63 protein-coding genes, 1 tRNA gene and 1 pseudogene (2 of these 65 only partly in view) are annotated in these 54414 nt (G+C 58.2%); 32 read left to right on the top strand and 33 right to left on the bottom strand.

All coding sequences use genetic code 11. The features are described 5' to 3' along the window. On the top strand, nt 1–1439 hold the 3' portion of the coding sequence (locus BW686_RS15790) for a DEAD/DEAH box helicase (RefSeq protein WP_084918450.1). Its footprint begins 1318 nt before the window's first position; the window shows 1439 of its 2757 coding nt (coding positions 1319–2757); its start codon lies off the left edge, out of view; its stop codon occupies nt 1437–1439. A gap of 15 nt (nt 1440–1454) precedes the next feature. Here the strand turns inward: BW686_RS15790 and BW686_RS15785 are convergent, their stop codons facing one another. Further along, nucleotides 1455–2021, bottom strand: coding sequence for a cysteine hydrolase family protein (locus tag BW686_RS15785; RefSeq protein ID WP_084918448.1), 567 nt, complete (start codon nt 2019–2021; stop codon nt 1455–1457). 113 nt (nt 2022–2134) lie between these two features. Here BW686_RS15785 and BW686_RS15780 point away from each other — a divergent pair, with 113 nt between their 5' ends. The 3 genes from BW686_RS15780 (at nt 2135) to BW686_RS26860 (ending at nt 3520) form a co-directional block, all read left to right on the top strand. Then, entirely contained in the window at nt 2135–2884 is a 750-nt protein-coding gene (locus tag BW686_RS15780) for a 3-oxoacyl-ACP reductase family protein (protein WP_084918445.1), read from the top strand. A gap of 178 nt (nt 2885–3062) precedes the next feature. Next, nucleotides 3063–3152: transfer RNA gene (locus BW686_RS15775), tRNA-Ser, on the top strand. Nucleotides 3153–3376: 224 nt separating this feature from the next. Further along, nucleotides 3377–3520, top strand: coding sequence for a hypothetical protein (locus BW686_RS26860; protein ID WP_179149275.1), 144 nt, complete (start codon nt 3377–3379; stop codon nt 3518–3520). Nucleotides 3521–3534: 14 nt separating this feature from the next. Here BW686_RS26860 and BW686_RS15770 read toward each other — a convergent pair. Beyond that, a pseudogene (locus BW686_RS15770) lies at nt 3535–3720 on the bottom strand (ATP-binding protein); the annotation flags it as partial. A gap of 187 nt (nt 3721–3907) precedes the next feature. Here BW686_RS15770 and BW686_RS15765 point away from each other — a divergent pair. The 3 genes from BW686_RS15765 to BW686_RS15750 all read left to right on the top strand — a co-directional run bounded on the left by BW686_RS15765 (nt 3908) and on the right by BW686_RS15750 (nt 7249). After that, entirely contained in the window at nt 3908–4795 is an 888-nt protein-coding gene (locus tag BW686_RS15765) for a hypothetical protein (protein WP_084918440.1), read from the top strand. Then, complete coding sequence (locus tag BW686_RS15760) at nt 4792–5442, top strand: hypothetical protein (protein WP_084918437.1); 651 nt, start codon at nt 4792–4794, stop codon at nt 5440–5442. Before BW686_RS15765 ends, BW686_RS15760 begins: the two co-directional genes overlap by 4 nt. Before the next feature lie 955 nt (nt 5443–6397). Next, entirely contained in the window at nt 6398–7249 is an 852-nt protein-coding gene (locus BW686_RS15750) for an AbiJ-NTD4 domain-containing protein (RefSeq protein ID WP_084918433.1), read from the top strand. Nucleotides 7250–7631: 382 nt separating this feature from the next. Here BW686_RS15750 and BW686_RS15745 read toward each other — a convergent pair whose 3' ends face one another. Further along, nucleotides 7632–7889 carry a DUF1652 domain-containing protein gene (locus tag BW686_RS15745; protein WP_084918431.1) on the bottom strand — a complete coding sequence of 86 codons (258 nt, stop codon included), beginning with the start codon at nt 7887–7889 and terminating at the stop codon, nt 7632–7634. Between the two features lie 186 nt (nt 7890–8075). Between BW686_RS15745 and BW686_RS15740 the strand changes: the two genes are divergently transcribed. The 3 genes from BW686_RS15740 (at nt 8076) to BW686_RS15730 (ending at nt 9815) form a co-directional block, all read left to right on the top strand. Continuing rightward, on the top strand, nt 8076–8579 hold the full coding sequence (locus tag BW686_RS15740; protein ID WP_084918428.1) for a cupin domain-containing protein: 504 nt from the start codon (nt 8076–8078) through the stop codon (nt 8577–8579). Nucleotides 8580–8850: 271 nt separating this feature from the next. Continuing rightward, nucleotides 8851–9381 (top strand): hypothetical protein, encoded by a 531-nt coding sequence (locus BW686_RS15735; RefSeq protein WP_084918426.1) that lies wholly within the window; start codon nt 8851–8853, stop codon nt 9379–9381. A gap of 65 nt (nt 9382–9446) precedes the next feature. Then, nucleotides 9447–9815, top strand: a complete 369-nt coding sequence (locus BW686_RS15730) for a c-type cytochrome (protein ID WP_084918423.1) — start codon at nt 9447–9449, stop codon at nt 9813–9815. 61 nt (nt 9816–9876) lie between these two features. On the opposite strand, the gene BW686_RS27155 is transcribed toward BW686_RS15730, so the two are convergent. Beyond that, nucleotides 9877–10041 (bottom strand): DUF6021 family protein, encoded by a 165-nt coding sequence (locus tag BW686_RS27155; RefSeq protein WP_084918568.1) that lies wholly within the window; start codon nt 10039–10041, stop codon nt 9877–9879. Between the two features lie 155 nt (nt 10042–10196). Between BW686_RS27155 and BW686_RS15720 the strand changes: the two genes are divergently transcribed. Further along, nucleotides 10197–10619 (top strand): DUF4124 domain-containing protein, encoded by a 423-nt coding sequence (locus BW686_RS15720; RefSeq protein WP_084918421.1) that lies wholly within the window; start codon nt 10197–10199, stop codon nt 10617–10619. Nucleotides 10620–10642: 23 nt separating this feature from the next. On the opposite strand, the gene BW686_RS15715 is transcribed toward BW686_RS15720, so the two are convergent. Next, nucleotides 10643–10972, bottom strand: coding sequence for an EthD family reductase (locus BW686_RS15715; protein ID WP_084918418.1), 330 nt, complete (start codon nt 10970–10972; stop codon nt 10643–10645). A gap of 158 nt (nt 10973–11130) precedes the next feature. Here BW686_RS15715 and BW686_RS15710 point away from each other — a divergent pair, with 158 nt between their 5' ends. The 3 genes from BW686_RS15710 to BW686_RS15700 all read left to right on the top strand — a co-directional run bounded on the left by BW686_RS15710 (nt 11131) and on the right by BW686_RS15700 (nt 13509). Further along, the gene (locus tag BW686_RS15710) at nt 11131–11424 is read left to right on the top strand and encodes a DUF6388 family protein (protein ID WP_084918415.1); all 294 of its coding nucleotides are present in this window, start codon (nt 11131–11133) and stop codon (nt 11422–11424) included. A gap of 298 nt (nt 11425–11722) precedes the next feature. Next, nucleotides 11723–12412, top strand: a complete 690-nt coding sequence (locus BW686_RS15705; protein WP_084918413.1) for a crotonase/enoyl-CoA hydratase family protein — start codon at nt 11723–11725, stop codon at nt 12410–12412. A gap of 125 nt (nt 12413–12537) precedes the next feature. Continuing rightward, the gene (locus BW686_RS15700) at nt 12538–13509 is read left to right on the top strand and encodes a magnesium and cobalt transport protein CorA (RefSeq protein WP_084918411.1); all 972 of its coding nucleotides are present in this window, start codon (nt 12538–12540) and stop codon (nt 13507–13509) included. Nucleotides 13510–13543: 34 nt separating this feature from the next. Here BW686_RS15700 and BW686_RS15695 read toward each other — a convergent pair whose 3' ends face one another. Further along, nucleotides 13544–14269: an amidotransferase gene (locus BW686_RS15695; RefSeq protein WP_084918409.1), complete on the bottom strand. Its 726-nt coding sequence runs from the start codon at nt 14267–14269 to the stop codon at nt 13544–13546. A gap of 606 nt (nt 14270–14875) precedes the next feature. On the opposite strand from BW686_RS15695, the gene BW686_RS15690 reads away from it, so the two are divergent. Beyond that, a complete protein-coding gene (locus tag BW686_RS15690; protein WP_084918406.1) occupies nt 14876–15247 on the top strand; it encodes a rhodanese-like domain-containing protein in 372 nt (123 codons plus the stop codon). Between the two features lie 63 nt (nt 15248–15310). Here the strand turns inward: BW686_RS15690 and BW686_RS15685 are convergent, their stop codons facing one another. From BW686_RS15685 to BW686_RS15645, 8 genes are all read right to left on the bottom strand, one after another. Next, nucleotides 15311–16141, bottom strand: coding sequence for a transglutaminase family protein (locus BW686_RS15685; protein ID WP_084918402.1), 831 nt, complete (start codon nt 16139–16141; stop codon nt 15311–15313). Next, nucleotides 16138–17097 carry an alpha-E domain-containing protein gene (locus BW686_RS15680; protein ID WP_084918399.1) on the bottom strand — a complete coding sequence of 320 codons (960 nt, stop codon included), beginning with the start codon at nt 17095–17097 and terminating at the stop codon, nt 16138–16140. Before BW686_RS15680 ends, BW686_RS15685 begins: the two co-directional genes overlap by 4 nt. Nucleotides 17098–17109: 12 nt before the next feature. Further along, the gene (locus tag BW686_RS15675; protein ID WP_002552858.1) at nt 17110–18519 is read right to left on the bottom strand and encodes a circularly permuted type 2 ATP-grasp protein; all 1410 of its coding nucleotides are present in this window, start codon (nt 18517–18519) and stop codon (nt 17110–17112) included. Nucleotides 18520–18983: 464 nt separating this feature from the next. Beyond that, entirely contained in the window at nt 18984–19325 is a 342-nt protein-coding gene (locus BW686_RS15665) for a ribonuclease E inhibitor RraB (RefSeq protein ID WP_084918397.1), read from the bottom strand. A gap of 245 nt (nt 19326–19570) precedes the next feature. Then, on the bottom strand, nt 19571–19807 hold the full coding sequence (locus BW686_RS15660) for a hypothetical protein (protein ID WP_084918395.1): 237 nt from the start codon (nt 19805–19807) through the stop codon (nt 19571–19573). Between the two features lie 189 nt (nt 19808–19996). Then, nucleotides 19997–22084 carry an LTA synthase family protein gene (locus BW686_RS15655; protein WP_084918392.1) on the bottom strand — a complete coding sequence of 696 codons (2088 nt, stop codon included), beginning with the start codon at nt 22082–22084 and terminating at the stop codon, nt 19997–19999. 260 nt (nt 22085–22344) lie between these two features. Beyond that, nucleotides 22345–23205 carry a polyamine aminopropyltransferase gene (gene speE, locus BW686_RS15650; RefSeq protein ID WP_005887498.1) on the bottom strand — a complete coding sequence of 287 codons (861 nt, stop codon included), beginning with the start codon at nt 23203–23205 and terminating at the stop codon, nt 22345–22347. Nucleotides 23206–23405: 200 nt separating this feature from the next. Then, complete coding sequence (locus BW686_RS15645) at nt 23406–23597, bottom strand: PLDc N-terminal domain-containing protein (RefSeq protein WP_002552853.1); 192 nt, start codon at nt 23595–23597, stop codon at nt 23406–23408. 167 nt (nt 23598–23764) lie between these two features. Between BW686_RS15645 and BW686_RS15640 the strand changes: the two genes are divergently transcribed. After that, nucleotides 23765–24691 (top strand): ZIP family metal transporter, encoded by a 927-nt coding sequence (locus tag BW686_RS15640; RefSeq protein ID WP_084918390.1) that lies wholly within the window; start codon nt 23765–23767, stop codon nt 24689–24691. Here BW686_RS15640 and BW686_RS15635 read toward each other — a convergent pair. Beyond that, nucleotides 24688–25206: a hypothetical protein gene (locus BW686_RS15635; RefSeq protein WP_084918387.1), complete on the bottom strand. Its 519-nt coding sequence runs from the start codon at nt 25204–25206 to the stop codon at nt 24688–24690. The genes BW686_RS15640 and BW686_RS15635 overlap by 4 nt on opposite strands. A gap of 97 nt (nt 25207–25303) precedes the next feature. Then, the gene (locus BW686_RS15630; protein WP_084918384.1) at nt 25304–25849 is read right to left on the bottom strand and encodes an ankyrin repeat domain-containing protein; all 546 of its coding nucleotides are present in this window, start codon (nt 25847–25849) and stop codon (nt 25304–25306) included. A gap of 357 nt (nt 25850–26206) precedes the next feature. On the opposite strand from BW686_RS15630, the gene BW686_RS15625 reads away from it, so the two are divergent. Continuing rightward, a complete protein-coding gene (locus tag BW686_RS15625) occupies nt 26207–26485 on the top strand; it encodes a DUF3509 domain-containing protein (RefSeq protein WP_084918381.1) in 279 nt (92 codons plus the stop codon). Between the two features lie 128 nt (nt 26486–26613). On the opposite strand, the gene BW686_RS15620 is transcribed toward BW686_RS15625, so the two are convergent. The 6 genes from BW686_RS15620 to aroC all read right to left on the bottom strand — a co-directional run bounded on the left by BW686_RS15620 (nt 26614) and on the right by aroC (nt 31828). Then, nucleotides 26614–27336, bottom strand: coding sequence for a helix-turn-helix transcriptional regulator (locus tag BW686_RS15620; RefSeq protein ID WP_084918379.1), 723 nt, complete (start codon nt 27334–27336; stop codon nt 26614–26616). Nucleotides 27337–27589: 253 nt separating this feature from the next. Continuing rightward, the gene (gene mtnC, locus BW686_RS15615) at nt 27590–28273 is read right to left on the bottom strand and encodes an acireductone synthase (RefSeq protein WP_084918376.1); all 684 of its coding nucleotides are present in this window, start codon (nt 28271–28273) and stop codon (nt 27590–27592) included. Nucleotides 28274–28289: 16 nt separating this feature from the next. Beyond that, a complete protein-coding gene (locus BW686_RS15610; RefSeq protein WP_084918373.1) occupies nt 28290–28835 on the bottom strand; it encodes a 1,2-dihydroxy-3-keto-5-methylthiopentene dioxygenase in 546 nt (181 codons plus the stop codon). A 96-nt stretch (nt 28836–28931) separates the two neighbouring features. Continuing rightward, nucleotides 28932–29546, bottom strand: a complete 615-nt coding sequence (locus BW686_RS15605) for a methylthioribulose 1-phosphate dehydratase (RefSeq protein ID WP_084918370.1) — start codon at nt 29544–29546, stop codon at nt 28932–28934. After that, entirely contained in the window at nt 29543–30706 is a 1164-nt protein-coding gene (locus BW686_RS15600; protein WP_084918367.1) for an MFS transporter, read from the bottom strand. Before BW686_RS15600 ends, BW686_RS15605 begins: the two co-directional genes overlap by 4 nt. 30 nt (nt 30707–30736) lie before the next feature. Continuing rightward, nucleotides 30737–31828, bottom strand: a complete 1092-nt coding sequence (aroC, locus tag BW686_RS15595) for a chorismate synthase (RefSeq protein ID WP_084918364.1) — start codon at nt 31826–31828, stop codon at nt 30737–30739. A 141-nt stretch (nt 31829–31969) separates the two neighbouring features. Between aroC and BW686_RS15590 the strand changes: the two genes are divergently transcribed. Both BW686_RS15590 and BW686_RS15585 read left to right on the top strand, forming a co-directional pair. After that, on the top strand, nt 31970–32989 hold the full coding sequence (locus tag BW686_RS15590; RefSeq protein WP_084918361.1) for an alpha/beta hydrolase: 1020 nt from the start codon (nt 31970–31972) through the stop codon (nt 32987–32989). Nucleotides 32990–33089: 100 nt separating this feature from the next. After that, nucleotides 33090–33893 carry a hypothetical protein gene (locus BW686_RS15585; RefSeq protein ID WP_084918358.1) on the top strand — a complete coding sequence of 268 codons (804 nt, stop codon included), beginning with the start codon at nt 33090–33092 and terminating at the stop codon, nt 33891–33893. 54 nt (nt 33894–33947) lie between these two features. Here BW686_RS15585 and prmB read toward each other — a convergent pair whose 3' ends face one another. Then, nucleotides 33948–34856, bottom strand: a complete 909-nt coding sequence (gene prmB, locus BW686_RS15580) for a 50S ribosomal protein L3 N(5)-glutamine methyltransferase (protein WP_084918567.1) — start codon at nt 34854–34856, stop codon at nt 33948–33950. Between the two features lie 249 nt (nt 34857–35105). Here prmB and BW686_RS15575 point away from each other — a divergent pair, with 249 nt between their 5' ends. The 5 genes from BW686_RS15575 (at nt 35106) to BW686_RS15550 (ending at nt 38235) form a co-directional block, all read left to right on the top strand. Then, entirely contained in the window at nt 35106–35696 is a 591-nt protein-coding gene (locus tag BW686_RS15575) for a cysteine hydrolase family protein (protein WP_084918356.1), read from the top strand. A 147-nt stretch (nt 35697–35843) separates the two neighbouring features. Beyond that, nucleotides 35844–36161, top strand: coding sequence for a hypothetical protein (locus tag BW686_RS15570; protein ID WP_084918353.1), 318 nt, complete (start codon nt 35844–35846; stop codon nt 36159–36161). Between the two features lie 45 nt (nt 36162–36206). After that, nucleotides 36207–36764, top strand: coding sequence for a Smr/MutS family protein (locus BW686_RS15565; protein ID WP_084918351.1), 558 nt, complete (start codon nt 36207–36209; stop codon nt 36762–36764). A gap of 472 nt (nt 36765–37236) precedes the next feature. Beyond that, nucleotides 37237–37782: a GTP cyclohydrolase I FolE gene (gene folE / locus BW686_RS15555; protein WP_005887481.1), complete on the top strand. Its 546-nt coding sequence runs from the start codon at nt 37237–37239 to the stop codon at nt 37780–37782. A gap of 81 nt (nt 37783–37863) precedes the next feature. Then, nucleotides 37864–38235 (top strand): glutathione S-transferase N-terminal domain-containing protein, encoded by a 372-nt coding sequence (locus BW686_RS15550; protein WP_179149281.1) that lies wholly within the window; start codon nt 37864–37866, stop codon nt 38233–38235. A 21-nt stretch (nt 38236–38256) separates the two neighbouring features. Here BW686_RS15550 and BW686_RS15545 read toward each other — a convergent pair whose 3' ends face one another. The 3 genes from BW686_RS15545 to BW686_RS15535 are packed head-to-tail and all read right to left on the bottom strand — an operon-like array spanning nt 38257 to nt 40474. Next, on the bottom strand, nt 38257–38637 hold the full coding sequence (locus BW686_RS15545) for a lysozyme inhibitor LprI family protein (RefSeq protein ID WP_084918346.1): 381 nt from the start codon (nt 38635–38637) through the stop codon (nt 38257–38259). A gap of 30 nt (nt 38638–38667) precedes the next feature. Beyond that, nucleotides 38668–39270 carry a glutathione S-transferase family protein gene (locus tag BW686_RS15540; RefSeq protein WP_084918344.1) on the bottom strand — a complete coding sequence of 201 codons (603 nt, stop codon included), beginning with the start codon at nt 39268–39270 and terminating at the stop codon, nt 38668–38670. A gap of 37 nt (nt 39271–39307) precedes the next feature. Further along, entirely contained in the window at nt 39308–40474 is a 1167-nt protein-coding gene (locus BW686_RS15535) for an aminotransferase-like domain-containing protein (RefSeq protein ID WP_084918342.1), read from the bottom strand. Nucleotides 40475–40556: 82 nt separating this feature from the next. On the opposite strand from BW686_RS15535, the gene BW686_RS15530 reads away from it, so the two are divergent. Continuing rightward, a complete protein-coding gene (locus BW686_RS15530) occupies nt 40557–41027 on the top strand; it encodes a MarR family winged helix-turn-helix transcriptional regulator (RefSeq protein ID WP_084918339.1) in 471 nt (156 codons plus the stop codon). 115 nt (nt 41028–41142) lie between these two features. Further along, on the top strand, nt 41143–42345 hold the full coding sequence (locus tag BW686_RS15525; protein ID WP_084918335.1) for a benzoate/H(+) symporter BenE family transporter: 1203 nt from the start codon (nt 41143–41145) through the stop codon (nt 42343–42345). Nucleotides 42346–42360: 15 nt separating this feature from the next. Here BW686_RS15525 and BW686_RS15520 read toward each other — a convergent pair whose 3' ends face one another. Next, a complete protein-coding gene (locus BW686_RS15520; protein WP_084918333.1) occupies nt 42361–43299 on the bottom strand; it encodes a S66 peptidase family protein in 939 nt (312 codons plus the stop codon). A gap of 231 nt (nt 43300–43530) precedes the next feature. Between BW686_RS15520 and BW686_RS15515 the strand changes: the two genes are divergently transcribed. After that, the gene (locus BW686_RS15515; RefSeq protein WP_084918331.1) at nt 43531–44538 is read left to right on the top strand and encodes an NADP-dependent oxidoreductase; all 1008 of its coding nucleotides are present in this window, start codon (nt 43531–43533) and stop codon (nt 44536–44538) included. An 85-nt stretch (nt 44539–44623) separates the two neighbouring features. On the opposite strand, the gene pyrF is transcribed toward BW686_RS15515, so the two are convergent. Next, nucleotides 44624–45322, bottom strand: coding sequence for an orotidine-5'-phosphate decarboxylase (gene pyrF / locus BW686_RS15510; protein ID WP_179149279.1), 699 nt, complete (start codon nt 45320–45322; stop codon nt 44624–44626). A 283-nt stretch (nt 45323–45605) separates the two neighbouring features. Here pyrF and eat point away from each other — a divergent pair, with 283 nt between their 5' ends. Continuing rightward, entirely contained in the window at nt 45606–46970 is a 1365-nt protein-coding gene (eat, locus tag BW686_RS15505) for an ethanolamine permease (protein WP_084918324.1), read from the top strand. A gap of 117 nt (nt 46971–47087) precedes the next feature. Then, nucleotides 47088–47255 carry a DUF2897 family protein gene (locus BW686_RS15500; protein ID WP_002552826.1) on the top strand — a complete coding sequence of 56 codons (168 nt, stop codon included), beginning with the start codon at nt 47088–47090 and terminating at the stop codon, nt 47253–47255. A gap of 44 nt (nt 47256–47299) precedes the next feature. Here BW686_RS15500 and BW686_RS15495 read toward each other — a convergent pair whose 3' ends face one another. After that, nucleotides 47300–48127, bottom strand: coding sequence for a substrate-binding periplasmic protein (locus BW686_RS15495; protein WP_084918321.1), 828 nt, complete (start codon nt 48125–48127; stop codon nt 47300–47302). Nucleotides 48128–48382: 255 nt separating this feature from the next. On the opposite strand from BW686_RS15495, the gene BW686_RS15490 reads away from it, so the two are divergent. Next, nucleotides 48383–48925, top strand: a complete 543-nt coding sequence (locus BW686_RS15490; protein WP_084918317.1) for an exonuclease domain-containing protein — start codon at nt 48383–48385, stop codon at nt 48923–48925. 137 nt (nt 48926–49062) lie between these two features. After that, complete coding sequence (ppnP, locus tag BW686_RS15485) at nt 49063–49344, top strand: pyrimidine/purine nucleoside phosphorylase (RefSeq protein ID WP_084918314.1); 282 nt, start codon at nt 49063–49065, stop codon at nt 49342–49344. Between the two features lie 46 nt (nt 49345–49390). Here ppnP and BW686_RS15480 read toward each other — a convergent pair whose 3' ends face one another. Next, nucleotides 49391–51160, bottom strand: a complete 1770-nt coding sequence (locus BW686_RS15480) for an ABC transporter transmembrane domain-containing protein (protein WP_084918311.1) — start codon at nt 51158–51160, stop codon at nt 49391–49393. Nucleotides 51161–51437: 277 nt separating this feature from the next. On the opposite strand from BW686_RS15480, the gene BW686_RS26855 reads away from it, so the two are divergent. Further along, nucleotides 51438–51608: a PA1571 family protein gene (locus tag BW686_RS26855; protein ID WP_179149278.1), complete on the top strand. Its 171-nt coding sequence runs from the start codon at nt 51438–51440 to the stop codon at nt 51606–51608. Between the two features lie 73 nt (nt 51609–51681). Here BW686_RS26855 and pdxB read toward each other — a convergent pair whose 3' ends face one another. The 3 genes from pdxB to rlmM all read right to left on the bottom strand — a co-directional run. Further along, nucleotides 51682–52824, bottom strand: a complete 1143-nt coding sequence (gene pdxB, locus BW686_RS15475; RefSeq protein ID WP_084918308.1) for a 4-phosphoerythronate dehydrogenase PdxB — start codon at nt 52822–52824, stop codon at nt 51682–51684. A 107-nt stretch (nt 52825–52931) separates the two neighbouring features. Next, nucleotides 52932–53186 (bottom strand): sulfurtransferase TusA, encoded by a 255-nt coding sequence (gene tusA, locus BW686_RS15470; protein WP_084918306.1) that lies wholly within the window; start codon nt 53184–53186, stop codon nt 52932–52934. A 156-nt stretch (nt 53187–53342) separates the two neighbouring features. Next, nucleotides 53343–54414 carry the 3' portion of a 23S rRNA (cytidine(2498)-2'-O)-methyltransferase RlmM gene (gene rlmM / locus BW686_RS15465; protein ID WP_084918304.1) on the bottom strand. Its footprint extends 2 nt past the window's final position, so 1072 of the gene's 1074 nt are visible here — the last part of the coding sequence; its start codon straddles the right edge of the window (only 1 of its three bases is visible, at nt 54414); its stop codon occupies nt 53343–53345.

Genomic DNA, 54414 nt, shown 5'->3' with positions numbered 1-54414 from the left:
TGAACGCGACGCTGCGCCCGTATCAGCTGGAAGGCCTGAGCTGGATGCAGTCACTGCGCGAGCTGGAAGTCGGCGGCGTGCTGGCCGATGACATGGGCCTGGGCAAGACCCTGCAAACCCTGGCTCACCTGCTGATGGAAAAACAGGCCGGACGCCTCGACCGCCCCGCGCTGGCGGTCATGCCGACCAGCCTGATTCCCAACTGGCTGGACGAAGCCGAGCACTTTACCCCGGACCTGAAAGTGCTTGCGCTGTATGGCGCCAACCGTCACCAGGACGCAGGCAATCTTCAGGACTACGACCTGATTCTGACCACCTATGCGCTGCTGCCCCGGGACATGGACATGCTCGAAAAGCAGCCGCTGCATGTGTTGATTCTCGATGAAGCGCAATACATCAAGAACCCCAACAGCAAAGCCGCTCAGGCTGCACGCAACCTCAACGCCCGTCAGCGCCTGTGCCTGAGCGGCACGCCGCTGGAAAACCACTTGGGTGAACTGTGGTCGCTGTTCCACTTTCTGATGCCTGGCTGGCTGGGCAACAGCAAGGAATTCAACAGCAACTACCGCACAGCCATCGAAAAGCACGGTAATCAGGACCGCCTGCATCACCTGAATGCGCGTATCAAGCCGTTCCTGCTGCGCCGCACCAAAGAACAGGTCGCGACCGAACTGCCACCGAAGACCGAGATCATTCACTGGGTCGACCTCAACGACGCACAGCGCGATGTTTACGAAACCGTGCGCCTGGCGATGGACAAGAAGGTCAGGGACGAAATCACCCGCAAGGGCGTGGCGCGCAGCCAGATCATCATTCTGGAGGCGCTGCTCAAGCTGCGTCAGGTGTGCTGCGACCTGCGGCTGGTCAATCACGACATGCCGGTCAACAGCAAACAAGGTACGTCAGGCAAGCTCAACAGCCTGATGGAGATGTTCGAAGAACTGCTGGCTGAAGGTCGCAAGATTCTGCTGTTTTCGCAATTCACCTCGATGCTCAGCCTGATCGAAGAAGAACTGAAACAGCGCGGCATTGCCTACGCCCTGCTGACCGGCTCGACCCGAGATCGCCGCACGCCGATTCATGACTTCCAGAGCGGCAAGCTGCCGATCTTCCTGATCAGCCTGAAAGCCGGCGGCACCGGCCTCAACCTGACCGCTGCCGACACTGTGATTCACTACGACCCGTGGTGGAACCCTGCCGCGGAGAATCAGGCAACCGACCGCGCTTATCGCATCGGCCAGGACAAACCGGTGTTCGTCTACAAGATGATCGCGCGCGGCACGGTGGAAGAGAAGATCCAGCGCCTGCAACGTGAAAAGTCGGCGCTGGCCGCCGGTGTACTGGACGGGCGCACCACCGGCGACTGGAAGCTGCGTGACGAAGACCTGCAGGCACTCTTTGCGCCGCTGCCTGCCGCGCCGAAAAAGACCCGTAAGTGACCTGACCCCAGGCGCTTATTCGACAGTGGCGCGCTGGAGAATCTGCGCCGTGGACAGGACCGTGGCGTATTCGCCATGCAGGTTGGCCAGCGACATCGCATGCACCTCTTCGGCGCTGCGCGGCGTGCCGAAGAAATCCTGCTGATCAAACGTGAAGCAGGCGTCATGCGCCACCATGACATCGAACCCCAGGTTGCCGCCGCTGCGCGCGGTGGACTCGACCGAATTATTGGTAATCACCCCGGCAATCACCACCTGGCTGATCCCGTCGGCACGCAACCACATCTCCAGAAACGATCCGCAAAACGCGTCAGGGACCTGCTTGCTCATCTCCCGCTCATCGGCGTGCGGCACGAACGCCGGCTGGTACTCGACGCCCGACTGATCGGGCCAGAACACCGATTCAGGCGAGGTCGAAAAATGCCGCACGTGTACCACCGGACGCCCCGACTGCCGCCAGGCGTCGAGTAACGCGCCGAGATTCGTCTCGGCTTGCGGGTTGTTGCGTCGTCCGAGCCTGGGGTGATTGATGCCCTGTTGCAGGTCGATCAGGATCAACGCGCTGTTGCCTTGAATATTCATAACCACTCAATCTGAACGTTTGGTTCAGCAAGGGTATCGCAATCAGGGTCTATTCTGGACGCAATCGTCGACGGGCTCTGGCCTGTCCGAGACCTGCCCAAAAGGAGAACATCATGATCGAACACCCTAAACTCGCTGGCAAAGTGGCGTTGGTGCAAGGCGGCTCACGCGGCATTGGTGCAGCCATCGTCAACCGTCTGGCCAAGGAAGGCGCGGCAGTGGCGTTCACCTACGTCAGCTCTGAAGTCAACGCCCTCGAGATCCAGGATAGCATCGTCGCCAATGGCGGACGGGCGCTGGCCATTCGTGCAGACAGCGCCGACGAGAAAGCCATCCGCCAGGCCGTACAGACCACCGCAGAAACCCTTGGACGGCTGGATATCCTGATCAATAACGCTGGCGTACTGGCCATCGCACCGCTCGATCAGTTCAGCATGCAGGACTTCGACAGAACCCTGGCCATCAACGTGCGCAGCGTGTTCATCGCCAGCCAGGAAGCCGCCCGGCATATGGAAGAAGGCGGTCGCATCATCAACATCGGCAGCACCAACGCTGACCGCATGCCCTTTGCAGGCGGCGCGACCTACGCCATGAGCAAATCGGCCCTGATCGGCCTCACCAAAGGCATGGCCCGCGACCTCGGCCCGCAAGGCATCACCGTCAACAACGTACAGCCCGGCCCGGTCGACACTGACATGAACCCGGCACACGGCGAATTCGCTGACAGCCTGAAGGCACTCATGGCCCTTCCCCGGTATGGTACAAGCGAAGAAATTGCCAGCTTCGTCGCCTACCTTGCCGGTCCTGAAGCAGGCTTCATCACCGGCGCCAGCCTGACCATCGACGGCGGCTTCAGCGCCTGATCCACACGCGGCAGGCGGCCCGCTGAATCGGGGCCGCATCGCCCGCCCGGGCCTTTTGGTGGCCGATAAGCGTTTATTTGCTTAACCACATGAAAAATCTGAAAAAAAGTTTTGCGTTAGGAAAAGCTTTCGACTACATTAGCGCGCCTCGGCAGACACAACGTTGTCGTCGAGATACGGTGAGGTGTCCGAGTGGCTTAAGGAGCACGCCTGGAAAGTGTGTATACAAGAAATTGTATCGAGGGTTCGAATCCCTCCTTCACCGCCATATTAAGAAAACCCTGTGGACTCTGTTACTTAGAGTTCACGGGGTTTTTTGTTTGTACTACTCACAGTGCTGCAAATTCTCGCCGGTCAGCGCTTCCCCTCCTCCGATGGCTGGGATGTGCATACATTCTCGACGCCCGCACACCCTTCTCCAACCCCACCAGTTTCTCAGTCTGACCACTTCGTCAGCCCGTTGCCCTTTCTGCACAGGACAAACTTCTGTGGATGTTCACTAAGGATCGACACGACTACTTCACCGGCGAAGGCAAGCTGTGGTTCGACAATCAGACCGTCATCGCCAGCGCGTGTGGCTGTAGCCTCACAGCGGCGAAAACCTTCATTCCGAAGCTTCGTCAGCATGGTTACTGACCGTCGAATACTCACAGTACCGACTCTACCAGTCGACGCAGGTTCGCCCGCTCCGGATTCAGTGAAAGCCGCCCGGATCCGATGCGTGCGATATCGAGAATTTCGCCAATCAGGTCCCGCAGGCCGTTGGCCGTAGGCGACTTCGATGACTGAACGCCATGATCGGCACGTTTGAGCGCCAGTTCCAGCACTCCGATCACTCCGCAAATGGTTGCGTTGCGTTTATCTGGAATAAGATCGTGCTTGATTGGCTGATTTCCATCAGGTCATCCGCCCTAGCATTTTCTGATATTCGACCTCAAATTACCCTCTTCACTATTGCCATGCATTGACCTAATATGCTTTTCTCGCATGTCACATAAAATGCAAACCTAACGGAATAGAAAAATGTCAGCGACCGGTGCTAGGCAGATTGTTTTAACTTTTGACGGAACACTTGCACCACGTCATAGTGTTTCTCTACGAACGCTGTCGTATACGATCCCACACTTTCAGCGGGCAATCGATAAAACTGTCTACTTTAAACACATCGGTGAGATTCGAAAATTCTCATCACTTCCGGTTGAGCTACACGGGTACGCAGATCTTTATATAGATCAGCTTGAAGCTGGATCACTAAAGATCCCTTTCATCAGCGATCTTTTGCAGGGAGTGCCGCAGCTATACTCGGATTTTATGTCAAGGCCTTTTCGGGAATCCGCTTCGCAGGTAGTAGTGCAAAGTAATCTTCTCGCGGCGGACCTAGAAAGCAATAAGATTGGTGCAGAACTAGACAATCTTGATCATGTCACACAAGAGCAGCTGATTGCAACGGAGGGCGACAGGAAGCTTGCCTATGCTCAAGCAGCTGTATTGAAAGATATGAGTCAAGCGCTCTCTGTGGTGCGCTCAACACCAGGAGCAATACTTAATGTCGGTGTCAGTGCGGAGAAAGGCCACAACGATTTTATGTTTGATCAGAGCAGGGCTGTTAGGTTTGCTCAAATAGCTACTACTCGCAGGCTTGCTAACCCGGCAATATATGTTGGCCGCATTACGGGGTTAGAGCGACTTCGTAAGACAGGGCAATTCCAATACTCCGCTAAATTTTTAAGTCGAGTGACGGGCCAAGAGAGCAAACTATTAGTAGACGGCTACGATGACGCATTAAAACTTCACCCGTACAATTTACTTAGCCAAGACATTGCAATATGGGCTGCTCCCATCTCGATCCATGATTCGTTTGACCCTGTACGAGGGGATATTGTATTTGTTGACTTTGCATCACCGCTATGATTATTGAGAAAGTATTTGACGCCTTTTACGAAGAAGCATCTCGCTTTATCACTAAGTGGCGCATTTCAGTTTTCTTTGCTTCTTGGGCTTTTGTTTCAAAGACGATTGAAGTTATATTAAAATTTGATTTTTGGACAGGAAGTTTAGCTGATGGAGGAGCCGCACTTTTAAGCTCGCTCACAAGCATAGCTTTTTATAAGCTAGTATTACTAGCTATCACTGCATTCTATATTGGGCCATTACTAGCTAACAAAGCAGCTTATCTGTTGCTTAAGTGGCGAATGCGTCATGCAGATAAGCTTTTTGAGGCGGTAGATAGCGCCATAGCTAGCATTCGCATAGAAATTCTTGCTACGCAATTGGCCAAAGCCCGAGATGAGGCAGTGCTAGCGGAAAAGCAGATAGAGCGTCGAAAGGCAATTAACGAGTTTTATATTACGTTGATTTTAATCTATGGTTCCATATTTTTTAGCGCCATGTACAGCGTTGAAATAATAGGCATCAGCTTAGTTGCATGGATAGTACTTGTGTATATTTTGGTTCAGAAGATGCTTATTATTTATGTCTCTAAAATCCATTACTTTAAGCTCTTGGCAGCCAAAGCCAGCTCTGAGATGATTTCTTCTCCAGGTAAAAATCCGAATTGATTGGTCTAAAGTTATAGATTCGCCATCGACAAGAACAGATTCAGGGGGCCAACAAAAGTGAGTTGCGATCAAAGCTTTATATTGATATAAGGTTTTCCCTGAAATACCCCCTTCCCAAAACCAGAACCTTAAAACATAATACATGTATAACTTATGAAAGCTGAAAAATAATATAAATTTGACTCAGTAATTTTATGCTAGAGCCATTAAGCGAAACGCACGCAGACCTATTGCAAGCTGGATATTTTACAAAATAAGTCAACTATTTTTTGAGATAAAGTTGGACATAGACTCATGCTATTAACATGAGGCCGGATCACATGCATATCGTGATATGAAAGATGTTGGGCATAGAAGCTGTGGATATCGTGGCGAGGCCCAATACGCACAACAGTGATAAATTACGTATCAGCAAAATGCGAGTTCGAGAGTCTTCATCACACGACTGACCTGCATTGCAGACCATACACCGCCACGGGCCGTTGAGATATTCTTGTTATTCAAGCAATCAGCAACCTGTTGCAGGGATGTAGCGCCCTTATGAATACACAAGTCTATAGGGTCACGCACTTTCTCAGACCATGACGCTACACGCTCTTGGATGGCGACTGTAGCCTTCGCCCGGTTTACCTCTGTACGACCTCTTGCAAGGGCTTCAATCCTGTTGTGGTCTAGAGAAATAGAAAAATACGAATGCATATAGGGAAATAGTGTCGTGGGCAAGTATTAGTGGGTATGAACGTTATCTACTGGGATTGCATCGTGCCACAGTCACCTACCCGATTAGAAAAGCCTTATGCACCCTGCGGTCCAAAAGGATGCAGATTGTGGCGGTGAACTCCTTCAGGATTACCTCGCCTAGCATTCTGGGTCTTGAGCGTAGGGGATGCATAAAAACCTATCCACACGGCGCACCGTTTAGTAGGATTAAAAAAAATTTACCTCCGGAGTCATGATGAGCTTTTCGCAGAGAGCAGGGATCACACCGAGCGTCAAGGCAATTCAGCTGGAGGCCATCGACATCGAACTCAGAAATTCGATCTGGAATATCCTTCTGATCTTCTATTGGAATACGTATAGATCGGCAGAGCACGAAAGGCATAGCAGCTTTAAACATGTTGAGGGCTCCAATCTTGATAGCCTTGCAATGCGTATATGGTCAAGCTTTTTCAAAGCGCCTCTAGATGATATGCAACCGCAATGGCTTAGCTATCTTGAGACGGTTCGTAAAATTTATTTCAGTTTTGAATGGTACAAAGTATATGATTTTATAGAGTTTGTGGCTCACAACGGCCCTCAAGATCGAGCTGAGGGATTTATGAAGGCATGCAACAAAATTCTTTGTGACGAAAATGCGGGCTATAGGTTTATTAATGGGTTAATAGCACCGATTACATCTCCCGCAGAAATAGACGAATTGGAGACTGCACTTTCAAAAGGTGCTGGGTATCACGGCGTTAAATTGCATTTGGAGACAGCACTTCAGTTGCTGACTGATAAGAAAAATCCTGACCCTAGAAACTCTATGAAGGAAAGTATTAGCGCTATAGAATCTCTTGCTAAACACCTTACAGGATTACCTAAGGCGACTCTAGGCGATGCCCTTACGGAACTGGAGAAAAAGCGCAGCCTAGATCCTGTGCTAAAGAAATCACTTTCAGCACTTTATGGCTATACAAATAACTCAGATGGCATCCGTCATGCAGTGATGAATAATACTGAAAAGCTCACTAAAACGGACGCTCGGTTTATGCTGATCGTTTGTTCGGCCTTTGTAAATTTTGCAATTGATAAATATGCGGACTGAACAATTTATCAGTTAAATGGCTGCCTATGGCTGTTACTTTCGCCGTGAGCAAAGCACACTGTAATCGAACTTACTGCACTACGCTCATAATGGCTCAATAGCATGGGCTGTGGAGCTCCTCACCTCTAGAGCTATCCCACCTCACGGTGGACGAATCGACACATGCCCCCCGGTCGAACACTCATAAATAAAAAGGATCAAAGGGCTGTAGGGTCATAAAGTTCGAATCCCTCCTTCACCGCCATATTGAGATAACGCAAAGCCCCTGAATTCTGAAAAGAATTCAGGGGCTTTGTGGTTTCTGGCGTTTGAAAAGCGGCATCGGCACTGTTGCTATTCCCCAGCGGCCCTGGGTGCGCAGGACCGGACTGCCCGCCCTGCCCTATGCCAGTCGCCGCATGGACAAATCCATCTGCCCCATCAGGTCTCGCTGCTCTCTCAAGGAAAGCACCAGCCGCGCGATGGATCTGCTGCTCTCTACCTCGGACAAGGACAACCCTGTTACATACAGCTGGATATCACCTGACTCGGGGTGGAGAAGCTTTACTGAAAAGGTTTCATTCGGCGCCACGACGCACTCGCATCTGGAGGGCAGAAAAGCGGTTTCAAGCACTCGCTGAATATCGGGCTTTGAATACATCATGCATCCCCTGCAATCCAAGTTATGTGGTCAAGTGTAGACAGGTTCCACACGAATTTGTTGCTGATCTGTTCAAGATACACGGCACTCACGGTCAAGATCACGCACGAACGGGCGCACAGCAAGCGTCGCTGCCTTCGCTGGTCTACAGTACCGTCTCCTGAACTCCCTCGAGCCCTGACCGACATGAATGAACGCGCACGTGAACTGGCGTCTCGTCTGATCCGCAACTTCAATGAGGCCCCCCTCGCACAGGAAACTCGCGAGCCGCTGTATGAAAGCGCAGCGGCGCGCCTCGGCACGGGGACGGTGGCGCACAAGCTTGGTGCCTCTATTGATGTCGTCGCGCCCGGCAAACGTTCGTGCCCTTATCATTTTCATCATGCGCAGGAAGAGATGTTCGTGATCATTGAGGGCGAAGGCAGTTTGCGTGTCGCTGGCGAGATGTTGCCGATCAGGACGGGCGATGTCTTGTTCATCCCGGCCGGGCCTGAATACCCTCATCAGATCATCAACACGTCACAGGAGCCGCTGAAGTACCTGTCGATCAGCACGCGGGAGACGCCCGAGGTGTGCGAATACCCGGACTCGGGCAAGTATCAGGCGATGGTTTCGGCTAACGGAACCCGGGTGTTCACGGCCAACCAACGGACCTCTGAAAACGTTGATTACTGGGACGGCGAGCCCTGATTGCAAATGTTTGAAAATTGTATCCAGCCGTTCACGCTTTTTTCACGTTCACGGGTTTATTGTTAACTCAATTCCCAGCAAGACCTTAAGCCCGCTACCCCCCATCGCGGGCTTTTCTTTGTCTGCGATTTGAGTACGCGCGCTTTGGCAGATGTCCAGGCATGCTTCGATACACCGCAGACGACGGCTTTCGCAGGCGTCGGGCAGATAGGGAACATCCTGCAGAAAACGGTTTCCAAGCCCTGTCCATCCAGATGAAACCCTTCCGAACATGAAAAACACCCTGAAAATGCTGGTCCTCACTGTTGCATGCATGGCGGGGGCTTCGGCCTACGCGTCATGCCAGATGGAGCCGATTGCTTACGACATGCCCGCGCAACGCCTGGATGAGGCGCTGCAACAACTGGCCCACCGCTCCGGGTGTCCGGTCAACGTCAATCTCGGCGCTGACAGCAGCAAGAAAGTGAAAAAATTCAAAGGCACGTTTACGCCTGATCAGGCGCTCTGGCAGGTGCTGAAGAAAACCGGCCTGGAAGGCTACCTCGAAAATGACGGATTGACGGTTGATCGTCGCGGACAGGATTTTGTCCACACGCGAGCAACGGAGATTCGCAACGCCATTGAAGCGGCCGGGACAAGAGTCGAAGCCAGAAAGAAGAAACGCTTTCTCCATCAACTGGACAGCATCGACGCCGGCTCGAAAAAACTGGTGCTTGAACAGAGCTTCATCAGCGCCGCCGAGATGGCGAGCTACAAGCGTGACTTCGATGAACTGGCCAGTCAGGTACCCGTCAGCAAGTGAACACCTGGAATGTGCGCTAACATTTGCCGCTTTGACCAGACGACCGAACGCGCAACGGGATATCGATGAGAAAAACTGCGTTATTCGTCATGGCAATGGCGCTGCATGCCACCGCTCAGGGTGCGGGTGATGCTGAAGCCGGCAAAGCGGTCTTCACACGCCTGTGTTCCGGCTGCCACAAGATCGGCCCGTCAGCACGCAGCGCATTTGGTCCGCCACTGAACGGCATCATTGGCCGGCAGGCAGGGCAACAGGAAGGCTACGTGTATACCGACGCAATGAAAAACTCGGGGCTGATCTGGACCCGCGAAGTATTGCGTACCTACATCAAGGACCCAAGCGACGTTGTGCCCGGCACCCGAATGAAACTGTGGTGGATGGGCAGCGATGATCGAATGGAAGATTTGCTGGAGTATCTGGATGCGAACAAATAGCGCGGGGATGTAGCAAACGGTGTTAATTGCCCCTGACCATTAGCCAAAGGCAATTTGTCAGCTACTTCTTATCTTCTTTATAAGGCGGGTAATCGCTTTCCGAATCTTTTCCCGCCGGGGTCTTCGCAGGCTTGGTCGGGTCGACTTGCGGATCTTCGAGGTCCGGCGACTCGGGGTCGAAACCCGGATTATCTTTGCGATTGCTGCTCGGCTTGGTGCCAGTCATATGCGCCTCCACTGTTAAATTCAGAACCTGATATTCAGAGAACGAATCGGCAACGCCGTGCGATGCGACTGACGAACGGCGCTCAGTGGCGTTGTGCGCTGATATGGCGGCGCTCAACGCCAAATGGTAGCCTTGCGCCATTCACGGAGAGACTCATGAAAAGGCTTTCAACCCTGATAATGGCGCTGGCCACCCTGTTCGGTGCCAGCGCCGCGCACAGTGAAATATTCAAATGCACATCGCCCGACGGGAAAGTGAGCTTTGCCTCGCTCCCCTGTGAAAGCAATGCCCAAAGCGACCCGCAACGGGGTGGCCCGCCGCCGATTCTGCGTGAGGGAGAGCCTCTGGACTATGTTCACAAGACCAACCTCAAAGCCACCGAATATCTGAGAGTCAGCAGCCGTGCCCATGTGACGGTGATCGAGACGGAACGCTACAAGGCGTATCAGCGAAACCGTCCACCGCCGCCCAGCGTCCCGTCGCAATGCCGCAGCCCCCTCTTCAACAGCCAGTGCTTTGACCCATCGGGCGGCACGTCGTCGAAGAAAGATGCGGCTCGTCAGGCAGCCGCTCGATAAGATCCGGCGAGAAGTGCCGCCACCTACCCCGCGGTTTTGACATCGGCGCGCACTTCACTGATCAGCATCTCGGGAATCAGATCGGTGTAGTTAATGATGTCGCCATTGATCTGCTTAGAGTGTGGCCCCATCCCGGCTTCGAAGTCCTCGATGGAGTCGCTGTAGATGTGGCACATGGCGATGTACCGCGGATCCGAACCGGGTGTCGCACCGCCTATGCCTCTGTCGACGCTGTAGCCCTTGCAATAGCTGCCCATCAGCTTCTGCACCAGCGGCAAGTGCTTGTCGCGGTAGTAGTCGTGATCAAAACGGGCACCCTCTTCGTACGCATACAGCACGCTGACTTTGATCATGTCGATGTCCTCTTGACTGGATAGTGATAAATGCTCGGACACTCTAGCGATTATCGTGTTCAGGTGCTGACATCAATGAACGCCTCCCGCACAATCACGCCGTCTTGCCAGGCGGCCCAAGGAGGCGGCCCGGCCATCAATCAGTGCGAGGAACGGGTATGAACACACTTGAGTGGAACGAGGCTGCGCTGGCGAAATACCTCGCGACCCATCCGACCCTGAAGGATGAAATCAGCGTGTTGAGCGCTAAGGAACAAAAACAGCAGGTGCAATGGGCGTTTGAGGACGAAGCCGAGAGTCAGGGCATCGAGCCTTGGGAGCTGGCGCTGGAATTGATTGCCGAATCGCCAGAGCAATTGAAAAGCATGCGCCTGGAGGCTCACACTCAGGTCGCAGAAGCGCTGGGCATGGAGTGGGAAGAGTATTGCGGGCTGAATGATATCCAGCCGTGAGCCCTAGGCTCTGTACGTAAAGTGGCTGCGCTCGGTGATGCTGCGTTAAAAACAGGCTCGGATGCGAGTCCAATCGGAATGCTCATTTACAAACAGTAGAGTCGGGCGCGACCCCGGCCGTTCCTCGCCTGTTTTTGCCTTGCCTGACCTTCGCTCGCCGACTTTTCGTACAGAACCTGGGGTGTTTGCGCCAGAACAGCTCATTTCTGGAAAAGCTGTGTCGTGACCCGGCAGTCAGCGCTTTACCTCTTGTTTAGGGGTGAGTAACGTCTGCTCACTTCAATAAAGGAATCACGCCATGAGTGATCTGGTCTCGTACCATCTGGACGACGGTGTCGCCACGCTGACCCTGAACAACGGCAAGGTCAATGCCATTTCCCCGGACGTGATCGTTGCGTTCAATGCCGCACTGGATCAGGCGGAAAAGGACCGGGCAATCGTCATCCTGACCGGCCAGCCCGGTATTCTCTCGGGTGGCTATGACCTTAAGGTCATGACGTCGAGCGCCGAAGCCGCTATCAACCTGGTTGCCCAAGGCTCGACGCTGGCACGGCGAATGCTGTCACACCCCTTCCCGATCATCGTCGCCTGCCCCGGCCATGCCGTTGCCAAAGGCGCTTTTTTGCTGCTGTCCGCCGATTACCGAATCGGGGTCGCGGGGCCGTTCAGCATCGGGCTTAACGAAGTACAGATCGGCATGACCATGCACCACGCCGGTATCGAACTGGCGCGTGACCGCCTGCGCAAGTCCGCCTTCAATCGCTCGGTGATCAACGCCGAGATGTTTGATCCCGAGGGTGCGATGGCTGCAGGCTTTCTGGACAAGGTGGTCAGCGTCGAAGAGCTGAAAGGCGCCGCGCTGGCGGTCGCAGCCCAGTTCAAGAAGATCAACATGAACGCCCACAAGAAGACCAAGCTCAAGGTCAGAAAAGCCCTGCTCGACACGCTTGAAGCCGCCATTGAACAGGACCGCCAGCACATGCTTTGATACGCAACTCCGGCCCGCATACGCGGGCTTTTCTTTACCGGCGAACTCATCCGCATTTGATCAATCTGATCAGCAACCGCGCATGAACCTTTGCGCCACTGACATATTGAAGAAGTGATAGCACCATGGGTCGAGTTGTTGCAGCAGCTGTGTACAGCAAAGGCAAGAAAGTACGCGACATTACCCTCGAAGAAGGCGCCGCCTGGGCCGCCAAACCCGAACACTTCGTCTGGATCGGGCTGGAACAACCCAGCGCTGATGAGCTGACCAGTCTCAAGGCGCAGTTCAATCTCCATGAACTGGCCCTGGAAGATGCCATGGAGGTTCATAGCCGTCCGAAGCTCGAAACCTTCGGCGACGCACTGTTCATCGTGACCTACGCCCCCGTGCGCGACAACGGCAAGCTACTGTTCATCGAAACCCATATCTTTGCCGGCAAGGGCTACATCATCACGTCGCGCAATGGCCACTCCAAGTCTTACGGGCTGGTGCGTCAGCGTTGCGAAGCGCGGCCGCTGTTGCTGGAGCACGGCGAAGACTTCGTGCTGTACGCCCTGCTGGATTTCGTGACCGAGAACTACCAGCCGGTCACCGAGGCCATCCACACCGAACTCGAACTGCTGGAACAGAGCGTGATCGGCGGTTCATTGCGCGAATCCGACATCCAGCACATTCACGCCCTGCGCCGCGACCTGCTGCGAATGCGTCGCTACGTGGCTCCGATGGTGGAAGTGGGCGAGGAATTGCAGCGTCTCAGCTTCCCGTTCATCGACAAAAACATGCGGCCCTACTTCCGCGATGTCGAAATTCACGTCAAACGGCAGATGGAAGACCTGGGCAATCTGTGCGATATCGCCAGCCAGACCATTGAAATCGGCCTGCTGCTGGAGTCGTCGCGACAGAGCATCGTGCAGCGTAAATTTGCCGGCTGGGCTGCGATCCTGGCCTTCCCGACGGCGATTGCCGGCATCTACGGCATGAACTTCGAGAACATGCCGGAACTCACCTGGCACTACGGTTACTTCATTGTGCTGGGCGTGATCTTTGGTGGCTGTGCAGCGCTGTTCGCCAGCTTCAAAAGGTCGGGATGGCTGTAGCGCCAGTGCCGGTCGCCCGGAAATGGCGCTCGGATCAGGCCCGGCCTTCCGGTTTGTGCGCCACGAAACGCATCATCCACTCCGCAACGGTAGCGCCGTGGTGATCATGGTCCAGGCTGGCGACACCCTGCTGATAAACCTGCTCGCCCAGCGCCTCCTGACGAAGGTCCAGCAAGCTGCGTGAGAATTCGTGAATGAACTCCGGGTGCCCCTGGAAACACAGCACCTGATCATTGATGTGATAGGCCGCAAAAGGACAGAACTCGCTGGAGGCAATGACCGTCGCTTGCTCGGGCAGCGCGGTGACCTGATCCTGATGACTGATCAGCAGCGTGAGCGTGTCCATGACCGGTGTCATCCACGGTCTGGCGGTTCCCAACTGGTAGTGATGGATACCGACGCCCCAGCCTTGTGCGGCACGCTCGGTCTTGCCGCCCAGCAGCAAGGCCAGCAACTGGTGGCCGAAACAAATCCCCAGCAGCTTTTCGCCACGCTGATAAAGCGCCAGTAAATACGCCTTCAAGACTTGAATCCACGGATCGGTGCCAAACGAATCGGCTTTGCTGCCGGTCACCAGGTAGGCATCGAATCGTTCGTTCTCGGGTGGATAGATTCCCTGTACCACGTTGTATACCGATAACTCGGCAGCAATCGGTTGGCGGGCAAACAGCCGTTCGAACATCCGTCCGTACCCGTGATACTGCTCGACCAGTTCAGGACGAAGGTTATCGGTTTCAAGAATACAGATGCGTAACGACATAAATGAGACCCTGAAACAGTGATGAGGCAAGAGCGCACGGCAGAGCCTGCCTTGAAGGCTTGATCAAATCAAGCAGTGAGCGCGCCTGTACCGGGCGTTTGGCCGCTGTACGAAATGTCTGACTCAGACGAACGGTAGAGGTCTTACGGTTCTGCTTGAAGTGTCTAGCAAGGGCCTGAGCGTGCCGAACCCGATTAGTTAATAACACTAAGATCAAATTTTTTGCGCGCACATGCCTAACAGATCTAAACCAGCCGATGTCTGAGCTCTATGGTTAGTGTTGTAACAGGACCGGCGCAGAATCCATTCAGCGCCAGGGTCAGCGGTCATTTGACCGGGCCTGCCTGTTCAACGTACACCTTGCCAGCCGACGAATACCCGCTGTGGAATTCGACGTGCTTCTGTCGCTCAGGAATAACAACAAAAGGCGGTCAGCCATGTTCAAGTTCAAACACTCCAAAGTACGTCAGGCAGGGCTCATACTTTTCACCACCGCCCTGCTGTTGATCGTGCCCAATCTGAATAGGCTGTTCGGCTGAGTCGGCACGCTTTCGGACCACAGGCAACTGTGCCACTATTTCCACTCGTATCGAGGGAGGTAGGTGTATGCGCCAATGGATTGCGGTTTTTGCGCTTGTCGGCAGTGTGGCCGCTCAGGCGGGAGTCGTGGATCAGGCTGCGGCCGTAACGGCATTGAAGGAAGGCAAACTGGCGATGGATGTTCGCAGTCAGACCGACTACGAGGCAGGCACGGTCCTGAACGCCGTACGGGTTGACGAGAGACGGCTGGTCAATCAGATGAAGCAGGTGCTGAATGACCGCAATGCGGTGTTCGTCATCTTCAGCAGTACGGACAGTAAAGCCGACAAGGCTCAGGAAAAGCTCAGGGCCGCAGGCTACTTCAGCGTCATCAATGGCGGCAATTACGAAGAACTGCACAATGCGCTTTATGACATCACTGATGACCCCGCGGAATAACGGGCGGCCGGGTTATCACGCCCCGGCCACCTGCCCGGTCAACTCGTAGTCACGGCTTGAACATTATTGATGCTGCGCCTGAACCTGCACTCGGGTTTTCACCTTTGGCGTGCCGGTCATGGGCGAAACCACCACCTTGGCATGCATCTGCTCAGACCCTCCGCCACGGCGCATTCCGCGTACCGGGCAGGCATCCAGATAATCCAGCCCGACCGCCAGCTTTAGATGACGCTCGGGAATGGCCAACTGGTTAGTCACGTCGAAGCTGTACCAGGCGTCATCGATCCACGCCTCGGCCCAGGCATGGCTGGACAGGTGTTCGCTGTCTTCGCTGCACAGGTAACCGGACACGTAACGTGCAGGCACCCCAAGGCTGCGGGCGCAGGCCAGAAACGCATGAGTGTGGTCCTGACAGACGCCGGAGCGTCCGGCAAACGCCTGGGCGGCACTGGTGTCGACTTCCGTTGAACCCTGGGTGTATGTCATGTGCTGATTGAGCGCGTGCATCAGGTCAATCAACGCCGTGCGATCAGCACGCTTGCGACATTCCGTTGCTGCAAAACTGCGAATGGCTTCATCCGGCTCGGTCAGGCGAGTGACGCGCAAAAACGGCAACGCCGACTGACTTTCACGCTCGGCCTCACGGGTCTCGTCGATCTCGACCTGACCGCGCGCTCCGATGATGATCGCCTTGTGAGGTTCCTCAAGGCTCAGAACGTGCAGAATATTGCCGAACGGATCGATCTGCGCGCGCACCGGGCGAGGCAGCGTCAATTGCCAGCTGAGCACTTGCTGACGTTCGCTGTCGTGGGGCGTCAGGCGCAGATACTGGATGCTGGAACGCACCTGATCATCGTAGTGGTAGGTGGTTTCGTGGCTTATAGAGAGTCTCATGCAGCCTCCAGATACGAAATATGAATCGCATCACCCAGTTGGGCCAGCATTGGAATGAATTCGTTCAACCACTCATGCAGGCCTTCATCCAGGATCTCGTCGATGCTGGTGTAGCGCAATCTTGCGTCCATCTCGGCCGCCATGCGCTGCGCAGGTCGACCATTGACGCCGGGCAAGCTGGCCAGAATGACGTCCATTTCTTCCAGACAGGCGCGCAACGAACGTGGAATGTCGGCACGCAACAGCAGCAGCTCCGCCACCTGACGTGCGCCCGGTGCATCGCGATAGACTTCGGTGTAGGCCTCGAACGACGACAGTGCGCGCAACAAGGCGCTCCACTGGTAGTAACCCGCTGCCGAGTTGTCCGCCGCCGCATTGGCCTGGGGACCACGCAACTCAAGCATTTCATAGCGCGCATCGAGCATGCGCATGGTGTTGTCGGCGCGCTCGATGAATGTTCCCAGACGAATGAAACGGAAAGCGTCATTGCGCATGATGGTGCCGTAGGTTGCACCGCGAAACAGGTGCGAACGCTCTTTGACCCACTCGCAGAAGCGGCTCATGCCGTAACGGGTCAGCCCCTGTTGGGCGATGCCACGGATTTCCAGCCAGGTGGAGTTGATGTTCTCCCACATGTCTGCAGTAATACGGCCGCGCACCGCGTGTGCGCTGGCCCGTGCGGCCCCCAGGCAGCTGTAGATGCTGGCCGGGTTGGTCGCGTCGAGCGCGAAAAAATGCAGCATGCGTTCGGCATGCAATTCACCATGACGCTCGATGTAGGTTTCCAGCGTTCCGGTGATCAGCAAGGGCATGGCGATTTCATCCAGCCCGTCGCCGCGCCCGTCCTGCGGCATCAACGACAGCGAATAGCTCACGTCCAGCATTCGGGCGAGGTTCTCCGCTCGCTCCAGGTAACGCGACATCCAGAAAAGATCCGAGGCAGTTCTACTTAACATTGGCAGGCATCCTTAATCCTCGACCACCCAGGTGTCTTTGGTACCGCCACCCTGAGACGAATTCACCACCAGCGAACCTTCACGCAAGGCCACTCGGGTAAGCCCGCCAGGCACGACGCGGGTTTCACGACCGGACAGCACAAAGGGGCGCAAATCGATATGTCGCGGGGCGATGCCGTTCTCGACAAACGTCGGACAGGTCGACAGGCACAACGTGGGCTGGGCAATGTAGGCGTGCGGCTTGGCCTTGAGACGCGCCCGAAAGGCTTCGATCTCGGCGGCCGTCGCTGCGGGGCCGACCAGCATGCCGTAACCGCCGGAGCCTTGGGTTTCCTTGACCACCAGGTCGCCCAGATTGGCCAGCACATGCGACAGCTCTTCCGGCTTGCGGCACTGCCAGGTCGGTACGTTCTTGAGAATCGGCTCCTCGTCCAGGTAGAAACGAATCATGTCAGTGACGTACGGATAAACCGATTTATCGTCGGCGACGCCAGTACCGATGGCGTTGGCCAGCACGACATTGCCGGAACGGTAAGCCGCCAGCAGGCCGGGAACGCCCAGCATCGAATCAGGGTTGAACGCCAGCGGATCAAGAAACGCATCGTCCAGGCGACGGTAGATCACATCGACAGCCTTCGGGCCATCAGTGGTGCGCATGAACACCCGGTCATCACGGACAAACAGATCGGCACCTTCCACCAGCTCGACACCCATCTCGCGAGCCAGAAACGCATGCTCGAAAAACGCGCTGTTGAAGCGTCCGGGCGTCAGGACCACAACACTGGGGTTGTCCAGATGGCTTGAACTCTTGAGGGTGTCGAGCAGCAGATTCGGGTAGTGATCGATGGGCGCAATGCGCTGCGCCGAAAACAGCTCCGGAAACAATCGCATCATCATCTTGCGATCTTCCAGCATGTAGCTCACGCCGCTCGGGGTTCGCAGGTTGTCTTCCAGCACGTAATACGTGCCGTCACCGTCGCGCACCAGGTCGACGCCAGAAATATGCGAATACAGATCACGGTGCAGGTTCAGGCCCTGCATGGCCAGCTGATACTGTTCGTTGGCAAGCACTTGCTCGGCAGGAATGATCCCCGCTTTGATGATGCGCTGGTCGTGATACAGGTCCGCCAGAAACATGTTCAGCGCCTTGACGCGCTGAATACAACCACGCTCGACAACCCGCCACTCGCTGGCCGGAATGCTGCGCGGGATGGTATCGAAAGGAATGAGCCGTTCGGTCCCCTGCTCATCGCCATACAGCGTGAAGGTGATTCCGGCACGGTGAAACAGCAGATCGGCTTCGCGCCTGCGTTGAGCCAGCAGCTCGGGAGGTGTATCACCCAGCCAGCGGGCGAACTCCCGATAATGCGGACGGACTACACCGCCAGCATCGTACATCTCGTCATAAAAGGTGCGGATCATGCCGTACTCCTTGTCACCATGGACACCAAGACCATCGCAAAGCCCGTGCCACCGGCATAAACGCTTTATTATCAATAGCTTGAGTAAAAAACCGTCGCTGCTCGCACCATTCCTGTGCATGAAACGCACGCGCCGATTCTTTTACGCTTCATTCGGAAGCATCATTCAACCGTGAAATCTATGAACAGCATAGCCAGAGTTGATTTCCGCCAGCAGTATTAGTTCGCCATACTCGCCAGCAACCGAGCAAACAGGGCGCCGGACGCCTTTTTTTGCCCCACGCATTACCGCCAGGCCTCGCCCGCGGATTGCAGACAGACTTCCCTTTGAGCCACTCGTTTGAGTGGCTTTTTTTTGCCCACAGCACATGCCATTCGCGCAACGCGAGCCTGAAACGAGACCGGCCGATGCAGAATGTCATCCCGCATCGGCCGGCCAGTGTCACGCCGTTTGCTCAAAAAACATCAGGCGTGCAGTCTTCTGATTTCCTGAGTGACACCCCAGCCTTCCACTTCCCCGTCCATTGGCGAAATCACTGTCTGGAAGTCCTGCTCGAAGTCACCGATACCGTCATAGGTGGCGTACATCACCTTGCTCAATTGCAAGTGCCAGGCACCGTCATCACGTACGTTTATCTGGGTATTGAGGGATTCGCCGCGAAATTGCTCTGCAGCCTGCCGTGCCCGTTCCTCGTCCGGGAAAATGGCGTAGAACTCGATGGGATAGATTCGCGCGAAATCAAAGCCGCCTTCTTTCATGCGACGCAGTACGTTACTGCTGATGTCCTCTTGATAGGCTGTGCTCATGAAACGTCCTCCTATTCAACGATAGATAGAGTTTCAACTCTTCCAGAGCGCCCCCCTTGCGAGGGCCGCCTCACGACAGATAATCCGACGTGGGGAATCAAGCATGTAGCTGACCGGACCGAACGCATGCACAGACCGGGTATCGAGATGTCAGAGGCCATTTGAATGGCCTCATCTGCAGAGTAGCCCTATCGCGGACCGGATGCCAAGTGGTTGGCACGAAAAGGTTTTTAAGCGGGGAAGGATCAGTCCATTTCTGTAATGGAAATGATCTCCACGCTGTTATGGTCTTTCAGCGTCTTTACAGTGGGCTCTTCAGTACGCCCATCCAGATCATTGAGATTCAGCTCATCAGTCATCGGGTACAGGCCTTTGCGCAAGAGCTGCGCAACCTCCTCCTCGCTGGGACGTGCTTCAAATTCGGCCTCAAGGCGCTGCTGCACACCGTCCTTGTCCAGATACAAAATGGCCCACTGTTTCATCAACGCCTCCAGAACGAAGCCAGGCACTCTGGCTTATGTGATAAGGACCTTTTTACCCGCCCATTCGTTCCACCGGATGAGTGCCGGCACACTGCACCCCGCACACACGAAAAAAGACCCTTGCACTGGATGCCAAGGGTCTTCTTTTATGGACTGAAAAGGCTCGCCACTACGACGAGCCACTCTCCGTCAGTTGCGGTTCTTGCTGGCCTCGACACCGGCCGTGTTGTCCAGCAGGCTCTTGGTCGCCGTCTGCAGGAAGCTCTCCAGCTTCTGCTTGAGTTCCTGTGTGTCAGGCGCATCAGGCACTTCTTCGGCGTGCGGTTTGGCGCCCAGGGTGTAGGTCAGCAACTTGGCCGGCATTTCGGTCGGCTCGATCAGGATGCGGTTGCCACTGATGATGGCAACCACCTGCTCGCTGCCCGACGGCTTGATCACGCCAAAGCCCTTGTCGCCTTCCGGCAGGTTCAACAAATCGCGTCCCCAGCACTGGTTGCGGTTCAGACCACCCAGACGGCCCATGATGGTCGGCACCACATCGACCTGAGTACCGACGATGCTACTGCGCTGACCAAATTTCTCCTGCACGCCCGGGCCGATCAACAGCAATGGCACGTTGAAGCGGCCCAGATCCATTTCAGTCAGTTGCTTGTTGTTGCCGAAACCGTGATCACCCAGCACCACGAACAGGGTGTTCTTGAAGTACGGCTCTTTTTTGGCCTTCTCGAAGAACTGACCCAGCGCCCAGTCGGCGTAACGCATGGCCGTCAGATGCTCGTCCAGCGAACCATGCCCGGTCACGCGCTCGACCGGCAGAGGATCGGGCAACGCGTACGGTGTGTGGTTGGACAGGGTTTGCAGCAGTGCATAGAACGGCTTGCCATCCTGACGGGCCTTCAATTCCTGCGCGCCACGGTCAAACATGTCCTGGTCGGAAACACCCCAGGTCGGGTCGGAGAACACCGGATTGACGAAGTCTTCGCGACCGACAAAGTTGGTCATGCCCTGGTTGCTGAAGAAGCCCGACTGGTTGTCCCAGGCAAAGTTGCCGTTGTAGACGTAAACGTCGTCGTAGTTGCGACCGGCGCTCAGCAGTTGCGGCAGGCCCGACAGCTTGTGGGCGCCTTCTGGCGTCTGCATCAGGTACTCGAAGCCCGGCAGGTTCGGGAAGCACGCCATTGTGGCGAACATACCCTGGTGGGTGTGCGTACCGTTGGAGAAGAAGTGATCGAACAGCAAGCCTTCCTTGGACAGTTTGTCGAAGTACGGCGTGATGTTGGCATCGCTGCCCAGTGCGCCCACCGAGTGCCCGGCGAAGCTTTCCATCAGAATCACGACCACGTTGCGAATCGGCAGCGTGTTTTCCGGAGGGGGTGTGAAGTCGCGGCGTACGGCAGCAATGTCAGGCTCGACCAGCTTGTCGTTAGGGGTCAGCAACATATCGCGTACGGTCTGTTGCGCCTGATCCTGTGGCAGCGTGGCTTTCCAGATGTTGTCGCGATCCTCGGACATACGGCTTTTGGCCGCCGTGATAAGGGTCAGCGTACCGTTAAGGCCCAACTGGTTGGCAAAGTTCGACTCGGTGGTATAGGCATCACCCCAGCGCAGCGGCGGGCCTTGGCGCAGCGTGCCGCGAATGCACACCACCATGACCAGCAACACCAGCACGAAAACACCGGCACGCATGTACCACGGCGCGACCGAGCTGACCGTGTGAGTGCCTGTCGTGGTGACGTAGCGTGGACGCGTTATGCGGTCGATGCCCTTGAACACCAGGCTCAACAGCCAGGTCACCGCGGCCCAGGCCAGCAGGTAACGCACTACCGGGAAGCCGTACCACAACATGCTCAGAACGGTCTTCGGGTCTTCCTTGACGTACTGAAACACCAGGCCGTTCAGGCGCTGGTGAAACTCGCGGTAGAAGTCCATTTCCATCAAGCCCAGGAACAGCGTGATGCTGCCGACCAGCGTCAGCCAGAACCGGAAGAAGCCCCGCGCGGTCATGGCCCGGGCGCTGAACAGCGACAGCACCAGCGGAATCAGCAGGTACATCGTCAGGCGCAGGTCGAAACGCATGCCGTTGAACAGCGCCTCGATGAACGTGGAGGCGGGCGTATCGCCAATCATCTCGCGGTTGTAGACCAGCAGACCAATGCGCAACAGGGTGTACATCACCATCAGGGCGAAGCCGCTGAGCAGAATGTACGCCAGATGCGATTTGACAGTCGGGTTTTGCAGGCGGGCTTGCCGATGAATCTGGGCGTCCGTTTTGGCCATGGTTGTCAGGATCCGGTGGATTCAGAAGTAGGTTCAGTGGTGCGACACCGCCCTCCTCTCGGGACGGCGGCGTGCAACAGGGCGAAGATATTACTTGATTGCGGGGCGCCTGGGGTCAGGTCCGCCCATGAAGGCGCCTGCCTGTTCAGCTTCGCGCGCAATTCTGGGACAGAACGTGTGAAAGTTCTGTCGCCAGCAGAGCGCCCCGGAGCGTCTGAGCGAAGACGCAAGCGCTAACGCCTGCGCGCTGTGCAGACCGCTCAATCGTTGCTGGCTTTGTTCACAGCCTGCAGCACGTACTGGGGCAAGGCGAAGGCGCCGATGTGAACTTCAGGGTTGTAATAACGCGTAACAATACCGCTGCCCGAAAAACGCTGGCGCAGGGTTTCCAGAGGCAGTTTGCGGTAGCTCTTGTCGGTAGCGCCCCAAGCAAAGGTCATTGCCCCGCCGATGTAGGTCGGGATGGCTGCCTGATAGAAATGCCAATCGGCAAACAGACCGTTCATGCGACCTGCGGTCGTTTGCACGCCGCTTAACTGCATGAAAGGCGTGCCGTTCTGCGTGACCAGGATGCCGCCTTCGTTCAGGCAGCGATGGCAAGCCTGATAGAAGTTTTCAGAAAACAGGACTTCGCCAGGGCCGATCGGGTCGGTGGAGTCGGAAATGATGACGTCGAACTTTTCTTCGGTAGTCGCGACAAAGCGCATACCGTCATCGATGACCAGGTTCAGGCGTGAATCGTCGAACGCACCGTTGGAGTGGTTAGGCAGAAACTCCTTGCACATCTCGACCACCGTGGCGTCGATCTCGACCATGGTGATGTGTTCGACGGTCAGGTGCTTGGCGACCTCGCGCAGCATGCCGCCGTCGCCACCACCGATGATCAGCACACGCTTGGCGGCACCGTGCGCCAGGATCGGAACGTGAGTGAGCATCTCGTGATAGATGAATTCATCCGCTTCGGTGGTCTGGATGACGCCATCCAGCGCCATGACGCGTCCCATGCGCGGGTTCTGGAAGATCACCAGATGCTGGTGCTCGGTACGGACTTCGTGAAGCATTTTTTCCATACGAAAGCGCTGGCCGTAGCCTTCGTACAACGTTTCCTGATAATCGCTCATGGGTAAGCTCCCGCTGGGTACTGATGACAGGACGGCCGACCGCCCACAACAAAGGCGCGCATTCTACGTCGAGGAACATGACAGGTCGAACCTCTCTGCAACCGCATCACCGTGCATGACGTGCAAATGCCTGGACCCATAAACGGAAAAACGCCTGATTACGGGCGTAATCAGGCGTTTCTTAGCGGTTTGACGACGTGTCAGATACGCACGTTGCCACGCGGCCCGAGGATCGCCCAGATGATCAGGCCCACGACAGGCAGCAGCACGATCAGCAACACCCAGAGAATTTTCTTCCCGGTCTCGGCACCGCTTTTCAAGACATTGATGATAGCCCAGATATCGAGCGCCAGAATGATCAGACCGACCAGGCCATTGAAGCTAGAACCCATGATGTTGCCCCTAAGATGAATGCTTGCCCTTCTAGGATAGTCGCGCCGTTCGGGGGTTCCGTTGAACCAACCTCATATTATCGGGCTCCCAACCGGGGCAACGCTGTTTTCCTGCACGCCATCGTGCCGATCACCCTCGCCGAACACTCTTAAAGGTACTTCTCTTCATGCAGACACCCGCACAACCCCGCACGCCTTGGGCAACATGGCTGAGCCACTTTCAGAACAGCCCGTGGGTAAGCCTGGGTTTCGCGTTCGCCCTGCTGATTGTCGTCGGCCTTGGCGGCATCAGTGTCTACAACGCGTTCTATGGCACCAATCAGGTCAACTTCAATCACGCGTTAATGGGCGGCACCGCGGGTTTTCTGGCCACCGCGCTGGGGGCCGTCATGGCGGTGGCCCTGAAAAACGTTTCGCAGCGCGCTCAGGACATCATGCTGGGTTTTGCCGCAGGCATGATGCTGGCCGCCAGTTCGTTTTCATTGATCCTGCCGGGGCTTGAGGCTGCTCGGGATATTACCGACAGCGGCCCTTGGGCTGCGGCGACGGTGGTGGCCGGCCTCGGGCTGGGCGTGCTGTTGATGCTGGGTCTGGACAGGTTCACCCCGCATGAGCATGAAACCGTGGGCCGTCAGGGGCCGCATTCTGAGCGCATCAACCGGGTATGGCTGTTCGTGCTGGCAATCACGCTGCATAACCTGCCTGAAGGCATGGCGATCGGCGTGAGCTTTGCCAGCGGCGACTTGAACGTAGGCCTGCCGCTGACCACGGCCATTGCCATCCAGGATATACCGGAAGGCCTGGCCATCGCCCTGGCCTTGCGCGCCACCGGGTTATCGGCTTTCAAGGCGATGCTGGTGGCCATCGGCTCCGGCTTGATGGAGCCGCTGGGCTCGCTGGTCGGCCTGGGCATTTCCAGCGGTTTTGCCATCGCCTATCCGTTGAGCATGGGCCTGGCGGCAGGGGCGATGATCTTCGTGGTGTCCCATGAAGTCATCCCGGAGACCCATCGCAACGGTCATCAGACCTCGGCGACGCTGGGCCTGATGGGCGGTTTTGCCGTCATGATGTTTCTGGATACCGCGCTGGGTTAACTGCGCAATGCCTGAAGTGCGGGTGCGGCATGGATGCCCGCCCCGGCTGCCAGTTCAATCACCCGGGCTTCGTCCTGACCATAGACCAGCACGGCCTGCAGCTCATCATCCAGGGGCTGACTGAAATTCATCAGTACGTAGCCGCCCATGTCCTTGTTCATGCTGCTCAGCTGGATCTGAATGCGATTGAGCGCGACCAAAGGCTCGACCTTGGCCAGTTGCTTCGGCTTGATGTTGAACGTCACGTCCTTGCCGAATGACTGCACGATCTGCTCGAACAGGTCCATGTAGCTGTCTGCCTGAAACAATACGGTCTCTGGCAGGCTGCCGACCACCACCCATTCACCCAGAGGGATCGGGAAGGTGTCGTCGTAATTGATATCGGGGTTGGCGACCAGAAACGTCTGCGGATCGGCATAAGCCTGCGCCGCCTCGTCAGCAACCTGCGCGATCTCATCATCGCCCATGCAGCCGGAGCTGATTTTGCTGATGAGTTCGATCAATGAGTCTTTCATACAAGGCGATCCTGCAGGGGGCAAAAAAGAGGCGCGAAGGATAACGGTAAATCCCCTGCGCCTCTATCTGCGTGTTCAGGCCGGCAGCTTTTCCGTATCAGGACTTCGCAGACTGCACGCCCAGTGTGCTCAGGTGCTCCACGGCAACGGTCGCCCCCATCGCCTGGGCGGCGTCGAACGCATTGATACCTTTGGCATCGCGGGCATGCGGGTCAGCGCCCTTGCTGATCAGGTAATCGACTATCTCGATGCGGTTGAACATGGCCGCCATCATCAACGCCGTGCGGCCATCAGCGGACGTGGCCTCCACATCGGCACCGGCCTCGACCAGCAACTTCACAACGGCCAGATCACCTTTGAACGCTGCGCCTGCGATCGGGCTCTGGCCGTTGTCGTTGCGAATTTCCGGATCGGCCCTGTGGTTCAGCAGGACCCGGACCGCATCCGCATGGCAGTGATAGCTGGCCAGCATCAACAGCGTATCGCCCTTGTGGTTGCGCAAGTCTGCCGGCAAACCTTTCTCCAGCAGTCGCTGAAGCATCACGGCATCCCCCTGACGGGCGACGTCGAACACCTGCTCGGCGAAAGCGGCTGCTTCCTCCTCGGTCATCGTCTTAGGCGGGTTAACGGCTGAATCGATCATCAATAACTCCTTGGGACGCGGTACTCCGGGAATCCAGTGCTCCCGGCAGCGGTAAAACACTGACCGCAAGACTCGCCGGCTGTTCGATCCGCTTTATGCCTGACCCGTTTTGACCGCCTTCGACCGTCAATGAAGGTCGGCAACCGCACCGATGCTCATTTGCCCGACGCCCACCCGTTCAAAACCCGCAAAATGCAGGGCGCACGATGGGTGTTCATGCAAAATGCACGAGGCGCGAAATACGCATATATTTCAAGTCATTGATTTTAAAGAAATTAATGGCATGGCAAAGACTGGCACAGACGCTGCAATAGTACTTGCAAGCTTGTTATCCCATGAGCAATGGAGCCGCCAGACATGACCTTTATTCAAGAAAAATTCGCTTCCGTATTCTCCGACTACACCGTGACCACTCAACCGCGTCCGGACGGTGGTGTTCTGGTTTCGCTGCGCAGCTCCGAAGGCAAACAGATCCGTCGTTCAGTGTCTTATGCACAACTGCACACACCGGTACAGCTGGAATGGGTCATCAGCGCGATTCGCCGTGACCTGGCTGCACAAGCCAGTGAATTGCCAGCGATCTCGATGCTGCAAAGCCAGCACCGTTTCGATCTGCCGACCTACCACACCCGCTGATTTTCATTACCGCCCTTCGTGGGCGGTACGTTGTTGTTGTACGCTCTCATCCCTTGTTTGCCGCGATTACACTTTGTTCTCGCGGCTTTTTTTTGCCCGCATTTTGAGTAGCCCGGCTTATTGGCGGGTCACCTGATCAATCCGCGGCAAAGTGCCTCGCCTACCGCCTGCGCCCTGTTTGCCACCCCCAGCTTGGAGTAGATGGTCTTGAGGTGAAACTTGACCGTGGACTCTGAGACTTCCCGGATCATGGATATTTCCCAGGCGGTCTTTCCGTCTCTGGCCCATTGCAGCACTTCGAGCTCTCGATGAGTGAGGCCGCGGGAACTGAACTTCAGCCCTCTCGCCACGCTGTGCAACACAGGCATGAGACTGCTCACCAGGTATTTTTGTTCGGCGCTGATCGCACTTTCTATTTCGCCGAGGGTGCAGACCGAAGTGACGCTGTCCGTACCGCGACAGTGACTGGTGTACCCATATGAGACGGCCGGGAGCAATTCACAGGCATCAACCGCCTCCTCGTAACAGGCTGACATCGGGTATTGCCTGAACGCATCCTGCCAGTTCAGAAACCCCAGTTGATGGCGATAACAGCGAATAACCGGGTCCTGCCTGATCAACTCGTGCTGGCGATAAGCCTCGCCCCAGGCGTCGTCGACATTGGAGGTGATAAACGTGAGCAGCACTGGCCCTTTGAACTGGTAAAACATGGCGCGTTCACTGCCGCATTCACGCCGCAGCCATTCGAGGGCATTCTCGATAGCAGCCTGGCCATCGAGTTCGGTAATCGTGCTCACCATTTGCTGTATCAGTAAGTCCTTGGTTGCGCTCTCTGTAATGGCATTGCACATCGCTGCCGCTCCCTCTGCGCCCGTGAGCCGGTACAGGTGTTGTCCATGACTCAAGTAGTGATCGCGCAGAACTTACACGAATAATCGTGTTGAACGACAACGGCCGAAACAAACAGAATGAACGCACTTCCAGGGAGGAAACGTCCCACCATCTGGCAGGACGAAACTTACAGAGGATGAAGCACCCGTCGCGGGAAACGACTGGAGAGGCAGCGGCATCAGGACAATGCCGCTCGACAAAAACAGGACTCGTCTAGAAAGCAGCCGGATCGATGAGCGCGAAGCTTGCGACATTCGTGTGCCCTGCCAGGGCGCCGCCATCACGAACCAGGCCGCAGGTGGCCATACCGGCAGCCTTTGCGGCGTCCAGCTCTTCGACGATGTCCGAGAGAAACAGAATCTCCGGCGCGTCCAGGCCAATGGCAGCGGCAATCGTCTGATAGGACTGCACTTCACGCTTGGGGCCGGACGTCGTATCGAAATAGCCGCTGAACAACCCCGACAGATCGCCTGCTTCAGAACAGCCGAAGATCAGTTGCTGGGCCTGGATGGACCCCGAGGAATAAACATAGAGCCTGTAACCCTGCTGATGCCAATGCTTCAGTGCTTCAACGGCGTCCGGATAAACATGCCCCTTGAGCTGGCCGGCATTGTAGCCCTGCTCCCAGACCATGCCCTGCAGGGCTTTGAGCGGCGTGGCCTTGCGGTCTTCTGCGATCCACTCCAGCAGGATCGCGATAACCCGCTCTACATCGGCATCAGGCTCTGCGCTTTGCGCCCGCACCGCTTCCAGTTGCTGCGCAACCCGGGGTTGCCCGGCATGGTTGCGAACGAAGTCAGGCAAGTGCTGTTTGGCGAACGGAAACAGAACATCGAAAACGAAACTGACCGCACTGGTCGTGCCTTCGATATCCGTGAGAACAGCTTTGATGGGCATCAGAATCGGGCTCCTGTCAGTCTTCCAGCCGTGGGAAACGGCCGGCAATGTCTTCACCGGTGAAGTTCGCGACCCAGCCTTCGGGATTGTTGAACAGGCGGATAGCAACGAAATGCGGGTTTTCGCCCATGTCGAACCAGTGCGGAGTACCGGCTGGCACCGAGATCAGGTCGTTCTTTTCGCACAGCACAGCGTACACATAGTCATCGATGTGCAAGGTGAACAGGCCTCGCCCGGCTACAAAAAAACGGACTTCGTCTTCGCCATGCCGATGCTCTTCAAGGAACTTGGCGCGCAGTTCGGCCTTCTGCGGGTGATCACTGTTCAGGCTGATGACGTCGACCGTCACATAACCGCGCTCGGTCATCAGTGTGTCGATCTGGGTGCGATACGCGTTGATGACTTCGTCCTGGCTGGCACCAGGCGTGACGGGCGTAGCCGCCTCCCAGCGGTCGAACGCCACGCCGTGCTCGGCCAGTGTCGAAGCGATGTCTTCCAGGTGGGTCAGCACCTTGTTGGGCATATCAGGATTTGAAACGTGATAAACGGACAGGCTGCTCATGGCTGGAATCCTCGGTTTGGGCCAGCGCCTTCCGGCTTTTGCAGGCCGGTCAGGCGTCACAACAGATTTATACGCGCCGGATTTGACGCAGCGGGGTCAGCGGTTCAGCACCGAACGCATTTTCAGCTCGCATTCGAACAGAAACTCGAACGCCTCGATCTGGCGCAGCGCATCGCTCATCCTCGCGCCCCAGGTGTACAGGCCATGCCCGCGAATCAGGTAGCCGGCGCATTCAGGGTGCGTGTCGAGCCACGGCTGCACTTTTGCGGCAAGGCGGGCGATGTCCTGATCGTTGTCGAAAATAGGGACGACCACCTGCGATTCGTGGGTCACGACGCCGTGAAAAGCCTTCTGCAGCTCGTAGTCTTCGAACACCAGATGATCGGCGGCGGTGAGCCTCGACAACACGGTCGCGTTCACCGAATGGGTGTGCAGCACGGCACCGACCTCTGGCCGGCAGCTGTACAGTTGCGTATGCAGCAGCGTTTCGGCAGAGGGCTTTTTGCCGGGTTCAAGGCTGTTGCCCGCCATGTCGGTGGCCAGCACATCATCAGGCCCCAACTGCCCTTTGTGCTTGCCGGACACGGTCAGCAGCGCTTCGCTGGCCGACAGGCGCGCGGAATAGTTGCTGCTGGTGGCAGGCGACCAGCCACGGCCATACAGGAATCGTCCTGCCTCGATGATGTCCTGACTCAGTTGTTCGCGGCTCATGCACCTTCCTCTTTCTTGGGTGTGACAATCATGACGGCTGCGGCGAGCGCCGCAAGGCTGGCGATGGCAAATGTCCAGACCGGCCCCAGCGCGTTCCAGCTGTAGCCCGAGTACAAAGCGCCCAGCGCCCCGCCGACGCCAGACAATGCGGCGTAGAGCGCCTGCCCTTGCCCTTGCTGACGCGGGCCGAAGCTACGTTGCACGAAATGGATGGCAGCGGCGTGAAAGCTGCCGAATGTGGCGGCGTGCATCACCTGCGCAATCAGCAGTGCCGTCAGGTGTTCGGCGAACAGCCCCAACAGCAGCCAGCGCAGCGCCGCCAGCAGAAAACTGGCAAACAGCACCTGGCGCACCGAAAACCGCTGCAGAATCCGGCTCATGACCATGAACATCAAGACTTCGGCCACCACGCCCACGGCCCATAACAGGCCGATCAGACTCCGGCTGTAGCCAAGCGCCTCCAGGTGCAGGGTCAGAAAAGTATAATAAGGACCGTGACTGAGCAGCATCAGCGCGACACTGATGTAGAACGCCATGATGCCCGGCCGCATCAATTGCCTGAGAAACCCTCCGGGTTCTGTCGCGCGGGTCGAGGCCGCAGGCTGCGCATTGGGCACCCACACGCTGCTGACGGCGATGCCCGCCATGATTGCCAGCAAGATGTAGGGAAACAGGTCCAGACTGACACGCTCGAATACACGCCCCAGCACGACTACGGCGAGAATGAAGCCGATGGAGCCCCATAGTCTGATCTGGCTGTAACGAGAGGTCTGGCCTTGCAGGTGCGCAAGCGTGATGACTTCAAACTGCGGCAGGATGGCGTGCCAGAAAAACGCATACAGCGCCATGACCATCGCCAGCCAGGCGTAGGTTTTCTGGACCAGAATCAGTGAAAACGCCAGCAGCGTGAACACCGCCCCGAAGCGGACTATCGTCAGCCGTCGGCCGGTGTGGTCGCCCAGCCAGCCCCAGAGGTTGGGTGCCACACAGCGCATCAGCATGGGGATGGCGATCAGTTCGCCGATTCGGGCACTGGAAAAGCCCAGATGGCTCAGGTACAGCGCCATGAACGGCGCCGCCGAGCCCAACAGAGCGAAGTAACACACGTAAAACCCGGACAGCCGCCAGTACGGAAGCGGCCTGTCGGGGAGTGACGTCACGCTAGCAGACCGCAACCGTGACAGCGCTCATTACAACTGCGCCAGCACGGGCGTGTCGACGCGGACATCGGCGTTTTGCCCGCGGTGACGCAACAGGTGATCCAGCAACACAATCGCCATCATCGCTTCGGCGATGGGCGTGGCACGAATGCCGACACACGGATCATGCCGCCCTTTGGTGATGACATCGGCCGCAGCGCCGTTCACATCAATGGAACGCCCCGGCGTCGTGATGCTGGACGTCGGCTTGAGCGCCAGGTGCGCAATGATCGGCTGACCGGACGAAATGCCGCCAAGAATGCCACCCGCCTGATTCGACAGAAAACCTTCGGGCGTCATCTCGTCACGGTGTTCGGTGCCACGTTGGGCAACGCAGTCGAAACCGGCGCCGATCTCGACGCCCTTGACCGCGTTGATGCTCATCAGCGCATGGGCCAGTTCGGCGTCGAGGCGGTCGAAGATCGGCTCGCCCAGGCCAGGCATCACGCCTTCGGCCACGACGGTGATCTTCGCGCCGACCGAGTCCTGATCGCGACGCAGCTGGTCCATGTAAGCCTCCAACTCCGGCACTTTGTCGGGATCGGGGCAGAAAAAGGCGTTGTCCTCGACCGAATCCCAAGTCTTGAACGGGATCTGGATCGGTCCCAACTGGCTCATGTAGCCGCGAATGACGATGCCCTGGGTGGCCAGGTACTTCTTGGCGATGGCCCCGGCCGCCACACGCATGGCGGTTTCTCGCGCCGAGCTGCGGCCACCGCCCCGGTAGTCGCGGATGCCGTACTTGTGGTGGTAGGTGTAATCGGCGTGGGCCGGGCGGAACAGGTCCTTGATGGCCGAGTAGTCCTTGGACTTCTGGTCGGTGTTGCGGATCAGCAGGCCGATGGAAGCGCCGGTTGTCTTGCCCTCGAAAACGCCCGACAGGATTTCGACCTCGTCGGCTTCCTGCCGCTGAGTGGTGTGGCGACTGGTGCCGGGCTTGCGCCGGTCCAGATCGCGCTGCAGGTCATGCAGGTCAAGCTCCAGCCCGGGCGGGCAGCCGTCGACGATAGCGACCAGCGCCGGGCCGTGGCTTTCGCCGGCGGTGGTGACAGTGAACAGCTTGCCGAAAGTGTTGCCGGACATGCGGGCGCTCCGTGAAGTCAGCCAAAAAACCAGTTCGTTTGATCAAGCGCGCCAGTATACGCAGCCTCGCGGTTCAGTTCATCCTCGAACCTTCTGAGACCGTGTGCGTCCAAGCGAGACCCCACCCATGATGGCCCTGCGATGTTATCCGGTAATTCTCCGATTCAAGCTGTAAAACGACTGCGCCTCGTGGCGCTGTCGGCCATGATGGTCCTGAGCCTGATGACAGGTGCCGCCAGCGCTGCAGCCCCTACAACGGTGCAGCGCGCGGTCAGCGTAGACACTGAAAACGGCAAGCTGTATGGCACGCTGATGATGCCGCGCTCGGACAAGCCGGTGCCGGTGGTGCTGATCATCGCCGGTTCCGGCCCTACCGACCGTAACGGCAACAACCCCGAAGGCGGACGTAACGACAGCATGAAACGTCTGGCGGTGATCCTCGCCGATAACGACATTGCCAGCGTGCGCTATGACAAACGCGGTGTCGCGGCCAGCAAAGCGGTGACGCCGGACGAACGCAACCTGAGCGTCGAGCGCTACGTGGCCGACGTGCAACTCTGGGTCAGAGCCATCAGGGCCAATCCGCGTCTGGGCCAGTTGATCTTGCTGGGCCACAGCGAAGGTGCGCTGGTCGCAAGCCTGGCAGCGGAAAAGGCCGATGCAGCGGCGGTGATCTCTGTCGCCGGCACCGGCCGTCCTGTCGATAAGGTGCTGCGCGAGCAGTTTCAGGAGCGTCTTCCGCCGGAACTGTTACAGCGCAGCCGTCAGTTGCTCGACGAACTCAAGGCGGGCAAGACCGACGACAACGTCCCGTCCGAGCTGGAAGTGGTGTTCCGCCCCAGCGTCCAGCCTTATCTAATCTCGCTGTTCCGCCAGGACCCCGCGGCGGCGTTCGGTGCGTTGCACGTCCCGGCCCTGATCGTTCAAGGCCGCAACGACATACAGGTCGGCGTGGGTGACGCGCTGCTGCTGCAAAAAGCCAAACCCGATGCCGAACTGGCCCTGATCGACGGCATGAACCACGTGCTGCGCATCGTACCGGACGATCTGCAGCAACAATTGCTGTCTTATCGCAATCCGACCCAGCCCTTGGCCGATGAAGTGACGTCACGCATTGTGGGCTTTATCAAGGCATTGCCCGCGCCAGCGAAAAAGAACTGACCGACACCCCTTCTCAACCCTTCAGTCTCGGCCGCTCTGGCCGATAGCGGTGTGCCGGCCTTGTGTTTGCCGCACAAGGTCAAGGACAGGGCCACCGCTAATGACTGACGCGAATATGATGACCGAAACCACCGCAGAACCCGCCAGCGTAGAAGCCGAGGTTCCGGCACCGCCGCAGCCGTGGGAAGACGTTCTGCCCGAAAACTTTCAGATGCTGCGTCTGTCACCTCAGCCTACCGACCGCGCCACCGGCGGGCGGCCGCTGCGTTTCGTACAGTTCGGGCGTGCCGAGCGGCACAGCAAACCGTTGAGCCTGCTGCGCATCAACATTCAGTTGCCCGGCCAGCGAGTGCGTAAGGAACAGAACAATCTGGATGTCTGGGCCGATCACGAGAAACGTATCGTGCGTTTCGGCCCGGAGTCAGGCCTGCAGATCGAGCCCTGGAACCGGGGGATCGGTCGTTTCATGATCGCCCACGCCGTTCACTGGGCGCAGAAAAGATGGTCTTCTTACAAAATTGAGGGCGTGGCACTGGCGAGCAAGGACGGCCTGAACGAAGACACCCGTCTGCGTCGCGACCACTTTCTGCGCACCCTCGGCTTTGAAGTGGCCTACGCCGACGCGCAGCACATGAAAGGCAGCATCAAGGATGTTCACGTCGGCAACCTGCACAGCACCTGGAACAATGACAAGGTGCAGATCGTCGAGATTCTCGAAGCGTCGCAAATGCTGGAAAAGGCGGAAAAGAGCATGATCGAGCAGGAAGTCACCATCCGCCAGCATGAAGACCGGGTCGGCAAATACAAGCGTGAAGACGCCAGTCTGCGCTTCACGATTGCCTGTCTGGTGACCTTCGCCGTGTTTCAGGCCGGGCTGCTGATCTGGATTGCCACTCACCGCTGAAGCGGTTTATCGGCACAACCGGGGCCGTGATGCCAGCCCCGTGTCACCCTCGCCTCAGACGCGTGACTGGAACAACGCCTGATGTTCGCGGCACTGCTCGGCAGTGAGCATGAACACGCCGTGACCGCCTCGCTTGAAGTCCAGCCAGGCAAAATCGACTTCCGGGTACAGTGCCTGCACGTGAACCTGGCTGTTGCCCACTTCAACGATCAACAAGCCCTTCTCGGTTAAATGGTCGGCGGCCTGCGCCAGCATGCGGCGTACCAGGTTCAGGCCATCACTGCCGCACGCCAGCGCCAGCTCAGGCTCGTGCTGGTACTCGTCCGGCATGTCGGCAAAATCTTCGGAGTCCACATAAGGCGGGTTGGACACGATCAGGTCGAAGCGTTGCCCAGGCAGACCGTCGAAACCATCGCCCTGAACCGTGTAGACGCGCTCGTCCATGCCGTGGCGCTCGATGTTCTGATTGGCCACTTCCAGCGCATCGAACGACAGGTCGGCCAGCGCCACCTCGGCGTCGGGAAACTCGTCGGCGCAGGCAATACCGATACAGCCAGAGCCGGTACACAGGTCCAGAATCCGCGCAGGCTCACTGGCCAGCCACGGTGCGAAACGGTCTTCAATCAGTTCGGCAATGGGTGAGCGCGGAATCAGTACACGGTCGTCCACGATGAACGACATGCCGCAGAACCAGGCCTCGCCCAGCAAATACGGCGTCGGCACGCGGTCGTCGATGCGCCGCTTGATCAGGCGCTGCAGTTCGGAAATCTCATCGACTTCCAGGCGGCAATCCAGATAACCGTCAGCGATTTCCCACGGCAGGTGCAATGCACCCAGCACCAGTTGCCGCGCTTCATCCCAAGCGTTGTCAGTGCCATGACCGAAAAACACGTCTTCCTCGTGAAAGCGGCTGACGGCCCAACGGATATGGTCGCGCACGGTACGCAAACGGGAAGTGATCATGAACAAACTCCTTGGAAAAAACGACGAGCCACTGTGAAAGGCCTGGATCCGAACAACGTCGCACTCTTCGTACCCGACAAACACGGGAGTTTCCACGATTCGGCGGATGCCATCAAGGCAAACCGCCAGCTGCAGCCCCGGCCACCTGCCCTGCAGCCCGCGGAAACCGGGGCTTGCGATGGTTGCCATTCCCATAGTGCTCCAGCCAGAGGACAATGTCGCAAAAGCCCCACTCAAAGGAGCCCGTGAATGTCCGATTTAAAGACCATGTTCCAACTCAGCGGCCGGGGGCATGCCCCCGCCAGTCTGAGTAACGCAACGCTGATCATCATCGATGCCCAGAAAGAATACCTGAGCGGTCCGCTGGCGCTGACCGGTGTCGAAGACGCTTTGGCCAATATCGGTAAACTGGTTGCCAAGGCGCGTGCGGTCAAGTGCCCGATCGTTCATATCCGCCATCTGGGCACGGTGGGCGGCCTGTTCGATCCGCAAGGCGAGCGCGGCCAACTGGTCCCGGAACTGCTACCGCACGACGACGAACACCTGATCGAAAAACGCCTGCCCAACGCCTTCAATGGCACGGGGCTGCACGATCATCTGCAAGGCCTGGGCCGTCTGGATCTGGTGGTCTGTGGCTTCATGAGTCATTCGAGCATCAGCACCACCGTGCGCGCCACCAAGGACTACGGTTATCGCTGCACGCTGGTCGACGATGCCTGCGCGACCCGCGACCTGCCAAGCCAAAATGGCGTGGTCAGTGCAGAGGTCGTTCACCGCACCGAGATGGCAATCATGGCCGACAACTTCGCCACACTCGCCCTCACCAAAGACCTGATCTGACGCAGCCGAACCGAGGGGTTGTGTGGCCGCGCTCACATAACCGCCGATCCTTTGCTGCCCGGGTTCACACCGGGGGCGGGAACCACTCCTCTTTCTCCCAGTCAGAGCGCCGATACCCGTTGAGCCGCTACCTATCGAGGAAAGCGCATGAAGACATCAGATGGTTTCAATGCACGTCGCCTGCGCAGCAAAGGCCGCGGCAACTGGGGCAAGCGCATCGGCATGCTGATCGCGCTGATGATGGCGGCGGCGGGCTTGCTGCTGACCTTCGCCGGAGCCTCCAGCCTGATCGGTCATCCTCAGATGCTGAGTGAGCTGAATGCCAGCCCGGGCGGCGCGGCGTTCGTTGCAGTCAGCGGGCTGCTGGTCTTTTATCTGGGCATCCGGCTGTGGCGGCGCTGCCGTCGTCAGCACAGCGCGAGCGGCCTGAGCATCTCGGCCCACTTGATGAAAAAACACCACTGACCCGCTTGCCCGTCCGGTTAGAATAGCCTCCTTCGCGGAGGCCTCATGCAAGACGACGATTTTTCCCTGTTCAGAAGCGAGACGCGTGGCATCAAGCCGCTCAAGCATGAACACGCCGATGTCGGCAAACCCAAAGCTGATCGAAAAATGCTGGCACGCCTGCGCCAGTCGGCCACCGTGCGCACCGATTCGGTGACCGTTGACGGGTTGTCGGATCAGTTCGTGATCGATGTCGGGCCGGAAGACATTCTCGGTTGGTCGCGTGACGGTGTGCAGGAAGGCCAGATGCGCAAGCTCAAGCTCGGGCAGATCAGCTTCGAGGGCAGCCTGGACCTGCACGGCATGACGGTGGAAGTGGCCCGCGAAACGTTATGGGAATTTCTGGCCGAGGCGACCCGACTGGAAATACGCTGCGTGCGTGTCACCCACGGCAAGGCAGTGCGTCTGGACGGCAAGCGCCCGATGATCAAAAGCCACGTCAATACGTGGTTGCGCCAGCATCCCCAGGTTCTGGGCTTCCACTCGTGCCTGGCCAAGCATGGCGGCGCAGGCGCGGTGTATGTGGTGCTCAAACGCACGATGATGGAAGGCCGCGACGAGTAATCCCCCGCCGCTAACCCCCGCTACGCCCTGTAATGCAGGCCGGGCAGCTACCTGCTGCCCGACCAGCCCTCAGCGCGGACCAGGCCCGCCCGGACCACCAGGGCCAGGCCCAGGACCACCCCCTTCGTGATGCCCACCGCCGTGCCCGCCCGGTCCCGGCCAGAACGGCCAGCAACCGGAAACCGACGACAGTACGATGGCGAACAACGCTATTTTTGCGACTCGACTCAACATCCGGATTTACCCTCTCGACAGGCGATGAATGAATGACCTGTCACTTCAGACCGCGCGGCATGCCGGAAGTGGGTAGCGACCTGGTCGCCACCGTGTAAGCAAGGGGATACAAATCCCGCACTGACCGGTTGATTTGCCGAGCCGCCGTACACCCGCACTCGTGCGTAAGTTACTATGTGCGCCTCGGCGAACGGCCCTGCCCTCGCACTTATCGAAACCCACACGGAAACAAAGCCCTGTGACACTGGAACAGAATTACACCGCCATCCTCGGGCAACTGGGCGAGGACGTCTCGCGCGAAGGTTTGCTGGACACCCCCAAGCGCGCCGCCAAGGCCATGCAGTACCTGTGTCGCGGTTACGCGCAAACGCTGGAAGAGGTCACCAACGGTGCCCTGTTCAGTTCCGAAGCCAGCGAAATGGTGATGGTCAAAGACATCGAGCTGTATTCGCTCTGCGAGCACCATCTGCTGCCGTTCATTGGCAAGGCGCATGTGGCGTACATCCCGCAAGGCAAAGTGCTGGGCCTGTCCAAGGTGGCGCGGATCGTCGACATGTATGCCCGTCGTCTGCAGATCCAGGAAAACCTCAGCCGTCAGATCGCCGAAGCCATTCAGCAGGTGACCGGCGCTCTGGGCGTTGCCGTGGTGATCGAGGCCAAACACATGTGCATGATGATGCGCGGTGTCGAGAAGCAGAATTCGGCCATGATCACGTCGGTGATGCTCGGCGAATTCCGTGAAAACGCCGCCACTCGCAGTGAGTTTCTCAGCCTGATCAAGTGATGCATTCAGCCAGCGTTCACGTGCCGTAACGCACGATGGGCGCGGCGTCGAACTCAGCCGTTGTCCGCAAGAGGTGTGACCGTGTTCATGAAAGCGTTAAGAGTGGGCCTCGGCCAGCTCGTCATCGGCATCGACTTCCTGACCCGTCCGAGCAGGAAAAAGCGCGATCCGCAAAGCCAGGCAGCCGTCGATGAAGCGGCTCGAAACCTGGCGCTGTATCAGTTTCACGCTTGCCCGTTCTGCGTGAAAACCCGTCGCGCGCTGCGCCGCCTCAATGTGCCTGTCGCGTTGCGCGATGCGAAGAACAACGAGCTGGATCGCCAGACCCTGCTCAATGAAGGCGGCCGAATCAAGGTGCCTTGCCTGCGGATCGAGGAAGGCGATAAAACGGTCTGGATGTACGAGTCCAAGGTAATCATCGATTACCTTGATCAGCGCTTTGGGGCCATCTGAGCCGCTATTGCCCGAGGCACATCAACGCGGGCAACCTTCCTCGCGACAGGCAACGTAGGCTTGCAACTGCTTGAGCCGCACGCGGGTCTGCTCGGCCAGGCACTGCGACTGCACTAATGGCCACATCGAGCCGGAGTCCTCCGGCTTGCCGGCCTGATACAGGCAATCGGCGTCACGCAGGGCTATCCACTTCTGCTGCGCCTCCTTGAGTGCCTGTTTTTTCTCCGGCGTCTTGAGCCAGGCCATCTGCGCCTTGTATTGCGTGTTCAGGTTAGCATCGAGAGTCGCCAGCTCAGTGGCGGCGCACTTGTTCATGCTCGCCTGAGTGGCGTCGCAATCCTGCGCCTGAGCGGAGCAACCGACACCCAGAGCGATGAGACCGGCCAGAATCGTTATACGCATAAATCTCCTTGTTGTCGGTCTTCTGGCGAATCAGTCCAGCATGCCTATATAGCCCGGTTCAGCCTCTACGCATTTCAGCCAGCGGCGTATCCCGGTGTAGGGTTCAAGATCGAAACCACCCTGATGCGCTACGTGGGTATACGCATACAGGGCGATATCGGCGATGGAGAAACTGTCGCCGACCAGAAAGGTCGTGCGGTGAAGCTGCTGCTCCATGACCGCCAGCGCCCGGTAACCGGACTTTTGCATGGCACGGTATTCAACCATGCGCTCGGCAGGCAGGCCCAGGTAGAACTGAATGAACCGCGCGACCGCCACTGACGGCTCGTGGCTGTACTGCTCGAAGAACTGCCATTGCAGCACTTGGGTACGCAGGCGCGGTTCGGTCGGAAGATACCGGGAGCCATCGGCGAGAAAGTTGAGAATCGCGTTGGACTCCCACAGGCAGGTGCCGTCATCCAGCTCCAGCACAGGAATCTTGCCGTTGGGGTTCTTTTCAAGAAACGCCGGGGTCTGGGTTTCGCCGTTGAGAATATCGACCGGCACCCACTCGTATTCGCTGCCCAGCAGATTAAGCATGAGCTTGATCTTGTAGCAATTGCCCGAGTTGTAATCGCCATAAACCTTGTACATCTGCCTGCTCCCTTCGTGTATCCGGTGTTGAATCAGATCAAGCTGCCTGCAGATTCTGGGCTGCACGGACGACAGACGCCAGTCGTTTTATGCCCTCATCGAGGCGCGCCGGGTCGATGTGGCTGAAGTTGAGCCGCAGGTGACCATGATGGGCGTCAGGATTGGCAAAAAATGGCTCGCCGGGCATGAACGCAACATCCTGCGCCAGTGCAGCATCCAGCAACGTGCGCGTGTCCATCGGCTGCTTGAGGGTCAGCCAGAAGAACAGGCCGCCTTGCGGGCTGTTCCAGACGGCGATATCCGAAAAATGCCGCTGCAACGCAACTTCAAAAGCATCGCGTCGGGTGCGATAGAACTCACACAGCGTCACAAGGTGCTCACGATAGTGGTCCGTGCCGATCCACTGCAAGGCCTGCCATTGTCCGAGGCGATTGGTGTGCAGGTCAGCCGATTGTTTCAAACGCAACAAATGCGGGAACAGATCAGGGCTGGCGATCAGATACCCCACCCGCAGACCGGGCAGCAAGGTTTTGGACACCGTGCCGGTGTAGATCCAGCTGGCCTTTTTCAGGCGGCTGACAATGGGCCTGGCGCTGGCGCCATCGAAACTCAGCTCGCGATAGGGTTCATCTTCGATCAGCGTCACACCATACTCGTCGAGCAGCGCGGCGACCGCGTCGCGACTGGCCTCGCTGTAGCGCACCGCCGAAGGGTTCTGAAAAGTCGGGATCAGGTAGGCAAACGCCGGTGCGTGCCGCTCCAGGCCCTCACGCATGGCTGACAGGTCCGGGCCGTCGGCCTTCAAGGGCACGGTGATGAAGTCGGCGCCGAACAGCTGAAATATCTGCAATGCAGCCAGATAGGTCGGCGCTTCCAGCAGAATCTCTGTGCCTTTGTCGATGTACAGTTTGGCAGCCAGGTCCAGCGTCTGCTGCGAGCCACTGACCACCAGGACCTGACTGGCCTCGCAGGCGATACCCAGCGCACGAGCGTCGGCAGCCAACGCCTCGCGCAGCGCGGGTTCACCTTCGCTCATGCCGTATTGACCCAGGGCGACAGGCATATCGGCCCACTCGACTTTGGGCAGCATTGACTCGGCAGGCAGCCCCCCGGCGAACGACATCACTTCCGGGCGCTGGGCGGCGGCCAGGATTTCGCGGATCAGAGAACTTTTCAGACGGGAAACACGTTCAGAGAAAGCCATGACAGATACCTGTAGCCGAGACAAATGGAAATAAGTCAAACTTGTTGACTCAAATTACGACAACCCGCGCGAATACGTCAATATGCTTGACCTTAAAAATCCAGCGAATCAACAAATGGCCATGGAAGCGTTTTTCTTCGGCTATCAGGCCTTCACCGCCAAAGCTGATGAAATGCTCGACAGGCGCGGCTTCAGTCGCGTGCATCAGCGCATCGTCTTCTTCATCGCCCGCTATCCCGACCTGAGCGTCAAGGAACTGCTGACGGTGCTGGGCGTCAGCAAACAGGCCTTGAATGCGCCGCTGCGCCAGCTGATTGCGATGAATCTGGTACACAGCGCGGCACCCGAGACGGACAAGCGCAAGCGTCTGCTGGCACTGACCGATGAGGGCATCCGGTTTGAGCAGGCGTTACGCCGCGAACAGGTCAAGCTGTTGCAACGCGTGTTCAACGAAGCGGGTCAGGAAGCGGTGGACGGCTGGATGGCGGTCAACCGCGCCCTGGGCCAGACGCTGCAATCCGGCGCCTGCCCTGCCGGCCCTGAAGCCGAGTAAACAGACCTGTTGCAACTGTGCTGGCGTTTACTCGTATCGCTGTATCGTAAAGCCGCGCAGCCATACGTTTAGGCTGGGCGTCCCCTGTGACCTGCCCGCTTCAAGGAACGCCTGCATGAACGAAGCCCTCAAAGTGCCACGGCGCCCGCTGCGGCCATTGGCAGACTCATCGCCGTCTGCGATGGCCGCCGGTTTCATTGCCATGATGACCGGTTGCACCAGTTCACTGGTGCTGATGTTTCAGGCAGGTCAGGCCGCGGGCCTGAGCAGTCTGCAGATTTCATCCTGGCTGTGGGCGTTGTTCATGGGCATGGCGGTGTGCAGCATCGGCCTTTCGCTGCGCTACCGCACGCCGATCACAGTGGCGTGGTCCACGCCCGGTGCGGCACTGTTGATCACCAGCCTCGGCGGCGTCAGCTACCCGCAGGCAATCGGTGCCTTCATGACCAGCGCCGTTCTGGTCATTCTCTGCGGCGTGACCGGCAGTTTCGAGCGCATGGTCCGACGCTTGCCAGCGTCGCTGGCAGCTGCCTTGCTGGCGGGGATTCTGTTCAGGATCGGCAGCGAGATTTTCATTGCCGCGCAACATCGTACCAGCCTGGTCCTGGGCATGTTTTTCACCTACCTGCTGGTCAAGCGTCTTTCACCGCGCTACTCGGTACTGCTCGCGTTGCTGGTCGGCATCGTGATCTCCGGCATGCTGGGCTTGCTGAACATGGGCGACCTGGCGCTGCACGTGGCAATGCCGGTCTGGACCACCCCCGAGTTTTCATGGGCAGCGACGGTCAGCATCAGCATTCCATTGTTCGTGGTGGCCATGACCTCTCAGAACATGCCGGGTGTGGCAGTGCTGCGCGCTGACGGCTACTTCCCGCCCACCTCGCCGCTCATTTCGGTGACCGGCATCGCCTCGCTGCTGACCGCGCCGTTCGGTTGCCACGGGATCAATCTGGCCGCCATCAGTGCCGCCATCTGCACCAGCCCGCATGCTCACGAAGACAAGGACAAACGTTACACGGCGGCGATCTGGTGCGGAATTTTCTATGGCATTGCGGGGATTTTCGGGGCCACGCTGGCTGGCCTGTTCAGCGCGTTTCCCAAGGAACTGATGCTGTCGATCGCAGCACTGGCGCTGCTCGGCTCGATCACCAACGGTCTGACAGTGGCCATGGCCGAGCCCAAAGAGCGCGAACCGGCACTGATCACGTTCATGGTGACGGCGTCCGGACTGACGCTGTTTTCCATCGGCTCGGCCTTCTGGGGCATTGTGGCGGGCTTGTTGACCTTGTTGATTCTGAACGCGCGCAAAGCGGATTAGCGCTGGGCGCCCCAGTCATCCGTTGCGCGTGGCAGCCGCCACGAGCAAGGTCCCGGCATCGGCATCCAGTATCGCCTGAGTGCCCAGCGGCACGGCCTGATTGCGATCACCGTGACCGACCGGTAAACCCCCGAGTACCGGAATACCCAGGCTGCCCAGCCGTTCCAGCAGCACGTGGGCCGGACTGATGGTGCCGCCGGTATTGGCCGCCGGGGTGAACTCGCCCACCGCAATGCCGGCCAACCGTTCGAGAATGCCGCAGTTGCCCAGATGAGTCAGCATACGATCGACACGATAGGCAGGTTCGTTGACCTCCTCTATCAGCAGGATCGCCCCGGTCATGTCAGGCATGAACGGCGTGCCGACGGACGTGTCGAGAATACACAGGTTGCCGCCCAGCAACAGGCCCTGCGCGCTGCCGGCGGTTCTGACACGGGCCGTTGGCGAGTCAGGCTCGGCCTTGAGCAGCACCGGTTCGGTACTCATCAGCACGTGGCGCATGCCACTGACAAACAGCCCGCCCGCCCCTAATTGAGCCGCGACCGGGCCGTGAATGGTCGCCAGTCGCGCGTGGTTCCACAGCGCACCGTGCAGGGCCGTAATGTCGGAAAAGCCGGTGACCAGCTTGGGATCGCGACGCACCGCGTCCATGTCTACCTGCTGGACAATCCGCTGCACGCCATAACCGCCGCGATTGCAGACGACCGCGCGGATCTCCGGGTCTGCGAGCGCGGCGTTGAGGTCGGCAAGACGCTCTTCGTCGGTCCCTGAATAAAACGAATACTTGCCCAGCGCATGCGGATAGACACGCGGGCGCAGGCCCCAGCCCTTGAGCACTTCGACCGCAGCTTCGAGCTTGGCGGGGTCCACCGGACCGGCCGGTGAAACCAGCGCCACGGCGTCGCCAGCCCGCAGGACCTGAGGGTGGAGGGTCTGTAGATTCGTGGTGGGCATTGCAGTCATCCAGCGGTCGATTAAGCCGCAATGTAGAGCACAGCGGTACGCGACTCAAGCTGCAAAATCGCCGGATTCGGTCAGTGGGGTCGATCACTTTGAACGCCAAAGCCTGAGTGGACTCCTATCAACCACATGGATCAAACGGCATTCGCTGAATGATCGCTTCTTGCCTGAACAGCGTGACAAGCGTTTGATTCCATCCTTGAACCACTTTTGAGAGGCCCTGCCATGACTGATCTTACCAACCGCCAGTTCCTGCTCGCCAAGCGCCCTTCGGGCACTGTACGCCGTGATGACTTCGATTATAAGGAAGTCCCGGTCACTGCGCTGACTGACGGCCAGATTCTGGTCAGGAACAAATACCTGTCGCTGGACCCGGCCATGCGGGGCTGGATGAACGAAGGCAAGTCCTACATTCCGGCCGTGCAGCTGGGCGAAGTGATGCGCGCACTGGGCGTGGGCGAAGTGATCGAATCGAAGCACCCGAAATTTGCCGTGGGCGATCATGTCCAGGGCGCCCTGGGTGTTCAGGATTATTTCGTGGGTGAACCGAAGGGTTTCTACACGGTAGACACTCGCCTTGCGCCGCTGCCGCTGTACCTGTCGGCACTGGGCATGACCGGCATGACCGCCTACCTGGCGCTGCTGGATGTCGGTCAGCCAAAAAGCGGCGATACCGTTTTGATTTCCGGCGCAGCCGGCGCTGTCGGCAGCGTGGCCGGGCAAATTGCCAAGATCAAGGGCTGCCGGGTTGTCGGCATCGCCGGCGGCAAGGAAAAGTGCCGCCTGCTGACCGAAGAGCTGGGTTTCGACGCGGCCATCGACTACAAATCAGAAGACGTCATGGAGGCCGTGAAACGTCATTGCCCGGACGGTGTGAACGTGTACTTCGACAACGTCGGTGGTGACATTCTGGACGCAGCGCTGAGCCAGTTGGCCGTCGGGGCACGTGTGGTGATCTGCGGCGCCATCAGTCAGTACAACAACACCACCGCCGTCAAAGGCCCGGCCAACTACATGTCCTTGCTGGTCAACCGCGCGCGCATGGAAGGCTTTATCGTGCTGGACCACGGCGATCGCTTCGCCGAAGCCGGCCAGGTCATGGCGGGCTGGATCAAGGAAGGCAAACTCAAGAGCAAAGAGCACGTCGAAGAAGGTCTGGAGACGTTCCCCGAGACGTTCCTGAAGCTGTTCACCGGCGAGAACTACGGCAAACTGATCCTGAAAGTGGAATAAAACCTCAGGCTGTACTTGCCTCGTTTCTCCCCCCCTGCGGCGTGAGGAACGAGGTGCAGCCAGCCCGAGCGCTGCGCCCTTCTGATCAAGCCAGTTCGGCAACCACGGCAGCCAGAGCCTTGGCCGGATCTGCCGCCTGACTGATCGGGCGACCGATGACGAGGTAGTCCGAGCCTGCGTCGAGGGCCTGGCGCGGGGTCAGGATGCGGCGCTGATCGTCTTGCGCACTGCCCGCCGGGCGAATGCCGGGCGTGACCAGTTGCAGTGAGGGATGGGCGGCTTTCAGGGCCTGGGCTTCCAGTGCCGAGCACACCAGACCGTCCATGCCGGCCTTTTCAGCCAGTGCCGCCAAGCGCAGCACCTGCACCTGCGGATCGATGTCCAGACCGATACCGGCAAGGTCTTCGCGCTCCATGCTGGTCAGCACGGTCACACCGATCAGCAACGGTTGCGGGCCGGAACGCTGCTCCAGCACTTCCCGGCACGCGGCCATCATGCGCAACCCACCGGAACAATGCACATTCACCATCCATACGCCCATCTCGGCAGCCGCTTTGACCGCCATGGCCGTGGTGTTGGGAATGTCGTGGAATTTGAGGTCCAGAAACACCTCGAAGCCCTTGTCACGCAGGGTCTCTACGATGTCCGACGCACAGCTGGTGAACAACTCCTTGCCGACCTTGACCCGGCACAGTGTGGGGTCGAGCTGATCAGCCAGTTGCAGAGCGGCTTCACGGGTCGGGAAATCCAGGGCGACGATGACAGGAGTCTGGCAGGCGGACATGAGCGTGGTCTCAGGTAAGTCGAAATCGGCGCGCATTGTAGCCGAAGCGGCGGGCCGACGGGGACCCTTCATTGACCAACGACACATTCAAAACCGCGTTGTCCCCTGCACTTGCAGCGAACACGACAAAGGCGGCCTGCACCAAATCCGCCCGGCGCGGGCAATCGATTGACCCTGACGTTCTGCAAACGACCTGTTTTGAGGCAATGCGACGGTTTCCCATGCACTGGCACGGCCTCTGCAACAGGATGTTTCAACGATGACAGACCTCAGGGAGACAACAATGAGTACGCAACTCAAGCCAACGCTAGGCACGATTCATTTATGGGGGATTGCTGTCGGGCTGGTGATTTCCGGCGAATACTTCGGCTGGAGCTACGGCTGGGGGGTGGCGGGAACATTGGGCTTTTTGGTAACAGCCCTGATGGTTGCAACCATGTACACCTGTTTCATTTTCAGTTTTACCGAGCTGACCACCGCCATCCCGCACGCAGGCGGACCATTCGCCTACAGCCGTCGCGCCTTCGGAGAAAAAGGCGGACTGATCGCCGGCATGGCGACCCTGATCGAATTTGTATTCGCCCCACCGGCCATCGCCATGGCCATTGGTGCCTACCTCAACGTGCAGTACCCGGGTCTGGACCCCAAGCACGCCGCCGTCGGTGCCTACATCGTGTTCATGGCGCTGAATATCGTGGGCGTGAAACTGGCCGCGACCTTCGAGCTGGTGGTGTGCATCCTGGCCGTCGCTGAATTGCTGGTGTTCATGGGCGTGGTTGCGCCTGCGTTCAGCTTCAGCAATTTCGCTCTCAATGGCTGGGCCGGCTCGCAGACGTTCGGGCCGGAAGCCATCGCCGGCATGTTCGCCGCCATTCCGTTTGCCATCTGGTTTTTCCTGGCCATCGAAGGCGCAGCAATGGCCGCCGAAGAAGCCAAGGACCCGAAACGCACCATTCCGAAGGCTTACATCAGCGGGATTCTCACCCTCGTGGTGCTGGCCATCGGCGTCATGCTGTTTGCCGGCGGTGTGGGCGACTGGCGCACGCTGGCCAACATCAACGATCCGCTGCCCCAAGCCATGAAAGCGGTCGTCGGCGACAGCTCCGGCTGGCTGCACATGCTGGTATGGATCGGCCTGTTCGGCCTGGTTGCCAGCTTCCACGGCATCATCATGGGCTACTCGCGCCAGTTCTTCGCCCTGGCTCGTGCCGGTTATCTGCCTTCGTCCCTGGCAAAGCTGTCGCGCTTCCAGACGCCACACCGGGCAATCATCGCGGGCGGCCTGATCGGCATCGCCGCCATCTACAGTGACGGGCTGATCAACCTGAGCGGCATGACGCTGACTGCGGCGATGATCACCATGGCGGTGTTCGGCGCCATCGTGATGTACATCATGAGCATGCTCAGCCTGTTCAAGCTGCGCAAGACCGAGCCGCAACTGGAGCGTACGTTCCGTGCGCCGGGCTACCCGGTGGTGCCGGGCATCGCGCTGGCTCTGGCGGTGGTGTGCCTGGTGGCAATGGCCTGGTTCAACATGCTCATCGGCCTGATTTTCCTGGGCCTGATGGCGATCGGCTTCATCTATTTCAGCCTGACGGCGAAATCGCGCGCCGATGCCCCCGCTGATGCGATGCTCACCGGCCGATAGGACGCCCATTCTCAATTGCGTGCAAAAGGGATTTGCACGCAACCTGTTCCAGGCGCATACACTTGAACCATTGAGCAGCCTCGCTGCTCAAACCGGTATCACAACAAGGAGAGCGCTATGCCCTGGTATGCCTGGTTAATTCTGCTCGTAGCCATTGGCTCGATTGTCGGCGGTTTGATGATGCTGCGTGACACCGCCAAGAAACTGCCCCTCACCGAAGAACAGCTCAAGCGTGTGCATGAGCGCAATGCAGAGATGGACGCCAAGGAAGCCAAGGATCGGTAAGAACACTCGGGAGGCAGGCTGAAAACCTGCCTCCCCCTGTTCGGCTATTCCCCGGACCTGTCAGCGCTGACCGGCAGCACTTTGATGTGCAACGGCTGAAAAATCGTCGTCAATACCCCTTCACTGCGCAGCGTTTCCAGCAACTGCATGAAGTGCGGCACGTCAATAGTGCCGCCGGGGCGCAGCAATGCATATTGACGGTAGATTTGATCAACGCGCTCGGACACCATCAACTGCGAGGCTTCACTCGGGTTGCGGTACATGAAATCGATCAGATAAGAACGGGTAACAGGCGCTATGTCCGCGCGGCCGCGCACCACCATCATCACATTACTGTCGTGGGAATAAGTCGACGTAATATCGAAGTGCTCGCTGAGGTATTTCTGGTCGGCATTGAAGTTGGCAAACCCATAATGATAACCACTGAACAACGCCAGGCGTTTGTCGGACACGTTATCGAAATAATCCTGCTGACGTCCTTCAGCCTGCCGCGCGACATAAACTTCCGCGTCTTCAAGCCCGAGGTCGACCGTCTCGTGAGGGATGTCTTTCCAGCCCCAGTCAGGGTTTTCGAAAATCGCGATATCGAAACGCCCCTCAGCGAAATCCCGAAAGCGCCGAGGCACCGATGTCGGGATCATCACGAACTCGTAGTCGTTCTGCTCGGCGTTCAGGGCATTGATCAGCTTGGGTAACAGCCCCGCGTCTTCACCTTTTTCAGGACGCACCATATACGGGGGAAAATGCACTGCAGCGACTCGTACAATCTGCGCGGCAACGACCGGCGGCGTCACCATCAACGGAATAAGCAGTAACGCTCCCGCCACGGCAGTGCGCACGACACTCTCAATTACCCCTGCGAGTCTTTTCATAAACACGGCATCAAATCAAAGCCCCCCACGCTATGCGGTTTCTTTGATTTAAACAACTGTCAAATCAACGGCGCCAACGTCATTATGCAGAACGCCGCCTGTCAATAACGATGGCAGGCCGGGAGGGTTGCAATAAAAGACAATTATTGCAGCGCGAACACAAGGGAGCCTGTTTGCTCCCCCACAGCGTAACAAGTCGCCATGGGCTAAATGTAGCTACGCTAAAGCCATTGACTATCAAAACGGAGCTTGACGATGCCGCATTGGCTGGTGATTGATCTGGAGGCGACGACCGAAGAAGGTGGCTGGCCGGTCGCAGAAATGGAAGTCATCGAGATAGGCGCAACACTGGTCAATCAGGACGGGCGCGAGCTGGACCATTTCGAACGCTTCGTGCGCCCGGTACGCAGGCCCCTGTTGACTCATTTTTGCCGCCAGTTGACGCACATCAGCCAAAGCAATATCGACAGCGCTGCGCCGCTGACGACGGTCTGGCCGCAGTTCGAGCGCTGGTTGAGCCATCATCGTGCGCGTGTACTGGGCTGGGCAAGCTGGGGGGACTATGACCGACAGCAACTGGAAGAGGAATGGCGCCATCATCAACTCGACAGCGCGCTGTCCAGCATGCCGCACGTCAATCTCAAACAGCGTTTTGCACAGGCTCGGCAGTTGCAAAAGCCGATGGGGCTGAACAGCGCGTTGCAGCTGGCGGGCATGCAGTTTGCGGGGCAGCAGCACAGAGCGCTGGTCGACGCCCGCAATACCGCCAGGCTGTTACCGCTGATCATGCCCAACTGAGTCTCACAGTGTGAGACCGAAACGCATAGCCGATCTTTCTGACGCGCGTTATAGAGCGCTCTTTAACAAGGCGTGACGGGATTTCTCCTCTTGGGCATACTGGCGAGCCCTCCACAGCCCTTCATAAGGAATCGCCCATGTTCAAGGTCAACGAATACTTCGACGGCACCGTCAAATCCATCGCCTTCAGCCAGGCTGACGGTCAGGCAACCATCGGTGTAATGGCAGCGGGCGAATACGAGTTCGGTACTGCGCAACGGGAAATCATGCATGTGGTGTCGGGCGAGTTGCAGGTGAAGCTCCCGGACAGCACCGACTGGGAAACCTTTGTCACGGGCAGTCAGTTCAATGTACCGGCCAACAGCAAGTTCCAGCTCAAGGTCAGCGTTGACACCGCTTATCTGTGCGAATACCGCTAAAACCGATCAACCGGGAGGTTTAACCTCCCCCGGCTGATACCCGGTCTTATTCAGCGACAGCGTTGAACTGCAAGGCTGCCAGGCGCGCATAGAGCGGGTTGCTGGCAATCAGTTGCTGATGAGTGCCGACCGCGACCAGTCGCCCTTGATCCATCACCGCAATCCGGTCGGCATTTTGTACCGTGGCCAGTCGATGGGCGATCACCAAGGTGGTGCGCCCCTGCATCAGGCTGGGCAAGGCTTGCTGGATCAAGTGTTCGCTTTGTGCATCCAGTGCGCTGGTCGCCTCGTCCAGTAACAGGACAGGCGCATCGACCAGCAACGCGCGGGCAATCGCCAGACGTTGCCGCTGCCCGCCCGACAGCCCAAGCCCGCCCTCGCCCAGATGAGTGCTGTAGCCATCGGCCATTTCCAGAATGAACTCATGGGCGTGGGCAATGCGTGCTGCCGCCTGGACCTGTTCGAAGCTGGCATTGGCGTTGCCGTAGCGGATGTTGTCTTCGACGCTGCCAAAAAACAGCGCAGGCGTTTGCGAAACCAGCGCAAAGCAGCGACGCAGGTCGTGAGGGTCGAGCTGCGTAACGGGTACACCGTCAATCAGAATGCGCCCTTGTCCGGGGTCGTAGAAGCGCAGCAGCAGGTCGAAAATCGTCGACTTGCCGGCTCCGGAAGGTCCGACCAGGGCCAGGGTTTCTCCAGGCTCCACGGACAGGGTCAGGCCATCGACCGCATTACGTTCAGGCCGCGAAGGGTAGGCAAAACTGACGTTCTCCAGCGCCATCCGTCCGCTGATACGCGGCGGCAGACTCGACAGCCCGGTCGCCGGCGCACTGATCTCGCTACGGGCCTGAAGCAGCTCACCGATCCTCTCGGCCGCACCGGCTGCGCGCTGCAACTCGCCGATCACTTCACTCAATGTGCCGAACGCCATCCCCACCACCAGCGCATAAAACACAAACGCTGCCAGCTCACCGCTGGAGATACGGCCGCTGATCACGTCCATACCGCCCACCCACAGCATCACGGCCACCGCTCCCAGCACTAGCACGATCACCAGCGTGATCAGCCAGGAACGCTGCAAAATCCGTTTGCGAGCGGTTTCGAACGCCTGCTCGACGGTGTGGGAAAAGCGCTGCCTGTCCTGTTGCTGATGGTTGTAGGCTTGAACCGTCTTGATCTGCCCAAGCGCTTCAGCCACATAACTGCCCACATTGGCCACCCGGTCCTGACTTTCCCGGGACAGGTTGCGCACCCGTCGTCCGAACATGAGGATCGGCGCAATGATCAGCGGCAAGGCCACCACCACAATGCTGGTGAGTTTGGGGTTGGTGATGAACAACAGCACGATCCCGCCGATAACCATCAATGCATTGCGCAGAAACATCGACAGTGATGAGCCGATGACCGATTGCAGCAAGGTGGTGTCGGCGGTCAGTCGCGACTGGATTTCCGAACTGCGGTTGTTCTCGTAGAAGCCAGGATGGAGTTCGATCAAATGGTCGAAGACTTTCTTGCGCAGGTCGGCGACGACGCGCTCGCCAATCCACGACACCAGGTAAAAGCGGGTAAACGTACCGATCGCGAGGCCGACCGTCAGCAACATGAAAAATCCGATCGAGCGCTCGAGCAACTCTGCTGAACGGGTCATGAACCCCTGGTCGATCATCAACTTGATGCCCTGCCCGATCGACAATGTGATGCCGGCAGTCACAACCAGTGCCAGCAACGCACCGAACACTTGCCAGCGATACGGGGCAATGAAACTGGCGGCCAGGCGAATCGCATGGCGTTGACGTCGGGAAATCAGTGAAATCATGAAGGGTGAACCTGCCTGGGTCTGAACTGCAGAGCCTACACCTGTCCGACACAGACCGCTGCGCGCCATTGTGAGTGAACTTGCCTCAGGCCTTGACGGTCTGGTTATGACTGATTGACAGAGTTGGCTATAAGCGATCGATCTAAGCGCCCGCTGGCAGATTCAGATCAATTCTGTTGCACTGGTATCGCGTTTGGGCGGCTGACATAACCCTGTCACGGACCGGTCATCAAGCGCGGTTAACTTAACGCCGTTACCTGATGAAAGGAGAAACACCATGAGCCTGCAAGAGCGCAGCAATGAAGTCCCGGTCGTGCGAGCCACGCCCGACTTGCCTGTTGGCGGTGCCGTTCTCGACCAGCACGGACGAGAAGTCGTGATCACCGAAGAAATGGTTCAGGCTGCTTGCCAGGAATGTGACAAGAACTGGGTAACCCCGGAAAAATAAGACCTGAGCCTGCCGAATGTATTGAAACCCGACTTTCGAGTCGGGTTTTTTATGCCTGGAAAACGCCGGACTTTCAGACCCGTACCGCGCCCAACGCTCGGACGAGCTGCGCCAGTACCTCGGACTCGCCTTCCAGCCTGACCTGCAGGCCTTCAATTTCCCGACGCGGCGGGTAGTGCTTGCGCAACGCGTCGAACGCCAGTCGCTGACTGGCAACATCGCCGGTCAGGCTGCGGCGGAAATCCGCATCATCGCGGCGTGGGTCGTACACACCACGACACAGCATGTTCAGTGCCCAGACCGGATCAGCCGCCGCGTCAAGGCTGACCTGCGCCAGCCAGGGTTTCGGCAGCAGGTCGTCGAGGCGGATCAGCGGCGGCTGATCGAGGAACGCGCACAGCGCCTGATAAATCTGCGCCGTGCCGCGCTGGCGGCCGTCGAGGCTGTAACCCGCGATGTGCGGCGTACCGAGCACACACAGGTCGGCCAGCGCAACGTTGACCTGCGGCTCGCCTTCCCACACATCCAGCACGGCCTGCAGGTCTTCGCGCTCAAGCAGTACGTCGTGCAATGCGCGGTTATCCACCACCGCACCACGGCTGGCATTGATCAGCCAGGCGCCCTGCCTGAGCTGACGCAGGCGCGCCTCATCCAGCAGATGCCAGGTGGGCAGCTCCCCGGTCTTGTTCAAGGGCGTGTGCAGACTGATAACGTCACACTGCTGAAGCATGTCGTCCAGGCTGACGAAGTCGCCTCCTTCGACAGCCTGCCGTGGGGGGTCACAGACCAACACATTCCAGCCCAGCGCTTTCAGCACGCTGATCAGACGACCGCCCACCTGCCCCGCGCCCACCACACCATAGGTACGTTGCCTGAGATCGACGCCTTCGATTTCCGCCAGGGTCAACAGACTGCCCAGCACGTAATCGACAACCCCCCGCGCATTGCAGCCGGGGGCGCTGGCCCATTGAATCCCGGCTTGCTGAAAGTACCCGAGGTCCAGATGATCGGTGCCGATGGTGCAGGTTCCTACGAAACGTACCGGGCTGCCTTCGAGCATGTCGCGGGTCACCGGTGTCACGGAACGCACCAGCAGGATGTCGGCATCGGCTACCGCCGCACGGTCGATGGATCGGCCTGGCAGGCGCCTGATGTCACCGAAACCGGCAAAAAAGGCGTCGAGCAATGGAATGTTTTCGTCGGCAACAATGCGCATGGAAGACTCTCTGGGTCTGGCGAACAGGGACCGGTCCTTTGTGTGGACAGGCTCGTCGTGAACAGGCGCGGGTTGCTGCGATAAGGCAATCAATCAGGACAGGGCAATCAGTCGGCTTTTTTACGAATCCAGTACAGAAACGTGCCTTCTTCAGCCTGCTCTGCCACCAGCTCGTGCCCGAGGAACACACAGAACTTGGGGATATCACGACGTGTGGACGGATCGGTCGCGATGACCTTGAGCAAACCGCCCGCCGGCAGATCGCGGACTTTCTGGTGCAGCATCATCACAGGTTCCGGGCAGTTTAGCCCGGTAGCATCCAGAACGGAGTCAACGACAAGGCTTTCAACGGATTCAGACATGGGGCACTCCAGAGGCGGGTAGCGATTGTCGCTCAAATCAGTGGCCAGGCCAAATGCGGGTTGCTCATCCTGTCGATAACTACCATGCACTCTTCAGGCTTGTGGAGCCCGTGTCTCACGATGGGTCCATCGAGAGCAGCTCGGGCTCGACTCAGGTCACCGCTTCGCGGCTTTGGCCACATCCAGCCTGCGCAGGTGACAGGTGACTTCTTCGCGGTCGTGATAAAGCTGTTTGCAGCCAATGGAGACCCGCACGCCGCGCGCCTGAAAGCCTTCTTCGATGCGGTCGAGCAGTCGGCGTACTTCGGCGTAGCGCTGTTTCATCGGCAGTTTAAGGTTGACCACCGCTTCGCGACACAGGCCTTCACCCAGCCAGGTTTCCAGCAAAGCGGCATTGCGCGCCGGCTTTTCTACGATGTCGCAGACCATCCAGTCCACGGGGTGACGAGGCTTGTAGGTGAAACCGTCCGCCATCAGGTGCTGCACCAGCCCGGTGTCCATCAGGCTTTCGGCCATCGGGCCATTGTCGATGGCGGTCACCAGCATGCCCCGACGGACCAGTTGGTAGGTCCAGCCGCCGGGCGCAGCGCCCAGGTCCACGCCGGTCATGTCACCGGACAGGCGCTCGTCCCATTGGTCCCGGGGGATGAAATGGTGCCACGCCTCTTCGAGCTTCAGGGTCGAGCGGCTGGGCGCTTCGCGGGGAAACTTCAACCGCGGAATACCCATTGGCCACATTGCCGAGTTGTCCGCCTCGGCCAGGCCGAGAAACACCTCGCGGCCGCTCTTGAAGGTCAGCAGCAGGCGTGGCTTGCGCGGGTCATCGACCAGCTTGCCGGCCTGCTTCAGGGCCTTGCGCAACGGTGCTTCGAACTTCTTGCAGAAATTCGACAGTTCCTTGCCATCGTTGGTGTCCACCACTTCCAGCCACACGCTGCCACAGGTCGGAAACGCCGACATGTGTGCAAGGATCACGCTGATCCGGTCGGTTTCCGGCAAGTCGAGAAACAGCCCTCGCGCCCATTGCCGAGGAAAGATCAGCGTGTCGAAGCGCTGACCGCTCATCAACCGTTCAGCGCCGTCCGGCTCGGTGCAGATGAATTCGGCACAGGCGGTGTCAGGCCGCGCCTTGGCGTAACCGGAGACGTCCAGGCGGGCGGCGAGGTCGGCGATTTCTGAACAGACCTCGCCTTCAAAACCGGGCCTGCAATGCATAAACAGCGTATTC

This window comes from Pseudomonas syringae (assembly GCF_002157375.1).
GTDB lineage: Bacteria > Pseudomonadota > Gammaproteobacteria > Pseudomonadales > Pseudomonadaceae > Aquipseudomonas > Aquipseudomonas syringae_T.
This window is presented reverse-complemented; position numbering and strand designations above follow the sequence as displayed.

Bases quoted from the DNA above. Each gene is read 5' to 3' on its own strand.
- BW686_RS15785 (WP_084918448.1), bottom strand. From the start codon at position 2,021: ATGAATATTCAAGGCAACAGCGCGTTGATCCTGATCGACCTGCAACAG.
- BW686_RS15780 (WP_084918445.1), top strand. From the start codon at position 2,135: ATGATCGAACACCCTAAACTCGCTGGCAAAGTGGCGTTGGTGCAAGGC.
- BW686_RS26860 (WP_179149275.1), top strand. From the start codon at position 3,377: ATGTTCACTAAGGATCGACACGACTACTTCACCGGCGAAGGCAAGCTG.
- BW686_RS15765 (WP_084918440.1), top strand. From the start codon at position 3,908: ATGTCAGCGACCGGTGCTAGGCAGATTGTTTTAACTTTTGACGGAACA.
- BW686_RS15760 (WP_084918437.1), top strand. From the start codon at position 4,792: ATGATTATTGAGAAAGTATTTGACGCCTTTTACGAAGAAGCATCTCGC.
- BW686_RS15750 (WP_084918433.1), top strand. From the start codon at position 6,398: ATGAGCTTTTCGCAGAGAGCAGGGATCACACCGAGCGTCAAGGCAATT.
- BW686_RS15745 (WP_084918431.1), bottom strand. From the start codon at position 7,889: ATGTATTCAAAGCCCGATATTCAGCGAGTGCTTGAAACCGCTTTTCTG.
- BW686_RS15740 (WP_084918428.1), top strand. From the start codon at position 8,076: ATGAATGAACGCGCACGTGAACTGGCGTCTCGTCTGATCCGCAACTTC.
- BW686_RS15735 (WP_084918426.1), top strand. From the start codon at position 8,851: ATGAAAAACACCCTGAAAATGCTGGTCCTCACTGTTGCATGCATGGCG.
- BW686_RS15730 (WP_084918423.1), top strand. From the start codon at position 9,447: ATGAGAAAAACTGCGTTATTCGTCATGGCAATGGCGCTGCATGCCACC.
- BW686_RS27155 (WP_084918568.1), bottom strand. From the start codon at position 10,041: ATGACTGGCACCAAGCCGAGCAGCAATCGCAAAGATAATCCGGGTTTC.
- BW686_RS15720 (WP_084918421.1), top strand. From the start codon at position 10,197: ATGAAAAGGCTTTCAACCCTGATAATGGCGCTGGCCACCCTGTTCGGT.
- BW686_RS15715 (WP_084918418.1), bottom strand. From the start codon at position 10,972: ATGATCAAAGTCAGCGTGCTGTATGCGTACGAAGAGGGTGCCCGTTTT.
- BW686_RS15710 (WP_084918415.1), top strand. From the start codon at position 11,131: ATGAACACACTTGAGTGGAACGAGGCTGCGCTGGCGAAATACCTCGCG.
- BW686_RS15705 (WP_084918413.1), top strand. From the start codon at position 11,723: ATGAGTGATCTGGTCTCGTACCATCTGGACGACGGTGTCGCCACGCTG.
- BW686_RS15700 (WP_084918411.1), top strand. From the start codon at position 12,538: ATGGGTCGAGTTGTTGCAGCAGCTGTGTACAGCAAAGGCAAGAAAGTA.
- BW686_RS15695 (WP_084918409.1), bottom strand. From the start codon at position 14,269: ATGTCGTTACGCATCTGTATTCTTGAAACCGATAACCTTCGTCCTGAA.
- BW686_RS15690 (WP_084918406.1), top strand. From the start codon at position 14,876: ATGCGCCAATGGATTGCGGTTTTTGCGCTTGTCGGCAGTGTGGCCGCT.
- BW686_RS15685 (WP_084918402.1), bottom strand. From the start codon at position 16,141: ATGAGACTCTCTATAAGCCACGAAACCACCTACCACTACGATGATCAG.
- BW686_RS15680 (WP_084918399.1), bottom strand. From the start codon at position 17,097: ATGTTAAGTAGAACTGCCTCGGATCTTTTCTGGATGTCGCGTTACCTG.
- BW686_RS15675 (WP_002552858.1), bottom strand. From the start codon at position 18,519: ATGATCCGCACCTTTTATGACGAGATGTACGATGCTGGCGGTGTAGTC.
- BW686_RS15665 (WP_084918397.1), bottom strand. From the start codon at position 19,325: ATGAGCACAGCCTATCAAGAGGACATCAGCAGTAACGTACTGCGTCGC.
- BW686_RS15660 (WP_084918395.1), bottom strand. From the start codon at position 19,807: ATGAAACAGTGGGCCATTTTGTATCTGGACAAGGACGGTGTGCAGCAG.
- BW686_RS15655 (WP_084918392.1), bottom strand. From the start codon at position 22,084: ATGGCCAAAACGGACGCCCAGATTCATCGGCAAGCCCGCCTGCAAAAC.
- speE (WP_005887498.1), bottom strand. From the start codon at position 23,205: ATGAGCGATTATCAGGAAACGTTGTACGAAGGCTACGGCCAGCGCTTT.
- BW686_RS15645 (WP_002552853.1), bottom strand. From the start codon at position 23,597: ATGGGTTCTAGCTTCAATGGCCTGGTCGGTCTGATCATTCTGGCGCTC.
- BW686_RS15640 (WP_084918390.1), top strand. From the start codon at position 23,765: ATGCAGACACCCGCACAACCCCGCACGCCTTGGGCAACATGGCTGAGC.
- BW686_RS15635 (WP_084918387.1), bottom strand. From the start codon at position 25,206: ATGAAAGACTCATTGATCGAACTCATCAGCAAAATCAGCTCCGGCTGC.
- BW686_RS15630 (WP_084918384.1), bottom strand. From the start codon at position 25,849: ATGATCGATTCAGCCGTTAACCCGCCTAAGACGATGACCGAGGAGGAA.
- BW686_RS15625 (WP_084918381.1), top strand. From the start codon at position 26,207: ATGACCTTTATTCAAGAAAAATTCGCTTCCGTATTCTCCGACTACACC.
- BW686_RS15620 (WP_084918379.1), bottom strand. From the start codon at position 27,336: ATGTGCAATGCCATTACAGAGAGCGCAACCAAGGACTTACTGATACAG.
- mtnC (WP_084918376.1), bottom strand. From the start codon at position 28,273: ATGCCCATCAAAGCTGTTCTCACGGATATCGAAGGCACGACCAGTGCG.
- BW686_RS15610 (WP_084918373.1), bottom strand. From the start codon at position 28,835: ATGAGCAGCCTGTCCGTTTATCACGTTTCAAATCCTGATATGCCCAAC.
- BW686_RS15605 (WP_084918370.1), bottom strand. From the start codon at position 29,546: ATGAGCCGCGAACAACTGAGTCAGGACATCATCGAGGCAGGACGATTC.
- aroC (WP_084918364.1), bottom strand. From the start codon at position 31,828: ATGTCCGGCAACACTTTCGGCAAGCTGTTCACTGTCACCACCGCCGGC.
- BW686_RS15590 (WP_084918361.1), top strand. From the start codon at position 31,970: ATGTTATCCGGTAATTCTCCGATTCAAGCTGTAAAACGACTGCGCCTC.
- BW686_RS15585 (WP_084918358.1), top strand. From the start codon at position 33,090: ATGACTGACGCGAATATGATGACCGAAACCACCGCAGAACCCGCCAGC.
- prmB (WP_084918567.1), bottom strand. From the start codon at position 34,856: ATGATCACTTCCCGTTTGCGTACCGTGCGCGACCATATCCGTTGGGCC.
- BW686_RS15575 (WP_084918356.1), top strand. From the start codon at position 35,106: ATGTCCGATTTAAAGACCATGTTCCAACTCAGCGGCCGGGGGCATGCC.
- BW686_RS15570 (WP_084918353.1), top strand. From the start codon at position 35,844: ATGAAGACATCAGATGGTTTCAATGCACGTCGCCTGCGCAGCAAAGGC.
- BW686_RS15565 (WP_084918351.1), top strand. From the start codon at position 36,207: ATGCAAGACGACGATTTTTCCCTGTTCAGAAGCGAGACGCGTGGCATC.
- BW686_RS15545 (WP_084918346.1), bottom strand. From the start codon at position 38,637: ATGCGTATAACGATTCTGGCCGGTCTCATCGCTCTGGGTGTCGGTTGC.
- BW686_RS15540 (WP_084918344.1), bottom strand. From the start codon at position 39,270: ATGTACAAGGTTTATGGCGATTACAACTCGGGCAATTGCTACAAGATC.
- BW686_RS15535 (WP_084918342.1), bottom strand. From the start codon at position 40,474: ATGGCTTTCTCTGAACGTGTTTCCCGTCTGAAAAGTTCTCTGATCCGC.
- BW686_RS15530 (WP_084918339.1), top strand. From the start codon at position 40,557: ATGCTTGACCTTAAAAATCCAGCGAATCAACAAATGGCCATGGAAGCG.
- BW686_RS15525 (WP_084918335.1), top strand. From the start codon at position 41,143: ATGAACGAAGCCCTCAAAGTGCCACGGCGCCCGCTGCGGCCATTGGCA.
- BW686_RS15520 (WP_084918333.1), bottom strand. From the start codon at position 43,299: ATGCCCACCACGAATCTACAGACCCTCCACCCTCAGGTCCTGCGGGCT.
- BW686_RS15515 (WP_084918331.1), top strand. From the start codon at position 43,531: ATGACTGATCTTACCAACCGCCAGTTCCTGCTCGCCAAGCGCCCTTCG.
- pyrF (WP_179149279.1), bottom strand. From the start codon at position 45,322: ATGTCCGCCTGCCAGACTCCTGTCATCGTCGCCCTGGATTTCCCGACC.
- eat (WP_084918324.1), top strand. From the start codon at position 45,606: ATGAGTACGCAACTCAAGCCAACGCTAGGCACGATTCATTTATGGGGG.
- BW686_RS15500 (WP_002552826.1), top strand. From the start codon at position 47,088: ATGCCCTGGTATGCCTGGTTAATTCTGCTCGTAGCCATTGGCTCGATT.
- BW686_RS15495 (WP_084918321.1), bottom strand. From the start codon at position 48,127: ATGAAAAGACTCGCAGGGGTAATTGAGAGTGTCGTGCGCACTGCCGTG.
- BW686_RS15490 (WP_084918317.1), top strand. From the start codon at position 48,383: ATGCCGCATTGGCTGGTGATTGATCTGGAGGCGACGACCGAAGAAGGT.
- ppnP (WP_084918314.1), top strand. From the start codon at position 49,063: ATGTTCAAGGTCAACGAATACTTCGACGGCACCGTCAAATCCATCGCC.
- BW686_RS15480 (WP_084918311.1), bottom strand. From the start codon at position 51,160: ATGATTTCACTGATTTCCCGACGTCAACGCCATGCGATTCGCCTGGCC.
- BW686_RS26855 (WP_179149278.1), top strand. From the start codon at position 51,438: ATGAGCCTGCAAGAGCGCAGCAATGAAGTCCCGGTCGTGCGAGCCACG.
- pdxB (WP_084918308.1), bottom strand. From the start codon at position 52,824: ATGCGCATTGTTGCCGACGAAAACATTCCATTGCTCGACGCCTTTTTT.
- tusA (WP_084918306.1), bottom strand. From the start codon at position 53,186: ATGTCTGAATCCGTTGAAAGCCTTGTCGTTGACTCCGTTCTGGATGCT.